This window comes from Bacillus sp. 22446 (genome assembly GCF_052044955.1).
In the GTDB taxonomy this organism is placed as follows: Bacteria; Bacillota; Bacilli; order Bacillales; family Bacillaceae; genus Bacillus; species Bacillus altitudinis.
The window spans coordinates 57672-114271 of sequence record NZ_JBQEOD010000005.1; the positions used below are offsets into that span (position 1 = coordinate 57672).

Annotated in this window: 64 protein-coding genes and 1 pseudogene (1 of these 65 only partly in view); 39 read left to right on the top strand and 26 right to left on the bottom strand. The window is 40.9% G+C overall.

Going from position 1 to position 56600, the window contains the following annotated elements; genetic code table 11:
* The 4 genes from esaA to ACTJJD_RS11770 all read left to right on the top strand — a co-directional run.
* Positions 1-864 carry the 3' portion of a type VII secretion protein EsaA gene (gene esaA, locus ACTJJD_RS11755; protein WP_440608427.1) on the top strand. 2034 nt of this gene lie to the left of the window's left edge, so only the last 864 of its 2898 coding nucleotides appear in the window; its start codon lies off the left edge, out of view; its stop codon occupies positions 862-864.
* The gene (gene essA / locus ACTJJD_RS11760) at positions 845-1342 is read left to right on the top strand and encodes a type VII secretion protein EssA (RefSeq protein ID WP_440608428.1); all 498 of its coding nucleotides are present in this window, start codon (positions 845-847) and stop codon (positions 1340-1342) included. The genes esaA and essA overlap by 20 nt, the downstream gene beginning before the upstream one ends.
* Before the next feature lie 99 nt (positions 1343-1441).
* Complete coding sequence (locus ACTJJD_RS11765) at positions 1442-2185, top strand: (S)-benzoin forming benzil reductase (protein WP_039963912.1); 744 nt, start codon at positions 1442-1444, stop codon at positions 2183-2185.
* A gap of 144 nt (positions 2186-2329) precedes the next feature.
* Positions 2330-2863, top strand: a complete 534-nt coding sequence (locus ACTJJD_RS11770; RefSeq protein WP_007500462.1) for an HD domain-containing protein — start codon at positions 2330-2332, stop codon at positions 2861-2863.
* Here ACTJJD_RS11770 and ACTJJD_RS11775 read toward each other — a convergent pair.
* Complete coding sequence (locus ACTJJD_RS11775; protein ID WP_039956281.1) at positions 2860-4344, bottom strand: esterase/lipase family protein; 1485 nt, start codon at positions 4342-4344, stop codon at positions 2860-2862. The genes ACTJJD_RS11770 and ACTJJD_RS11775 overlap by 4 nt on opposite strands.
* 180 nt (positions 4345-4524) lie before the next feature.
* Between ACTJJD_RS11775 and ACTJJD_RS11780 the strand changes: the two genes are divergently transcribed.
* From ACTJJD_RS11780 to ACTJJD_RS11820, 9 genes are all read left to right on the top strand, one after another.
* Positions 4525-4761 carry a YuzF family protein gene (locus ACTJJD_RS11780; RefSeq protein WP_003213721.1) on the top strand — a complete coding sequence of 79 codons (237 nt, stop codon included), beginning with the start codon at positions 4525-4527 and terminating at the stop codon, positions 4759-4761.
* Between the two features lie 184 nt (positions 4762-4945).
* A complete protein-coding gene (locus tag ACTJJD_RS11785) occupies positions 4946-6049 on the top strand; it encodes an AI-2E family transporter (RefSeq protein WP_008345881.1) in 1104 nt (367 codons plus the stop codon).
* A gap of 68 nt (positions 6050-6117) precedes the next feature.
* Positions 6118-6339 (top strand): spore germination protein, encoded by a 222-nt coding sequence (locus tag ACTJJD_RS11790; protein ID WP_008345880.1) that lies wholly within the window; start codon positions 6118-6120, stop codon positions 6337-6339.
* A gap of 101 nt (positions 6340-6440) precedes the next feature.
* Positions 6441-6662 carry a spore germination protein gene (locus ACTJJD_RS11795; protein WP_008345878.1) on the top strand — a complete coding sequence of 74 codons (222 nt, stop codon included), beginning with the start codon at positions 6441-6443 and terminating at the stop codon, positions 6660-6662.
* A gap of 94 nt (positions 6663-6756) precedes the next feature.
* Positions 6757-7005: a YueH family protein gene (locus tag ACTJJD_RS11800; protein ID WP_008345876.1), complete on the top strand. Its 249-nt coding sequence runs from the start codon at positions 6757-6759 to the stop codon at positions 7003-7005.
* A 27-nt stretch (positions 7006-7032) separates the two neighbouring features.
* On the top strand, positions 7033-7440 hold the full coding sequence (locus ACTJJD_RS11805; RefSeq protein WP_007500468.1) for a YueI family protein: 408 nt from the start codon (positions 7033-7035) through the stop codon (positions 7438-7440).
* Positions 7441-7500: 60 nt separating this feature from the next.
* Positions 7501-8052 (top strand): cysteine hydrolase family protein, encoded by a 552-nt coding sequence (locus tag ACTJJD_RS11810; protein ID WP_008345872.1) that lies wholly within the window; start codon positions 7501-7503, stop codon positions 8050-8052.
* Between the two features lie 17 nt (positions 8053-8069).
* Positions 8070-9539, top strand: a complete 1470-nt coding sequence (locus ACTJJD_RS11815; protein ID WP_007500472.1) for a nicotinate phosphoribosyltransferase — start codon at positions 8070-8072, stop codon at positions 9537-9539.
* A gap of 140 nt (positions 9540-9679) precedes the next feature.
* Complete coding sequence (locus ACTJJD_RS11820; RefSeq protein WP_058213657.1) at positions 9680-10906, top strand: EAL and HDOD domain-containing protein; 1227 nt, start codon at positions 9680-9682, stop codon at positions 10904-10906.
* A gap of 36 nt (positions 10907-10942) precedes the next feature.
* Here ACTJJD_RS11820 and ACTJJD_RS11825 read toward each other — a convergent pair whose 3' ends face one another.
* Complete coding sequence (locus ACTJJD_RS11825) at positions 10943-11296, bottom strand: hypothetical protein (protein ID WP_019744042.1); 354 nt, start codon at positions 11294-11296, stop codon at positions 10943-10945.
* Between the two features lie 505 nt (positions 11297-11801).
* Between ACTJJD_RS11825 and degQ the strand changes: the two genes are divergently transcribed.
* From degQ to ACTJJD_RS11855, 6 genes are all read left to right on the top strand, one after another.
* Positions 11802-11942: a degradation enzyme regulation protein DegQ gene (gene degQ / locus ACTJJD_RS11830; RefSeq protein ID WP_003213123.1), complete on the top strand. Its 141-nt coding sequence runs from the start codon at positions 11802-11804 to the stop codon at positions 11940-11942.
* Between the two features lie 151 nt (positions 11943-12093).
* Entirely contained in the window at positions 12094-13008 is a 915-nt protein-coding gene (locus ACTJJD_RS11835) for a polyprenyl synthetase family protein (protein ID WP_440608429.1), read from the top strand.
* The gene (gene comX / locus ACTJJD_RS11840) at positions 13005-13175 is read left to right on the top strand and encodes a competence pheromone ComX (protein ID WP_074041927.1); all 171 of its coding nucleotides are present in this window, start codon (positions 13005-13007) and stop codon (positions 13173-13175) included. Before ACTJJD_RS11835 ends, comX begins: the two co-directional genes overlap by 4 nt.
* A gap of 53 nt (positions 13176-13228) precedes the next feature.
* Positions 13229-15541: an ATP-binding protein gene (locus tag ACTJJD_RS11845; protein ID WP_144626085.1), complete on the top strand. Its 2313-nt coding sequence runs from the start codon at positions 13229-13231 to the stop codon at positions 15539-15541.
* Between the two features lie 80 nt (positions 15542-15621).
* Positions 15622-16263 (top strand): response regulator transcription factor, encoded by a 642-nt coding sequence (locus ACTJJD_RS11850; RefSeq protein WP_007500477.1) that lies wholly within the window; start codon positions 15622-15624, stop codon positions 16261-16263.
* 23 nt (positions 16264-16286) lie between these two features.
* On the top strand, positions 16287-16676 hold the full coding sequence (locus tag ACTJJD_RS11855) for a hotdog fold thioesterase (RefSeq protein WP_440608430.1): 390 nt from the start codon (positions 16287-16289) through the stop codon (positions 16674-16676).
* A 90-nt stretch (positions 16677-16766) separates the two neighbouring features.
* Here ACTJJD_RS11855 and mnhG read toward each other — a convergent pair whose 3' ends face one another.
* The 7 genes from mnhG to ACTJJD_RS11890 are packed head-to-tail and all read right to left on the bottom strand — an operon-like array spanning position 16767 to position 22543.
* The gene (gene mnhG, locus ACTJJD_RS11860) at positions 16767-17141 is read right to left on the bottom strand and encodes a monovalent cation/H(+) antiporter subunit G (protein ID WP_003213369.1); all 375 of its coding nucleotides are present in this window, start codon (positions 17139-17141) and stop codon (positions 16767-16769) included.
* Positions 17125-17406 (bottom strand): Na(+)/H(+) antiporter subunit F1, encoded by a 282-nt coding sequence (locus ACTJJD_RS11865; protein ID WP_008345849.1) that lies wholly within the window; start codon positions 17404-17406, stop codon positions 17125-17127. Before ACTJJD_RS11865 ends, mnhG begins: the two co-directional genes overlap by 17 nt.
* Positions 17406-17885 carry a Na+/H+ antiporter subunit E gene (locus ACTJJD_RS11870; protein WP_008345848.1) on the bottom strand — a complete coding sequence of 160 codons (480 nt, stop codon included), beginning with the start codon at positions 17883-17885 and terminating at the stop codon, positions 17406-17408. The genes ACTJJD_RS11865 and ACTJJD_RS11870 overlap by 1 nt, the downstream gene beginning before the upstream one ends.
* 6 nt (positions 17886-17891) lie before the next feature.
* Positions 17892-19370 (bottom strand): Na+/H+ antiporter subunit D, encoded by a 1479-nt coding sequence (locus ACTJJD_RS11875; RefSeq protein ID WP_019744043.1) that lies wholly within the window; start codon positions 19368-19370, stop codon positions 17892-17894.
* Positions 19363-19704 (bottom strand): Na(+)/H(+) antiporter subunit C, encoded by a 342-nt coding sequence (locus ACTJJD_RS11880; protein ID WP_003213576.1) that lies wholly within the window; start codon positions 19702-19704, stop codon positions 19363-19365. The genes ACTJJD_RS11875 and ACTJJD_RS11880 overlap by 8 nt, the downstream gene beginning before the upstream one ends.
* Positions 19704-20135, bottom strand: a complete 432-nt coding sequence (locus tag ACTJJD_RS11885) for a Na(+)/H(+) antiporter subunit B (RefSeq protein ID WP_008345843.1) — start codon at positions 20133-20135, stop codon at positions 19704-19706. The genes ACTJJD_RS11880 and ACTJJD_RS11885 overlap by 1 nt, the downstream gene beginning before the upstream one ends.
* Positions 20132-22543 (bottom strand): Na+/H+ antiporter subunit A, encoded by a 2412-nt coding sequence (locus tag ACTJJD_RS11890; RefSeq protein ID WP_440608431.1) that lies wholly within the window; start codon positions 22541-22543, stop codon positions 20132-20134. The genes ACTJJD_RS11885 and ACTJJD_RS11890 overlap by 4 nt, the downstream gene beginning before the upstream one ends.
* A gap of 219 nt (positions 22544-22762) precedes the next feature.
* On the opposite strand from ACTJJD_RS11890, the gene ACTJJD_RS11895 reads away from it, so the two are divergent.
* Positions 22763-22972 carry a hypothetical protein gene (locus ACTJJD_RS11895; protein WP_017358947.1) on the top strand — a complete coding sequence of 70 codons (210 nt, stop codon included), beginning with the start codon at positions 22763-22765 and terminating at the stop codon, positions 22970-22972.
* A 72-nt stretch (positions 22973-23044) separates the two neighbouring features.
* Here the strand turns inward: ACTJJD_RS11895 and ACTJJD_RS11900 are convergent, their stop codons facing one another.
* The 7 genes from ACTJJD_RS11900 to malK form a co-directional block, all read right to left on the bottom strand.
* Entirely contained in the window at positions 23045-24382 is a 1338-nt protein-coding gene (locus tag ACTJJD_RS11900; protein ID WP_017367956.1) for a 2-hydroxycarboxylate transporter family protein, read from the bottom strand.
* Between the two features lie 179 nt (positions 24383-24561).
* Entirely contained in the window at positions 24562-25521 is a 960-nt protein-coding gene (locus ACTJJD_RS11905) for an ABC transporter permease (protein ID WP_008345835.1), read from the bottom strand.
* Entirely contained in the window at positions 25522-26568 is a 1047-nt protein-coding gene (locus ACTJJD_RS11910) for an ABC transporter permease (protein WP_017367955.1), read from the bottom strand.
* Positions 26561-28096, bottom strand: a complete 1536-nt coding sequence (locus ACTJJD_RS11915; protein WP_008345830.1) for an ABC transporter ATP-binding protein — start codon at positions 28094-28096, stop codon at positions 26561-26563. Before ACTJJD_RS11915 ends, ACTJJD_RS11910 begins: the two co-directional genes overlap by 8 nt.
* A gap of 159 nt (positions 28097-28255) precedes the next feature.
* Positions 28256-29338 carry a BMP family lipoprotein gene (locus tag ACTJJD_RS11920; protein ID WP_008345828.1) on the bottom strand — a complete coding sequence of 361 codons (1083 nt, stop codon included), beginning with the start codon at positions 29336-29338 and terminating at the stop codon, positions 28256-28258.
* 395 nt (positions 29339-29733) lie between these two features.
* Positions 29734-30441 (bottom strand): response regulator, encoded by a 708-nt coding sequence (locus ACTJJD_RS11925; protein WP_050826562.1) that lies wholly within the window; start codon positions 30439-30441, stop codon positions 29734-29736.
* On the bottom strand, positions 30434-32035 hold the full coding sequence (gene malK / locus ACTJJD_RS11930; RefSeq protein WP_017367953.1) for a malate sensor histidine kinase MalK: 1602 nt from the start codon (positions 32033-32035) through the stop codon (positions 30434-30436). The genes ACTJJD_RS11925 and malK overlap by 8 nt, the downstream gene beginning before the upstream one ends.
* A 185-nt stretch (positions 32036-32220) precedes the next feature.
* Here malK and ACTJJD_RS11935 point away from each other — a divergent pair, with 185 nt between their 5' ends.
* Positions 32221-32778, top strand: coding sequence for a YufK family protein (locus ACTJJD_RS11935; RefSeq protein ID WP_017367952.1), 558 nt, complete (start codon positions 32221-32223; stop codon positions 32776-32778).
* A gap of 43 nt (positions 32779-32821) precedes the next feature.
* Here the strand turns inward: ACTJJD_RS11935 and ACTJJD_RS11940 are convergent, their stop codons facing one another.
* From ACTJJD_RS11940 to ACTJJD_RS11950, 3 genes are all read right to left on the bottom strand, one after another.
* The gene (locus tag ACTJJD_RS11940) at positions 32822-33232 is read right to left on the bottom strand and encodes a thiol-disulfide oxidoreductase DCC family protein (RefSeq protein WP_058336862.1); all 411 of its coding nucleotides are present in this window, start codon (positions 33230-33232) and stop codon (positions 32822-32824) included.
* Between the two features lie 18 nt (positions 33233-33250).
* A complete protein-coding gene (locus ACTJJD_RS11945; RefSeq protein ID WP_440600117.1) occupies positions 33251-35152 on the bottom strand; it encodes a transglycosylase domain-containing protein in 1902 nt (633 codons plus the stop codon).
* A gap of 109 nt (positions 35153-35261) precedes the next feature.
* Positions 35262-36440 carry an MFS transporter gene (locus tag ACTJJD_RS11950; RefSeq protein ID WP_241698631.1) on the bottom strand — a complete coding sequence of 393 codons (1179 nt, stop codon included), beginning with the start codon at positions 36438-36440 and terminating at the stop codon, positions 35262-35264.
* A 218-nt stretch (positions 36441-36658) separates the two neighbouring features.
* On the opposite strand from ACTJJD_RS11950, the gene kapD reads away from it, so the two are divergent.
* Positions 36659-37276 carry a 3'-5' exonuclease KapD gene (gene kapD, locus ACTJJD_RS11955; RefSeq protein WP_008345814.1) on the top strand — a complete coding sequence of 206 codons (618 nt, stop codon included), beginning with the start codon at positions 36659-36661 and terminating at the stop codon, positions 37274-37276.
* Here kapD and ACTJJD_RS11960 read toward each other — a convergent pair.
* Positions 37273-37665, bottom strand: coding sequence for a kinase-associated lipoprotein B (locus tag ACTJJD_RS11960; RefSeq protein ID WP_277687615.1), 393 nt, complete (start codon positions 37663-37665; stop codon positions 37273-37275). The genes kapD and ACTJJD_RS11960 overlap by 4 nt on opposite strands.
* A 93-nt stretch (positions 37666-37758) precedes the next feature.
* On the opposite strand from ACTJJD_RS11960, the gene ACTJJD_RS11965 reads away from it, so the two are divergent.
* Complete coding sequence (locus tag ACTJJD_RS11965; RefSeq protein ID WP_008345810.1) at positions 37759-37935, top strand: hypothetical protein; 177 nt, start codon at positions 37759-37761, stop codon at positions 37933-37935.
* Here the strand turns inward: ACTJJD_RS11965 and ACTJJD_RS11970 are convergent, their stop codons facing one another.
* The gene (locus tag ACTJJD_RS11970; RefSeq protein WP_008345807.1) at positions 37936-39228 is read right to left on the bottom strand and encodes a sensor histidine kinase; all 1293 of its coding nucleotides are present in this window, start codon (positions 39226-39228) and stop codon (positions 37936-37938) included.
* 133 nt (positions 39229-39361) lie between these two features.
* Positions 39362-40537, bottom strand: a complete 1176-nt coding sequence (locus ACTJJD_RS11975) for a MalY/PatB family protein (RefSeq protein WP_168948556.1) — start codon at positions 40535-40537, stop codon at positions 39362-39364.
* 83 nt (positions 40538-40620) lie between these two features.
* On the opposite strand from ACTJJD_RS11975, the gene ACTJJD_RS11980 reads away from it, so the two are divergent.
* Positions 40621-40881, top strand: a complete 261-nt coding sequence (locus ACTJJD_RS11980; protein ID WP_019744047.1) for a YugE family protein — start codon at positions 40621-40623, stop codon at positions 40879-40881.
* Here the strand turns inward: ACTJJD_RS11980 and ACTJJD_RS11985 are convergent.
* The gene (locus ACTJJD_RS11985; RefSeq protein ID WP_017367944.1) at positions 40878-41702 is read right to left on the bottom strand and encodes an alpha/beta fold hydrolase; all 825 of its coding nucleotides are present in this window, start codon (positions 41700-41702) and stop codon (positions 40878-40880) included. The genes ACTJJD_RS11980 and ACTJJD_RS11985 overlap by 4 nt on opposite strands.
* Before the next feature lie 178 nt (positions 41703-41880).
* Here ACTJJD_RS11985 and ACTJJD_RS11990 point away from each other — a divergent pair, with 178 nt between their 5' ends.
* From ACTJJD_RS11990 to yugI, 3 genes are all read left to right on the top strand, one after another.
* Positions 41881-42381: an Lrp/AsnC family transcriptional regulator gene (locus tag ACTJJD_RS11990; RefSeq protein WP_007500517.1), complete on the top strand. Its 501-nt coding sequence runs from the start codon at positions 41881-41883 to the stop codon at positions 42379-42381.
* On the top strand, positions 42382-43575 hold the full coding sequence (locus ACTJJD_RS11995) for an aminotransferase (protein WP_008345797.1): 1194 nt from the start codon (positions 42382-42384) through the stop codon (positions 43573-43575).
* Positions 43576-43773: 198 nt separating this feature from the next.
* On the top strand, positions 43774-44166 hold the full coding sequence (gene yugI, locus ACTJJD_RS12000; RefSeq protein WP_008345795.1) for a S1 domain-containing post-transcriptional regulator GSP13: 393 nt from the start codon (positions 43774-43776) through the stop codon (positions 44164-44166).
* A gap of 66 nt (positions 44167-44232) precedes the next feature.
* Here yugI and ACTJJD_RS12005 read toward each other — a convergent pair whose 3' ends face one another.
* Positions 44233-44469 (bottom strand): DUF378 domain-containing protein, encoded by a 237-nt coding sequence (locus ACTJJD_RS12005; RefSeq protein WP_008345792.1) that lies wholly within the window; start codon positions 44467-44469, stop codon positions 44233-44235.
* Between the two features lie 144 nt (positions 44470-44613).
* Between ACTJJD_RS12005 and ACTJJD_RS12010 the strand changes: the two genes are divergently transcribed.
* From ACTJJD_RS12010 to ACTJJD_RS12030, 5 genes are all read left to right on the top strand, one after another.
* A complete protein-coding gene (locus ACTJJD_RS12010; RefSeq protein WP_017358962.1) occupies positions 44614-45777 on the top strand; it encodes an iron-containing alcohol dehydrogenase in 1164 nt (387 codons plus the stop codon).
* A 119-nt stretch (positions 45778-45896) separates the two neighbouring features.
* Positions 45897-47069 carry an iron-containing alcohol dehydrogenase gene (locus ACTJJD_RS12015; RefSeq protein ID WP_008345787.1) on the top strand — a complete coding sequence of 391 codons (1173 nt, stop codon included), beginning with the start codon at positions 45897-45899 and terminating at the stop codon, positions 47067-47069.
* Positions 47070-47195: 126 nt separating this feature from the next.
* On the top strand, positions 47196-48551 hold the full coding sequence (locus ACTJJD_RS12020; protein ID WP_017358963.1) for a glucose-6-phosphate isomerase: 1356 nt from the start codon (positions 47196-47198) through the stop codon (positions 48549-48551).
* A gap of 115 nt (positions 48552-48666) precedes the next feature.
* Positions 48667-48885 carry a spore germination protein gene (locus ACTJJD_RS12025; protein WP_048002204.1) on the top strand — a complete coding sequence of 73 codons (219 nt, stop codon included), beginning with the start codon at positions 48667-48669 and terminating at the stop codon, positions 48883-48885.
* Between the two features lie 29 nt (positions 48886-48914).
* Positions 48915-49316 carry a YugN-like family protein gene (locus tag ACTJJD_RS12030; protein ID WP_052320645.1) on the top strand — a complete coding sequence of 134 codons (402 nt, stop codon included), beginning with the start codon at positions 48915-48917 and terminating at the stop codon, positions 49314-49316.
* Here the strand turns inward: ACTJJD_RS12030 and ACTJJD_RS12035 are convergent.
* Entirely contained in the window at positions 49313-50299 is a 987-nt protein-coding gene (locus ACTJJD_RS12035) for a potassium channel family protein (RefSeq protein ID WP_052320646.1), read from the bottom strand. The genes ACTJJD_RS12030 and ACTJJD_RS12035 overlap by 4 nt on opposite strands.
* A gap of 126 nt (positions 50300-50425) precedes the next feature.
* Here ACTJJD_RS12035 and ACTJJD_RS12040 point away from each other — a divergent pair, with 126 nt between their 5' ends.
* The 6 genes from ACTJJD_RS12040 to ACTJJD_RS12065 all read left to right on the top strand — a co-directional run bounded on the left by ACTJJD_RS12040 (position 50426) and on the right by ACTJJD_RS12065 (position 54603).
* Positions 50426-50650: a hypothetical protein gene (locus ACTJJD_RS12040; protein ID WP_008345775.1), complete on the top strand. Its 225-nt coding sequence runs from the start codon at positions 50426-50428 to the stop codon at positions 50648-50650.
* 81 nt (positions 50651-50731) lie between these two features.
* Positions 50732-51406 carry a zinc metallopeptidase gene (locus tag ACTJJD_RS12045; RefSeq protein ID WP_024719711.1) on the top strand — a complete coding sequence of 225 codons (675 nt, stop codon included), beginning with the start codon at positions 50732-50734 and terminating at the stop codon, positions 51404-51406.
* 48 nt (positions 51407-51454) lie between these two features.
* Positions 51455-52747 (top strand): hemolysin family protein, encoded by a 1293-nt coding sequence (locus tag ACTJJD_RS12050; RefSeq protein ID WP_007500537.1) that lies wholly within the window; start codon positions 51455-51457, stop codon positions 52745-52747.
* A 135-nt stretch (positions 52748-52882) separates the two neighbouring features.
* Entirely contained in the window at positions 52883-53284 is a 402-nt protein-coding gene (locus ACTJJD_RS12055; RefSeq protein WP_025207889.1) for a secondary thiamine-phosphate synthase enzyme YjbQ, read from the top strand.
* 14 nt (positions 53285-53298) lie between these two features.
* On the top strand, positions 53299-54330 hold the full coding sequence (locus tag ACTJJD_RS12060; RefSeq protein WP_048002207.1) for an NAD(P)H-dependent flavin oxidoreductase: 1032 nt from the start codon (positions 53299-53301) through the stop codon (positions 54328-54330).
* Positions 54331-54354: 24 nt separating this feature from the next.
* Complete coding sequence (locus ACTJJD_RS12065) at positions 54355-54603, top strand: hypothetical protein (protein WP_017358966.1); 249 nt, start codon at positions 54355-54357, stop codon at positions 54601-54603.
* Positions 54604-54624: 21 nt separating this feature from the next.
* On the opposite strand, the gene ACTJJD_RS12070 is transcribed toward ACTJJD_RS12065, so the two are convergent.
* The gene (locus tag ACTJJD_RS12070; protein WP_008345763.1) at positions 54625-55365 is read right to left on the bottom strand and encodes a protein-glutamine gamma-glutamyltransferase; all 741 of its coding nucleotides are present in this window, start codon (positions 55363-55365) and stop codon (positions 54625-54627) included.
* A 339-nt stretch (positions 55366-55704) separates the two neighbouring features.
* Here ACTJJD_RS12070 and ACTJJD_RS12075 point away from each other — a divergent pair.
* Positions 55705-56571: pseudogene (locus tag ACTJJD_RS12075) on the top strand (cache domain-containing protein); the annotation flags it as partial.
* Positions 56572-56600 lie beyond the last annotated feature (29 nt).

Sequence of the window (56600 nt, forward strand, 5' to 3'; positions counted from 1 at the left end):
ACGGCAGACCTTGCGGGCAGTTCGATTGTTGTGAGTGCACAGGATTCAATTGGTCAGGAAGTGCTTCGTCTTTCTGAAAATATGAGTTCGTTAACTGACCGCCAAAAAGGGGTGGCGGATTATACGAATAATATTGAAGAAAGTGTCACAACCGTTCAAGAAAAAGCAGATACGTTGAACGAAAACTGGAGTAAGAATGTCAATTCTACGAAGCTTGTTCAACAAGATTTAAAGGGTATTTTAGGCAACACTTTAGACGATCAAGGCAACAGCAACTATGTGTATAACCATTTAGCCAATCCGCTGAAAATTAGCGGCGATGTGCCAGAAGAAAAAACGCAGACTGTACCGCCAGTAGTCATTTTGGTTATTGTGATGATCAGCAGTTTGTTGATTGGCTTTTTTAGCTCGTACTATGCGTCAGCGCCAATGCTGGTCAAAGGTGCACTGTTTGGTATTTTAAATCTGCTAGTCGGGCTCATGATCAGTCTGTTTGGACTCAACATTTACAAACTAGCTGATGACCAAGCCATTCAATGGTCGATCTTTACGATTTTGCTGCTAGTGGCATGCTCTGCCTTTATTCGCACAGCTTTCCTTTTCGGTTCAATTGCCGGATGGATGGCAGCAACGGCGCTTATTTTCTTCTTTGTTGCACCGTTAATTGATTTGGTCATGCCAAACTTCCATTTTACAAATCCAGTGACAGACGTGTATCTGTCCATCCAATATGGAAATGGAGACAACTTCGGTATGGGCATCACAGGGCTACTGATTTTAACGATATTGTTCATGGTCATTCCACTAGTGAAGAAGCTATGGAAAGACAAAACAGAGGAACGTGATGTCACTCATGAGGCTTAATCTATTCGTCAAAGGGATGGCACTTGGTGTCATATCCCTTTTTCTCCTCAGTCCTGCTGCTTTTGCTGCTACAGGTGAAGATACGGATACGAATGTCAAGCCGAATGAATATCAAGAAAAGAACCTCAATATTAATTCGAGTATATTGAGGGATCAAACGAAATACGAACAAAGCAAAACAACATCTAAAGTCAAAACGGACATTCACTTTGCTGACCCGCCTAAGACCTCTGGTGGTCAACTTTCGCCGCAACTTTTTAGTGATCTGAAAGACAATCCGCCTAAAACGCCAGCTCGTATGATGAAAGAGATGAATATCTCTTTCAGCGATTCGGCTGTATCAACTCCTTCTGGCGATGATCATGAAAAGCAGAGATCGGCGCTTCTGCCAATCATTTTTGGCATCTTGATCGCCTTTGGCATCATTGTCATGATCATTCTGATTCCAAAGGTGAATGTGAAGACGGAAAAGAAATAGCCTGCCTCTTTAAAAAGGGGCAGGCTTTTCTTTATGCAGATTGCTTGATGTGATACCGATTCACTATTTAAAATAGTGTTATCAAGGGAGGAGATTGTCATTCGAATTTCAATCGTCACAGGCGGATCAAAAGGATTTGGTTTAGCACTTGTCAAACAGCTACTTTCACGCGGGGATAACGTGTATACCGCTGCAAGAAGTGAGTCGCCACTATCCCATCCACACCTCACGCATTCACAGGTCGATCTCACTGATGAGGAATCGGCTGCAAAGTGGCTTCAGGGCATCTTGTCCTCGCAAACTCTCGCAGACGCTGATGACGTCTTGCTTGTCAATAATGCAGGAATGGTGACTCCTATCAAGCGTGCAGGGCAAGGCGGAGAAGATACGCTTCATCAGCATTATACGCTGAACCTTGTCATCCCTGTTTTGCTCAGTCACGTGTTTGTGAGGGAGACACAATCTCTTGAAGGGAAGAAAACCATCGTGCATCTTTCTTCTGGGGCAGCTAAAAACCCGTACAAAGGATGGAGTGCCTATTGCAGTTCAAAAGCAGGGCTTGATATGTTTATGAGGACTTTACATGAGGAACAGCAGGACGAAGCATATCCTGTCACCACGTTTTCCTTTTCACCAGGTACGATTGATACGGATATGCAGGGAGAGATTCGGAAATCCTCCAAACAGGACTTTGAACAAATTGAACGGTTTCAGCAATTACATGAAACAGGTACGTTAAAGAGCCCAGATGAAGTGGCCGGTATTTTACTCGACCTTCTAGCAGATGACCCAGCTGGCGGTTGTGTATACGATGCCCGTGAGTATGGAAAAAAGCAGTCATAACGGCTGCTTTTTTCGTATTGTACAAGCAAAGACAGCTTATCGAGCATAAGCTAATTTTGAGACTCATCGGAAATATGACAGAACATTTGAGTTTCTTTTCAGAATATGTTAGGATGCTAAAAATATAGATAAGGAGGGGTTTCCATGAGAAAGGTTACATTAATGGATGTTTACACCCATCCAGTCGCTCAAAAATATTTAAATCGTTCAGGAAAAGCCCACGCCATTGCTTGTGCTTATCACGCATTCAAACTGGCGATGCAGGCGGGGATTAACCCGGATCTTGCTGTGAAAGCAGCACTCTTGCATGACATCGGCCACTATGAATGGTATACAGCAGGCGGAGAATGGGATTACGAGACATATAGACGAAATGATATTCATGCCATTAAAGGGGCAGAGCGGGCACATAAACTGCTCATACGGCTCGGCGAGGAACCAAAAGCAGCCAAAGAGATTGCCCTTGCGATTTTGCTTCACACAGATTCATATTTGCCAGAGGGCGACCTGCATAAGGACACACTCCAGCAAATTGTGAAGAAAGCAGATGAAATGGACGAAGAGCCTGGTGGACACCATCATTACAGACAAATAGATGAATCACTTGCGCTCAAAAAAATTGCTGATTTGGATGAGAAGGTGCAGCAGGCGCTTCAGCCCATGAAACGCTCTGTTTAATATGGAATATCTCCATGAATCGTTCCGTGCTGATCCACATACAATGTGCGGATCACAGTACGGTTAAATGCCGACGTCCCTGACGCAGTGAGACCTGTGTAATGAACCGTGACGGAATAAGCACCTTCTTTTTTCAATTGAACGGCAGATGAAGAGCTCGTTTTCAGTGGATGATCCTTCTCGGCATCTTTAAAATAAGTGGTCTCTACAGTTTTGCTTAATCGTTTAATCAGCTTGCTCGAATGTGTCGATGCATCTCCTGATTTCGCTGCAGCGATTTTGATTTCTTCATTCAATGGTGAATCAAAGGATACAAGTAGCAAATAAGGATCCTTTTTTCCTGAATTTGATCGAATCGTCCATTTTCCTGGAACGGGTTTATTGATTTGCACATGGTGTGAATAGGCGCCTTCATATGGGAATGATGCTTCGGATGTCGTCAAATTGGTTAAGACATCTCCATTTGGCGCAACGATTTCCGGATTGGCTTCCTGTCTTTCATTTAACCACTGAATCGATAGGCCATTCGTTCCTTCCTCTACATAGAACGCTTCTGTTTTATCCTTTTCACTTTCTCCACCTTTCACATAAACGTTTGTATTTAGCTCTGAAGAGACTGGTTCTTGCTCTTGTTCGTCTTCGCTTTCAGCGCTTGCGGTACTTGCACGCAGCTGTGCCTGAAATACGGGGAACATGCTTGTGCCGTTTTTGATCGAAAAGTGATCCCATTTTCCTGTTAAAATATTGTTTGCATATGCTAGCTTTGTGCTGCTGACCGTCACAGCGCCATCGTTTGCACCAAAGCTTTTTAAATACATGCCGCCTAAATAAAGCACTCCGCCAAAGGTTCCCCAATCTGAACCAGAATAGGTTACATATTTATGAGGGAACGTCTCCAGCTGGTCGGTTTCACTTCGAAAAGCTGCCATCATCCCGGTTTGCAGAGAATAGAGCGCGTCGCTCTTTTGTCCAAGGATTTGCGCAAGCCAGCTTCCGCCTTTGCTATAGGCTAAATCCGCAAGCGGCGTCCCATAATGTGGAGAGCCAAGTGTGATGACTTTCTCTACATATGGATGAGCGTTGTAATACACGAGTGCAGCCTGCGTATCCACTCCACCTTTACTATGACCGATTATGATCAGTTTTCTGCCGAAAAATTCATAGATTTCTTTTAACTTTTCTGCTAATAGTTTTCCATTCTTTTTCATGTCCTGATCTGGATATAAATCTATGAACGCGCTTTCGTATCCGTTCAGAACAGCTTGTTTTGCCATATCGTTTCGATCAGACCATGTGGAGGAAGAACTGTTTATGCCATGTACAAAAACAAGTGGGGGTTTTGACAGGTCTTTTTGTACCGGTTCTTCGCCTTTAAACCACTTTCCTGGTGTACCAGGTGCATCTCCAATTGTGCCTGCGTGCGCATAACTTGCAGAGGATAGTAAGAGCATGACAGCAACGATACAGATTAATTTTTTCAAGATCATTCACCTCTTCAAATAATTTAAGATGTTGGCAGCACCAATCTATTATACTTCTAAAAATTGTAAAAAAATATGAAATGTAAAAATACGGTAATAATGTTGTGGGTTTGCTGAGTGACACTCACATGGGTCATTGCATACGCTGTGGGTAAATACACAAGTAAAGGGGCAGGTAGCATGGCACAACAAGGAAGTCCACAGCTTGTTTCATTAGTTGATCCATATGTTTATCAAACATTGCAGAAAGTAGTCGGTATGAGATTGATTGTTCAAACAGTGAAAGATACAGTACGTGGAAAGTTGAAGGAAGTGATGCCGGATCATATTGTGATTGAGGCGGGGGCAAAATCAGTGTTTTATGTGCGGATCCAGCAAATCGTGTCGGTGATGCCTGATCACAGTGAAAGAGTGTAACAAGCAGACGCACAGGTGTCTGCTTTTTTCAATGCTTACAGAATGTATATCTGGAAAAAGTGCATGATATACCAATTGTTCTTTTTTTTTCAAAAAATATGGTTCTAAAACAAGAAGCAGTTGACAGAAGGTGGGTTGAATAGTAGTTTTTTAATAAGGTCAATACGTAACAGGAGGAGCATCTTTGTTAAAATCTAAAGTTCATTTTTGGACATTCCAAATATTACTGGTTTTACTGATTGTGTATGTATCAACAAAAGTTTCATTTTTATTTCAGCCGATTATTTTATTTGCTTCAACGTTGTTTGTTCCTATTTTACTGGCAGGTATTCTCTTTTTCATCTTTAATCCGATTGTTCGATTTTTGTCGAAGAAGATACCTAGGACGCTCGCCATTCTGATTATTTATCTCCTATTCATCGGGCTTATCACGTTTGTTGTCAATGCTGCTGGACCTGTCATTGTCACGCAGGTGGGTGGACTTGTCAAAAGCTTCCCGGGGTATGTCACGGACATGCAGAAATTTATCAACGACTTCTCGCATTCTAAAACATTTACATGGATGATGAACCAAGATTATGTGTCTGTTTCGAAGTTTGAACAGTCGATCGTTTCGACATTAAAAGATTTACCGGAAAATATTGCTTCCAGTATGTCGGCGGTGTTTGGCGTGATTGCGAATATTGCCCTCGCTGTCATTACCGTTCCATTCATTTTATTTTACATGCTAAAAGACGGGCATAAGTTTCCGGACAAGCTCGTTCAATTTTTGCCAATGCCTTACCGTAAGGAAGGATTGAAGATTTTTAAAGAATTAAACGATACGCTTGCTGCTTACATACAAGGGCAAATCGTTGTTTGTTTATTTGTCGGAGTTGCTTGTTTTATCGGATACTTATTAATTGGTGTGAAATATGCGCTCATTCTCGGCATCATTATTGCGGTGACAAATGTCATTCCATATCTTGGGCCATATCTTGGTGCGGCGCCAGCTGTGCTCATTGCTTTTCTTGATTCGCCTGGAAAAGCGGTTGTGACTGTTATTGTCATTCTTGTTGTTCAGCAGATCGATGGAAACGTCATTTCTCCATTGATCATTGGAAAACGTCTCAACACACATCCGTTAACAATTATCTTGCTATTAATTGGGGCAGGAAGTTTTGGCGGAATCCTTGGCATGATTTTTGCCGTTCCTGTCTATGCGTTGCTGAAAGCCATCACACTCAATATTGTCAGATTGGTTCAGCTGCGTCAGCGCTCTCGAAAAGAACAGCATTTAAACGTTTAGGGCAGATGCACAACTTTTCCCTTTTTGCATAACATAACTCACATAAGCGAATAGGGAGGAGAAGGAAGATGCCTGCGATTGTTGGACCCATCCATATTGAGTCTTTAGGCGGAAACGGCTCGGCTACTTTTGGTGACGTTCTCGCCATTGCCCCTTTGGCTGTAGATCACTCGACCGGTGGAGCGGGAGCTTTTAATTCAGGTGATTATATGTCCCTGACAAGCGATCCGAATGCCACTATGCTTTGGGACTTTACACTGTTTGGCCAGCCTCAATCATTTAATGCATAAAAGACAGCTGATCATATGACATATCAGCTGTCTTTTTTATGTTGGATAGACACGTATTGTTCCGCTAGGCATATGATGAGGGTAGTAAAGGTGGTGGAAAGATGCCAGCAATTGTTGGACCCATTCATATTGACCGTGTCATAGGAAACGGTTCTGCACATTTCGGCGATGTGTTTGCTATTTCGCCAAAAAGTGTGGATCATTCCGCTGGTGGTTCAGGCACCTATAATGCAGGAGACTTTGTTCAATTCTTCAACAATCCGAACGTCACATTTGTTTGGGATTCAAACCTGATCAGCCAGCAAAAGAGCTTTAACGCATAGCCAGCTTTGAAAGGGTCTCCTTTTCAGAAGCTGTCTTTTTTTATGGTACAATGGATAGAAGAAGGAAGAAGAAAAAGGGGGGAAAACACATCAAATGAAAATAAGAAAAGCGCATCTGACAAGCGGGCAACCAACAACCTACAATGTATATTTACATGAAAATAAAAAAGAATATAAAACGCTTGTCGCTGTACCTGATATGGAATGGAGTATTTCTATCGCGTATGAAGACGAAAAAACGCAGCTTGAGCAAGCACTAGAACAATCTTTAAACAAAAGAGTAGAAATAGACGAAGCCCGTGAACTTGCACAAAAAATTGTGCACTGGGTCACAGAAATGTAAATTCAGAAACCAGGAGTGAACACAGCAATGAAAGAAGAATCCGTAGACTTTTATTTGCAGCAAGGGATATTTGGACATGCTGAAACAAAACCAGATGAACGAAGAATGTTTCTCGGCTCATTAAGAGAACGTGCTCTTCTCGCTCTGACAAAAGGACAAGTATCGAGACATAAATCGTATCAAGAGGTAGAGCAAGTATTGAAGGCAAACCGAGAGGCCACTGTTCTTTTAAATGGTGAATTGTCATATGCTTCTTATTCTCCATATGTCAAAATGGCAAATGCCGCTGGTTGTTCTTTTAAAGTGGTCAACCATCACGAGTCACATTCACCTTTTGGGCTTGTGATAGAGGTGCCGCATGCGATCAATCAAGAGCACATCTATATAGAAGATGAGCTTTTTCAAAAAGCTTTTTCTCGTGAATCTGTTGAATAGGTTTCCCTAGTGAAATGAATAAGCTATAATGATTCAAAAGAGCATATGGGAGAGATGCGGATGGGCAAAGCATTGATTTGTATTGATTATACAGTTGATTTTGTTGCAGACGATGGAAAACTGACGTGCGGAAAGCCTGGACAGGCGATTGAGTCGAAGATCACAGAGATCACTTCCTCATTTATTGATGAAGGACACTTTGTTGTTTTTGCCGTCGATCATCATGAAGAGCAAGATCCATATCATCCAGAGACAAAGTTATTTCCGCCCCATAATATTCGCGGGACAGAAGGAATTGAACTTTACGGAAAACTAAGTTCACTATTTCACACGTCAACACATTTAAATCATGTCTATTATATGGAAAAAACAAGATACTCTGCTTTTGCAGGCACTCAATTAGAAATGAAACTGCGCGAGCGTGGCATCACTGAACTTCACCTAGCCGGAGTGTGTACCGATATTTGTGTACTTCATACAGCTGTTGATGCGTACAATAAAGGCTTTGAACTTGTGATTCATGAGAATGCCGTGGCGAGTTTTAATGAAGCGGGGCACGAGTGGGCACTTTCTCACTTTGAGCATACGCTTGGTGCGAAAGTGGTTAAGTAAGGGAAGGAGAATGGAAGTTGGAGCATCGGTTTATTGACGACAGTTTATCACTACATACAGATCTTTATCAAATTAACATGGCAGAAACGTATTGGAGAGACGGCATTCATGAGAAGAAGGCAGTCTTCGAACTCTTCTTTAGAAAGCTTCCATTTGACAACGGCTTCGCTGTATTTGCTGGTTTAGAGAAAGCGATTGAATATTTATCGGACTTCTCCTTCACCGAGAGCGACCTTGCATATTTAAAAGATGAACTCGGTTATAAAAGCGATTTCATTGAATACTTAAGCGGGTTGTCTTTTACAGGGACACTTCATTCAATGCGAGAAGGAGAAATTGTCTTTGCGAATGAACCTATTATGCGCATCGAGGCAACACTTGTTGAAGCGCAGCTAATTGAAACGGCACTGCTCAACATCGTGAACTTCCAGACGCTAATTGCAACAAAGGCGGCTCGTATTAAAGGAATCATTGAAGATGAGACAGCATTAGAATTCGGAACAAGACGTGCGCATGAAATGGATGCAGCCATGTGGGGAGCAAGAGCAGCACTGATCGGCGGATTTCAGGCAACAAGTAATGTCCGTGCAGGGAAACGCTTCAATATTCCCGTATCAGGCACCCATGCCCATGCCCTTGTACAAGCATATCGCGACGAATATACTGCATTTAGAAAATATGCCGAAACACATACAGACTGTGTCTTTTTAGTGGATACATATGATACGGTCAGATCAGGCATTCCAAATGCGATTAAGGTAGCGAAAGAATTCGGAGACAAAATCAACTTTATTGGGGTCAGACTTGATAGCGGAGACCTTGCCTACTTGTCTAAAAAGGCGAGAACGATGCTGGATGAAGCTGGATTCCATGACGCCAAGGTCATTGCATCAAGCGATCTTGATGAACACACCATTATGAACTTAAAAGCACAAGGTGCAAAAATTGATGTATGGGGTGTTGGAACGAAACTGATTACCGCATTCGATCAGCCAGCTCTTGGTGCTGTATATAAGCTTGTATCGATTGAAGAAAATGGTCAGATGAATGACACGATCAAAATTTCTTCTAACCCAGAGAAAGTGACAACACCAGGCCGTAAACGAGTGTATCGCATTATCAATCAATTGAATCATCACTCTGAGGGAGACTACATTGCCCTTGAAGAAGAAGATGTTCAAAGTGAAGATAAGCTGAAAATGTTCCATCCAGTTCATACATTTATCAGCAAATTTGTGACAAATTTTGTGGCGAAGGACCTTCATGTCCCAATTTTTGAACAAGGGAAGCTGGTGTATGATAATCCAGATATCCAAACGATTCAAGCATATGTGCAGGACAGTCTCGGACTCTTCTGGGAGGAATACAAACGAATCAGCAAACCAGAAGAATACCCAGTCGATTTGAGTCAAAAATGCTGGGATAATAAGATGCAGTTTATCCATGATGTGAAAAATAAAATCAAAAAAGAGCTTTATGAAAGCTGATTACCCCGGGAAAGGAGATCATCAAGCCAGATGGTCTCTTTTTTTTCATGTTGGACGATTCAAAATGAACCTTATGGGCAATCATTTGGTATACTGAAGGCACATCTTGTTTGTCATTGCATAAAGGAGGAATGGAGCAGTTGAGGGTGTTTGTTGCAAGGCAGCCTATTTTTAACAGAAAAGAACAAGTCGTATCATACGAGCTGCTTTATAGAGATAGTGAAACCAATACATATAGCGCTGAAGATGGTGATCAAGCGACAACGGACCTCATTATCAATAGTTTTTTAAACATTGGCATCGAAACACTGACAGAAGGAAAACGATGCTACATCAATTTCACCGAAAGCTTGCTTTCGTCTGATCTGCTCACTTATTTTGATCCACATCAGCTTGTGATCGAAATATTAGAAAATGTACCGATTACCCCGGCACTTATTATGAGATGTAAGCAATTAAAAAAGTGGGGATACACGATTGCGCTCGATGATTTCTTTCTAAGCGGAACACATTTTCATGACACGTTACTCGATGAACTCCTCTATTGCATTGATATTTTAAAAATTGATTTTCTGAAAACAACATGTGAAGAACGAAGAGACATTTTACATACATATAAAAAGTATCGACTTCGATTCCTTGCTGAAAAGGTAGAAACGCGAAAAGAATATGAAGAAGCGTTAGAAGCTGGCTTCCATTTGTTTCAAGGATATTTCTTTAGTGAGCCGCACGTCATTTCGGGACGAGCCTTATCGACTAGCTTCCACGCATACCATCAGCTATTGAATGAGCTGAGCAAGGAGCAGCCGAATATTCAGACCGTGACGCACTTTATAGAAAGTGATCTTTCCCTTTCATATCAATTATTAAAAATGCTGAATTCTGGCGGCATGAGACGTCTTTATCAAATCAAGAGTATTCGTCAGGCGATTATCCTGCTTGGGTTTAATGAAATACGGCGATGGATCTTTATCCTTTCATTTAAAGAACTAAATGTCCAAGCCAACTCAAGCCAAAAGGAAATCATCAAAATGTCGTTCATTCGTGCCAAAACGTGTGAACTCATTGCTAGTCGGACTGAACGAGAGCATCCCGCTTCTTATATGCTAACAGGTATGTTTTCACTCATTGATACGCTTGTCAGGGCGGACATTACTGAACTTGTGAAAGAACTGCCTCTTTCGGATGAAGTAGGTGAGGCACTGCTTGGCTATGAAAATGACTATTTCCTTGTGTTAGACGTTGCCAAACGTATTGAACGAAATGAATGGGATGATGAGATGTTAGGTGGAAGTCTCCCTAAGCAGGAAGCCTACGGCTGTTATATAGAAGCCATTGAATGGTGTCATAAAATGTTTGAATCTTAAGAAAAGCCGCTCCCACTAGAGCGGCTTCTTTCTTTGTTATCCCCACTGTAAAAGTAGAAAAAGCCTGCTGGAAGAGAGGGATAAGTAGATGCGGATGCCTTCTGGACTAAAGCGGATATCGATATTGCTTTTCACCCCAATCTGCTTCAGCATTCGAATCACACTTGCGGTGTCAGCACGTTCAGCAGCTTCCATGATTCGCTGTCCAAACGAAAGCGAACCGGAAATCTGCTGTGTAATGAGGGATGCATCAGCCACGAGACGGGTTGATTCCTTTGCAGCCTTTTGAAACGCATGAGCATCTACTGGAGGAAAAGTCATGGGTGTTCGCGGGTATGCGTTTCCCATTGCGGGAACCTGCAAAGGCGGATAAGGAACATAGTAAAACACATGGTCACCTCTTCTCTCATTGAAGTGAATTTGGACGGATATCTGTTCTAAATGTATGAAGAAAATCCGAATAAAGAATCAAAATGATCTTTCTACCTTTGCATATTCATCATAAAAATAGGTACTTTTGCGGTCAATTTCGGTGAATGTCGCCAAAAAATTGCGGTGTCTACAGTAGAGCCTGTCGTCTGACCTATAACATGAAAAACCGAGGAAATAGAGGGGATTGTATGTTCTGTATCGTGAGAATTGTGACGAATGATGCCAGTTCATGTCGCAAAAATGACGTATTTCCTTTGAAATTGAGATAAAAGTATCATTTGAAAAGTCTGAAAATGATGAAAAAAGACCTATTGAATTTTGCGGTATCACGCACACATTTTGTTCATACTTTTCGGTGAAAAAATACTCAATAGCATTTACACTGTTAGTAACAGATCAAATACTTATGACCCAATCAACATACACAAATACATTGATCTTCCAAAAAAGGAGAGTGGAATCGATGGAAAAGTATGAAATCGAAGAACTTAAACAACTATTATGGAAACTTGAAAACGAAATTAGAGAAACAACGGCTTCTCTTCATAACATTAACAAAAGCATTGATCAATACGACAAATATGAATATGTGAAAATTTCTTAAAGACTTGATAACCATCAAGTCTTTTTTTTATCCAAATACATACAAAAAAAGGATATATTATTATATAATTGTTAAATAGTGATGTCAGTGGACATTTGCTTCTTTCTTTTTAGTAAAATAAGAGGCGAGAGGGTGAGGATCAAGATCGAGTATGCTAAACTATCTAGAGAATACAAAAATCAAGCAGAAAATGTCTGATTTTATTCAACATGCAGTCAGGCAAAATGATTTACAAAAGCTGCTTCTCGAATTTACAGATATAAAGAATGAATTTCCTTTTGGGCAATTGGCTTACCAACATTATGAGGCATTTGGCGGACAAGACGAGCAAGCGATTACAAAACTGGCAGCAGGGATTGAACTTCTCATCTTATCTGCCGATATATTAGATGATATTGAAGATCAGGATAATGATTCGTATCCTTGGATGAACGTAAACCAAGGAGTGGCCATCAATGCTTCTACGTATTTGTATACGGTGAGTATCCAATTCATCACATCAATTTGTGAAAATAATTCTCAACTAATAGAGAAACTGTTCCACTTCATCAAAATGTCTATGGAAGGGCAGCATGAGGATTTGAGTCATTTGTATGGAACAGAAGAAGAGTGTGTAGAGGTTTTAAGGAAAAAATCTGGATCTTTAACAGCTCTTTCTAGCGTACTGGGTGTTTATTTAGCGACAAGAAAAATGAATGCCACTGTAGAATCTTATTCGATATATTATGGTGTTGCTGGACAAATCAGTAACGATTTTTTTGCGTTATTTTCAAAAACAAACGGAGATTTTCAAAAAAAACAAACGCTGGCATTTAGTTATTTACAAAGACATTTTAACGATGTCAGTCTAGAGCTTCTTTCCTTCTTTTCTAACCGGCTGGATGAGTCAGAGCAAAAGCCGTTTCAACTGAAGCAAAAGTTACTTGAAGCTGGTTTGACTCAGTACATGGTATCGATGAGAGAGATTATGCTGTTAAAAATGAAGCAAGGAATTGCACAACTTGATTTGCCTAAAACGAAAAAGGAACAATTATATGCATATATGACAAAGGAGGGCAATGATTGAACATTCAAAATGTTATTGCATATTTAGTGAAAAATCCTAGTGTTGTGAATGAATTGGACTTAGGGAATGCAAGTTTAATTCACACAGATGAGGAAACGATGAAAGCAATCATTCAAGGCATAAAAAAAGGGCAAATGTCTGCAGATTATATATGGTACTATAAATGATACTATTCATTTAAAAATGATTTAAAAGTTCTCCAGTTAAGGATGTTTTATACATGAAGATAACTTATACGAAACTATCTGCTTTTTTGGTTTTTCTGTCTTTTTTATTTGTGATCTATGTTTCATATATTTATGTATTTGATATTTTTAATGGAGCACGTGTTGCGGAGAACAAGAATGGTCAAGCAGAAGTTGTCAAAGTCGAATATCTTTCTTTAGCCTACACATCAGGATTAGAAGAAGGAGATATTATACTTAAAATCAATGGAGAATCTGCTAACAATAAAGATCATTTGATCAATGGTGAGCTTAGGAATGTGCAAAGAATTGATATTCAAAGAGGCAACCAAATGATCACCCTAAAAAATAAGACATTGATTGGTCAAGAAAGTTTATTTGTCTATATAATTCCTCTCATCCTGTATTCAATATGTTTATTTTGTATCTTCTTTATCATTCGTATTAACAAAGAGATCCAACGAAAATCAGCATTTCTTTTAGTTTTATTTTTATTAACGATTTGTATCGGATATCTTAGTGCAGGTACTTCGGGTATTGGTGATAGATTTAGCCATTATGTCATCACATTTTGTTTATCAAGTGTATTTATCTTTTATATTCATTTCATTTATCAATATTTCAAAGAGTTTGACCTGCATATAACGACTCGAAAAACAATTTATATTTTATATAGTCTTCCTATAACTAATCTAGTAATAGAGCTGTTTGTTCCAATTGATTCGGCGATAGCCAGATACATGCCGAGTTTAAATCTTTTATTCTTTTTTGCTTCTATTATCATGTCATTCAAAGTCATTATTAATGGAATGCAGAAATATAAAGAGACAGAGCAGGGGTCTGTTTTAAAGTTTTTTGTCATGATTAATATCATAGCATTTTGTCCGTTTATTTTTTTATTTGCAATTCCATATGTTTTGTTTCGTATTTATGTTGTAGATCCCTTTTTCTTAACTTCTTTTGTATTGCTCATTCCTTTTTCACTCGTGTATCAATTCATGACGAACAAACTTTACAATATGGATTTCTTGATTAGTAGACTTAAATACTATGGATTTATTGCCATTACACCGACCATTTTAGTTGTTGTCACGTTTTATATTCTGCAAAAACCAGAAGATTTAAAGTACACACTGAAGCTCGCATTCATCACATATACACTCATGTTGGCTGTTTTCTATTTTAAAGAAATTTTAGATTTCCGTTTTCGTTTGAAACGTTTTTCAGAGAAGTATAATTACCAAGACAGCGTGTTTAAATTTACGCAGCTTATTCGTGAGGCGTCATCACTTCATCAAGTACTGTATCATTTGAAATACACTATTTTAGAAGTGCTCGTTGTGAATAAAGCCTTTGTGCTAGAGGTGAAGGCTAATGGAGAAATGATTGAAATTGATGAATCAACAAATGATAGTAAGTTATGGAAAGAATACGTGGATCAATTTCAAGATATTTTAGGTGAAGTTGGGAAAATCATCGAGCTTGATAAAGGGTTTATGATGAAAATTGGAGAGCGGGGCGGTCACTCGTTTATGATTTGCTGCTTATCCAATATACAGACGCCGAAATTGACCCGCGATGAAATCTCATGGCTGAAAACATTGGCATTTTACACAAGTGTCAGTTTAGAAAATGTCGTCAAGATCGAAGAACTGATGGAACATCTTGAGGATTTGAAACAGCGGGAAGCCAATCCCGCCTGGCTGAAGAAAGTCATGTTCGCCATGGAAGAGAAGCAGCGCTCAGATTTAGCGAGGGATCTTCATGATTCTGTGCTGCAGGATTTGATTTCACTGAAGAGACAGTCCGAGATGTTCTTAACCAATTTCCAAAACAACCAATGCCCAACATCTATTGAAAATTCATTGATCTCATGGAATGAACAAATGTCTAAGGTGATTCAAACCACGAGAGAAACATGTCATGAACTTCGGCCGCAGCTCCTCTATGATTTGGGGTTAGTGAAGGCAATTTCGAAGCTGACTTCGCAAATTCAAGAGGAAGCGCCATTTCATATTAGGCTGAATACAACCCGATTTGATAAAGAATTGGACATTGATATTGACTCACAGCTGAATATTTACCGGATAGTGCAGGAACTGTTATCCAATGCGTTGAAGCATTCTAAGGCCAGCCAAGTCTTAGTGATGCTCATTTGTATTAAAGATCAAGTTGTTCTCCATTATGAGGACGATGGAGTCGGATTTGATGCAAGCCAGCTTGATCAGCACACGATGAGCATGGGTCTTTCTGGCATAAGGGAACGAGTCAAAGCTCTAAATGGAAAGCTTCAAATTCACACAGCACCTGAAAAAGGGCTCAAGGTGAAAATTGAAATGGAATTGTAACGATTTCTTAAGGAATAAGACTTGGCATCTGCCAAGTCTTTTATATAAAATGGAAGTGAGTGATTTAAAGGGAGGAAGACATGAAGAAGATATTGGTCATTGATGATCATCCGGCTGTCATGGAAGGGACAAAAAGCATATTAGAATCAGATCAGCAGCTATCAGTCGATTGTTTAAGTCCTGATGCAGAAGGCGCCTTTTTAAAGACGCATGACTTTTCCATCTATGATGTGATCTTGATGGATTTAAATCTCGGGGATATCAATGGAATGGACATTGCCAAACAAATTCTAGAAACGAATCAACAAGTGAAAATTATCATTTATACAGGATATGAAGTAGATGATTATTTCGAAGAGGCCATTCGAGCTGGATTGCATGGTGCAATAAGTAAAACAGAGACAAAAGACAAAATCATTGAATACATACACCGCACATTGCAAGGAGAAGTTGTCATTCAGCTATCCTATTTAAAGAAATTAATTTCACAGCAGCAAGAGAAGCCAGAACAGGCGCAGCAGACGGATCATGAGCTGTTAACAGAGCGTGAATGTTTAATCTTAAGAGAAGTGGAAAAAGGGTACACAAACCAAGAGATCGCCGATGTGCTTCATTTGAGCAAACGCTCGATTGAATACAGTTTGACCTCCATCTTTAATAAGCTGAATGTTGGATCTCGAACGGAAGCGGTGTTAATTGCAAAATCGGAAAGTGTGCTGTAAACGTGTGAAGGGAGAGGGCCTTGATGGATGTGAGTTGTTCAAATACACTGCTTGAGGCACTGGGGATTGAGATTGTGGAATGCAATACGTCACGATGCGTGGCGACAATGCCAGTCGATCACCGAACAAAACAGCCATTTGGATTACTGCATGGAGGAGCATCAGCTGCTCTAGCAGAAACAGTGGCAAGCATGGGTGCTGCTGCTCATTTGGATTTAACGAAGCAGGTTTGTTCAGGTATTGAAATCAATGCCAATCATTTAAAATCTGTACGTGATGGAGTGGTGACAGCTACAGCTGTTCCTGTACATGTAGGGCGGCGTACAATGGTATTCCAAATCGATATAAAAGATGATCGAGACCGTCATATCTGTACGTCAAGATGTACACTCGCTGTCATTGATCGCATATAAAAAAGCTCCCGGTGCAGCGGAAGCTTTTTTTAATACCCTTTTATGAACATGCAGGTAAAGTGAACAAGACCTGAATGTCATATTCTTCATTTATAAATAAGAGTCTTCTTTTCGTTTAATGACAAAGTTACGGAAACCGCCATAATCATCTTGGACACTTCGTTTGTCCATTTTCACACCAGTGTTGTAAGCGGCTCTTCCGATCAAATGAGCGCCGACTGGTGCGGTCAGAAAGATAAAGACAATCCCAAGCAGGATTTTCGCAGAGATGATCCCTGCAAGAAACCATTCATGAAAGAACACACCAACTAAAATGAGAACAACACCAAGTGTCGATGCTTTTGATGCAGCATGCATACGTGTGTAAACATCCGGCAGGCGAAGGACACCAATGGCTGAAATCAAACAGAGGATGGCGCCAAGCAGAATAAAGAAAATCACGATCGCTTTAGCGATGACGATCATTTTCAATCACTTCCCCTTTCTCAAGGAATTTGGAAAAAGCGACAGTGCCTATAAAGGCAAGAATACCGAGCAGTAAAATAATTTCAAAGAACGTAGTGGTTTTCAGTAAGATAGACACGATGGCTGTCATCCCAATTAAATTGATTCCTATCGCATCAAGCGCACTAACGCGATCTGGGATAGAAGGTCCTTTGATGACCCGTATGACAAAAAGCAAAGTAGACAGCGCAAGAATTCCAAGTGACATTTGCAAGATCAGTTCCATTACTTACCGCTCACCTCCTGAATCGCTTTTTCAAATGATACCCGAATATCGTGGATGGCTTTTTCAGCATCTTCAATATCCATCGCATGAATGTATAAAATCGAACGATCATCGGAAATATCGATGACCAGTGTACCAGGTGTTAATGTAATCATATTGGCCAGTATGGTGATTTCCCAATCTGTTTTTAAATCTGTACGAAAGGCGAAAATACCAGGCTTGATCTTAAGCTTTGGAGATAACACCGTCTTGAGTACACTCAAATTAGCAAGAAGCAGCTCTCTGATAAAAATGATGACGAGCTTGAAAATCGCATAAAGGGCATAGCCGTAAAAACGTTGAGGGAAGAATCGCCGTAGCATAAAAATGGCGATCATCCCTAGTGCAAAGCCTGATACAAAGTCTGCAGCTCTGTATGTATCATTCATAAACATCCATGTAAAGGCGAGGAGAGCGTTTAATAATATTTGAAAGGCCATGTTCATCTACTCCTTCAGCACAGCTTGAATATATTTTTCTGGTGTTGAAAGCATTTCCGCAGCTTGATTGATATAAGGTGCAATGAATTCTGTGCCTAATCCAATCGCAAGCGATAAGATAACAAGCAGTACCCCAGGATACACCATTCCTCTAATGGATGGCTTTCTTCTTCGCATATCCTGTTCCTCTCCCCAAAACGCGAGCATGAAAATCCTCATAACAGAATAAAGGACAAGAAGACTGGACAGTAAAACAAGGATAGAGAACGTCATGTACCCAGCAGAAAACCCACCTTCAACAATTTTCAGCTTGCCAACAAATCCACTTAGCGGAGGAATACCCGCAAGTGATAAAGCCGATATGAAGAACATCCAGCCGAGTAGAGGCTGGGATTGAATCAGCCCACCCATTTTTTTCAGATGATTGGTTCCAGCATACACAAACAGTGCCCCTGCGAGCATAAATAGAGCTCCTTTGATCACCATATCGTGAATGAGATAATAAATGGCGCCTTGAAGTGATGCCGGTGTATTGGCCGCAATCCCAAACAAAATGACACCAACAGCTGTGACAATGTTATAAATCACAATTTTTTGCACATCAGAATAGGCGATAGAGCCAATGACACCGAATATAACCGTTAGAGCGGCTAGCCAGGCCATAATTGTATGTGTAAAACCTGTATCATGTATAAAGATGAGCGTAAAGACTCTGGCAATCGCATATAGCCCGACCTTTGTCAGCAGTGCACCAAACAAAGCTGAAATCGCTGCCGGCGGTGCATGATAAGACCCTGGCAGCCAGAAATAAAGCGGGAACACCCCAGCTTTTAAGCCAAATACAATCAGGAACAGAATGGCAATCACGGTGATTAACCCTGTTTGCCCAGATTCAGCTATTTTCACACTTAAATCAGCCATGTTCAGTGTGCCTGTGACTGCATATAAACACGCTACGCCAACAATAAATAATGCCGATGAGATAATATTAAACACAATGTATTTCAGTGATTCACGAAGTTGAGGCTTTGAACCACCCAGAACAATGAGCATATAAGATGCCATCAGCAACAATTCAAAGAAGACAAACAGGTTGAAAATATCTCCTGTTAAAAAGGCACCACTGACGCCAGCCAACAAGAATTGGACACCAGAATAATAGAACAGCCGCTCTCTTTCTTTCCCAATCGTTTGAAAGGAAAAAAGAACTGTGACAAGTCCAACAATGGAAGCGGTCAGCACAAGAAGTGCAGCAAACTGATCGGCCACAAGGGCAATGCCAAACGGTGCTTTCCAGCCACCCAAATAAAGGGTTTGTATGCCGTTTGTGAAAATCGTTTGGACCAAATAGACATTACAGATAATGGCTAAAAGAGATGCAAATACACTAAAGCCTCTCGACAGCATGGTGTTTTTATTCATAAAAATCAATAATGTAGCAGCTAGTAATGGTATTAATATAGGCAGGATCACGAGATTATTCATGCTGATCATTTCCTCTCATTTGATCCATGTCATCTGTTCTCAGCTCTTGGAAGGCACGGAAGGCCATCACGAGCAAAAAGGATGTTACACCAAAAGCAATGACAATGGCTGTTAAAATTAATGCTTGTGGCAATGGATCTACATAGGATGTGAGCCCCTCTTTCAAAATAGGAGGTGCTCCCTTTTTTAAACCGCCCATTGTTAATAGAAGCAAATGGACGCCGTGACTTAAAACGGCAGTACCGACGATGACCCGCAGAAGGCTTTTTGAAAGCATTAAATAGGTCGCTGCCATAAAAATGATTCCGACGATAATAGACATTAGAAATTCCATTATTCCTTCTCTCCAATCGTTTGAATAATGGTCATGGTGACACCAACAACAACTAAATACACACCGATATCAAACAGGACTGCTGTCGCCAGTTCTGTTTTCCCTAGAAACGGCAGTTGGAAATAATCAAATGCATGGGATAGGAAAGGTGCTCCGAACAGAAAAGATCCCATGCCTGTTAGGATGGCAACGAGCAAACCGACACCAGCCACATAAATAAAGTCAAATGGTAAAATGCGTCTCACTGTTTTAAGGTCATAGGCTAAAAGCAGAAGGACGACAGCACCAGCACTCATCAAGCCGCCAATGAATCCTCCGCCAGGATTATTATGTCCTGCAAGAAATAGGTGAAGTGAGAAAAGCAAGATGATGAATGCTGTAATTTTAGTAGTGACTTGTAAGAGCATATCATTCGTATCAATCTTTCTCATCGCCGTACGCCTCTCTTCCGTTTTCCTTGTGCTTTTACCTTCAATAATCCATAAATACCGAGTGCCGCAATGGCCAGCACTGTAATCTCAAAGAGTGTATCAAAGCCCCTGAAATCGACAAGAATGACATTGACAATATTGTCTCCGCCAGCCAGTTTGTAGCTGTTTTCAATGAAGTACGTTGAAATCGTGTCAAGAGACTGCTGGCTTGTTGAAGCGAAAGCAAGACAGGTGACAACGACTCCAACACCTAATGAGATGATCAAATTTGTTAATTTAAATCTTCGTGTTTTTTGCTTCAGACTCAGCTTTGGCAAATGATAGAAGCAAAGTAAAAACAGCGCGACAGAAATGGTTTCAATAATAAGCTGTGTCAGCGCAAGGTCAGGTGCTCTGAAAATCACGAAGAATAGTGACAGCGTGTAGCCCATAACACCTAGCGCAATAATAGCTGTTAAGCGTGAACGAGCAAATACAGTCGTGACTGTCGCTGCGACCATCACAAGTGAAAGGATGACTTCGTACGTGCCGATTGATGCAGCGTGCTCAGTTTGAAATGAGAAGGCTTGCTTGTAGAACATCACGCTGCCAAGCACGATAATCATAAACCCAAATACATAGACAAGATAGTCACGAAGGAATCCTGTCATATAGCTGTTTGTTAGGCGGTATGACCCTTTTTCTACACCTATAAGTGAACGATCATACAAAGCGTTAAATGACCATTTTTCCTTAAATATGTTGTACATTGGGCGCCATTTTGACAGCGTTAAATAGCCAATGGTACCGAGCGCAACTACACCAATTGTCATGTAAAGCTCTGGCTGGAATCCATGCCACGCTTCAATTTTTACGGCAAAGCGGCTTCCTGTTTGAATGGCTTCTGGAATGATCGCTTGAATGGCAGGTTCAATGACAGAATAGGCAAGAATATTAGGGAAAAAGAAAAACGTGACCACAAGTGTAGCTAAAATAATTGGCGGGATCAGCATACCAATCGGTGCTTCATGCGGTTTTTTCTCCAATTGATCGACATTCAGACGGCCTCTAAATGTTTTGAAGACGATCATCATACTGTAGATGAACGTAAACACACTAGCGAGCCAAGCGATAGCAGGGAAGATAGCCCCCCATGTTGACACATCCGTAAAGCTGATCTCAGAAATCCGGATCATACTTGTGAAAAATAGCTCTTTACTTAAAAACCCATTAAAAGGCGGGAGTCCAGCCATCGAGAATGTACCAATTAACGTAATCGTAAAGGTAATTGGCATGATGGTCATTAATCCACCTAATTTGCGAATATCACGTGTACCTGTTTCGTGATCGATAATCCCTGCTGCCATAAAGAGACTACCTTTAAAGGTTGCGTGGTTAATGAGATGAAAAATAGCAGCAAGAACGGCTGCGCCAAAAAAGGCAGGGTTGTTTTCATGAATGGCAGCTGCGCCTACTCCTAGCATGAGCATAATCATCCCGAGTTGACTCACTGTCGAGAAGGCCAGAATGGCTTTCAAATCATTTTGCCGAACGGCGTGGAAAGATCCCCAGAATAGTGTGATAAGTCCGACAATCGAAATGGTCCAAAACCACACCTCTGATATAGCAAAAATCGGACTAAAGCGGGCAACCAGATAAATACCGGCTTTGACCATAGTAGCAGAATGTAGATAACTGCTTACAGGGGTTGGTGCTTCCATAGCATCAGGCAGCCAAATATAAAATGGGAACTGCGCTGATTTCGTGAAGGCCCCTAGTAAAATGAGAACCATCGCAGGGATGAAATAAGGTGATGCCATAATGAGCTGAAGCTGATTGACTGCTTCGCGAATACTGAATGAATCAGTGATCAGGTAAATGAGGATGAAGCCGCCAAGCATAGCTAATCCACCAAACACAGTAATAAGCAGTGATTTGGTTGCTCCGTAACGAGAACGCTCACGCTTATACCAATACCCAATTAAGAGGAAGGAAGAGATACTAGTTAGCTCCCAGAACAAATAAAGTATGACCATGTTGTCAGAGAGAACAACACCGAGCATAGCGGTCATAAACATTAATAAATACGTATAGAAAGAGCCAAGCTGTTCTTTTTCCTTTGATAAGTAGAAAATACTGTACAGTACCACAAGTGCACCAATACCTGTGATGAGTAAAGCAAATAACAGGCTGAGACCATCTACATACACAGTGAAATTCATCCCTAGAGAGGGAATCCATTCAGCTTGTGAGAACAACGTTCGTCCATTCGAGGTGATCTGGAGCATTTGGATGAAATAGGTAAATAAAAGAATAGGCAAGATGAGAACAAACCATCCTGTATGTATACGCCTTACGTATTTAAAGAGAAAAGGGACGACAAAGGCAAGTAAAAAAGGTGATAGGATGGCGAAGTGAATAAGCTGCAAGAAAATGAACCTCCTTTGATCAATATAAATTCACGTTCTAAAGAACTGGTAACTAAAATTATAGCGTAAATACAGACATAGTGCATTGGTTTGAACTGATTTACGACAAATCGGAATTGTTTTGAGTTCTTTTGACCACAAAAAATATTTTATCAAAAATGAAACTCGTTGTATATTGTTTTGTATTTCGTACATGCTTTTCTTAAAGGAGCTGATCAAATGAAAAGAAAGATCGCCATCAGCTTAAGCATATTCTGCACGATTTTAGGAGGAGCATTCTTGATTGAACGAAATGATCAAAAAAGGTGGCAGGCCGGGAGTGAATGGCCGCTATTTTCTGAACATCTCCTCCATATGACCTATCCGCAGGCGAAACAGTATCCTTTTCAGCCTCGGGAGTATATACGAATTGTATTAGCTGATGAATGAGGATGTATGGGAGAAAAGAAATATAAAAAAAGCATGTCCCTTATGAAAAGGACATGCTTTTTGTTTCTTTTTTTAAGTAAACATTCTAAGTAAGATTGTTGCGCAAATAACGGTTGCTGCTCCGCCAAGACGTGTAGAGACTTGAGCGAAAGGCATAAGGCCCATTCTTCCAGAAGCTGAAAGAATCGCAACATCACCAGTACCGCCTAATCCACTGTGACAGCCAGTCACAATGGCAGATTCAACTGGATACATGTTCATGAATTTACCAACAAAGTAACCAGAACCAACCATGCCTAGAACAACAGCAATACATACACATACGAAAGGAATCGAAATAACAGTGGCCACATCATCAAGTGGAATGTATAGAATTCCTAAACCAACCATTAGAGGCCATGTAAAGCTTTTCGATACAAACTTGTAGAACTGTTGTGAGCCGTTTTGCAAATGCTGAGGCATCACGTTTAAGTATTTGATTAATGCAGCAAGAACAATCATTAAGATTGGACCTGGAATATGAACAAAACTTTCTAATAAGCCGCCAAAGATAAAAGTTGTACATGCAACAAGTACACCTGCACCCATTAAGCTGAAGTCAACTTTAGTATCCATGTCAGGCTGTTCAAAGATTTCATTTGCTTCTTTTGATTTAACAAGTCGTCCATTCCCGTTTAGTTCAGGACGTTTTTCACCAAGCTTTTTCATTGCGCCAGCACAAATGATGGCAATGACGTTCCCAATAACAGCAGCCGGAATCAATTGAGAAATTAATGACTCTGCTGATACACCAAGAATTTGCGAATAAGCAATCGATAATGGCAATATCCCTTCACCGACACCACCGGCAATAATCGGTACAATGATAAAGAAGAACGAATGATGCGGTGTGTAACCAACTAGAAGACCCACTAGAATTCCAGCAGCTACAGCTGTAATTGTACCTGCAACAAGAGGAACAAACATACGAATAAGGCCTTGTACTAAAACAGTTCGTTGCATCCCAAGAATACTACCTACTACAAGAGCAGATATATAGAAGTATAGGAAGTTCGACGTTTTCATCAGAGACGTAACCGCTTCCAACGAGTTTGGATTCAGAACATGAAAAAAGACCAGGAACGATGGTACGAATAAAGAAAGAATCGCCGGTCCACCAATATCTTTTAAGATTGGAATACGTTGTCCTACATCTCCTAGGAAAATCCCCAAAATCATAATAACAGCGAAACCACCAAGCATATTTGCTGGAATTTTATTAAAATAAGCGGCAGTTAAAATAATCGCTGCAAGTACTATATACACAGGTAGATCAATAACACCAATTTTCCAAGAAAGAATTTTTCGGAAAACGCTTTTATTATTGTCAGAATCGTTTGTAATCGATTTCAATTGTTGTGTATTAGCCACATAAACACCCCCAAATGCTATTTGTCTCAATTGTAGAAGATTCTGTGACACTCATCTATTTATTAAACTAAATTAAGTGTAATAAAAGTAAAATAAACGGGGGTTTTGTCGTTTTTATCATACAAAAATCCCCTGAAGATAGTTTGTCCTTCAGGGGAGTGATCATACATGGTATTTATTTATCGTTTTCCTTTTAAATAAGGAGTACCAAGTGCTTTTGGAGCGTCTGCTCGTCCAATGAAGCCAGTAAGAGCTAGGATCGTCAGCACATATGGTGCAATGAGCATGTACACGTTCGGGATATCTTGAAACAGCGGAAGCAGAGAGCCAATGATGCTTAAGCTTTGTGCAAATCCAAAGAATAAAGCAGCGCCCATAGCGCCAAATGGGTGCCATTTCCCGAAAACAAGGGCGGCTAACGCAATGAAGCCTTGTCCTGTAATGGTGGCGTGTGAGAAGTCAAGAGCGATGGTCGATGCATACACGGCTCCACCAAGACCGCCAAATAGACCACTAATGAAGACGCCGATATAGCGCATCCGATATACCTTGATTCCCATTGTATCAGCTGCCATTGGATGCTCTCCGACTGCACGAAGTCGTAAGCCAAACGGCATTTTAAATAAAACAAACCAAGCGACAACCGCAAGAACTAATGCGAGAATGGACGTATAATACACATCTTTAAAGAAAATATCACCAATGATTGGAATGTCACTTAAAAGGGGAATATCTCCTTTATAGAAAGGTTCTGTAATTTTATCCGTTTGTGCTTTTCCATAAATCAGTTTGACAACAAACAGCGTAGCACCAAGGGCAAGCATGTTAATCGCAACACCACTGACCGTTTGATCTGCTCTGAACGTAATAGTGGCAACAGCGTGAATGAGTGAGAACACGCCGCCAATGGCCATACCAACAAGTAGACCGAGCCACGGGGTCAAGGCACCAAACGTATCAGCAAACATTAAGTTAAAGATAATACTAGAAAATGCTCCGACGACCATCAAACCTTCAAGACCGATATTGACGACACCTGATCTTTCTGAAAAGACACCTCCAAGAGCGGTTAAAATAAGTGGTGCAGCATAAACGAGTGTAGCCGGGACGATGATTTCAAGAATTTGCAGAAATCCCACTTATTTTCCCCCCTTTTTCTTCAATTGTTGAATGACAAGACGGATGATATAGCTTGAGGCAACGAAAAGAATAATGATCGCAATCACAATATCAACGACCTCAGTCGGTACGCCAGATTCAAGCGGCATGTTTAAAGCACCGACTTTTAATCCACCAAGCAATAATGCAGCTAAGACGACACCAATAGCTGTATTTCCGCCTAATAAGGCAACAGCGATTCCGTCAAAACCAACGCCAGTGAATGATCCTTTAATCGAAGCATATTCAAATGTTCCGAGTCCTTCCATCGCACCTGCAAGACCTGCAAAGGCACCAGAAATGAGCATCGCATAAATGATGTTGCGTCGAACGTTCATCCCAGCATAATGAGAGGCCTGCTGGTTCATCCCAACTGCGCGTAATTCAAACCCTTTAGAGGTTTTCTGGATAATAACCCACATGACAACAGCCGCAATAATGGCAACAAAAATCCCATTATGCATTCTAGAGAAATCAGTGATCTGCTCAAAAAAACCAGATCGAAGGGAAGCTGTTGCATCAATTTTTTCTGTTTTATCTTTATTGTTTGTTAAGACATTTGAGATTAAATAATTTGTGACATGAAGGGCAATGTAGTTCATCATGATGGTGACAATGACTTCATGTACGTAAAAACGAGCTTTTAAAAATCCGGGAATAAAGCCCCATAATGCACCAGCAGCAGCAGCTGTGATCAGTGCAAGAGGCAAATGGATATACATAGGGGCATGGACAGTTGTGCCGATCCATACAGCAGCAACCCAGCCAATCAGCATTTGACCTTCTACCCCGATATTAAAGAGGCCTGTCCGAAATGCAAAGGCAACAGCAAGTCCTGATAAAATATAAGGAGTGACTTGTCGGATGGTTTCTCCCATATAATAGGTTTCACCGAAGACGCCATTCCAAAGGGCGCTATAACCTTCGATGACACTATAACCGCTTGCCAGCATAATGATGGCCCCAACGAAAAGACCAAGTACAATGGCGATAAGCGGAATCAGCAGATTTGTTAAGCGATTAGACATTTGCTTCTTTCCCCACTTCCTGTTGCGTACTTCCAGCCATTAACAGACCAAGTTCTTGCTCTGTTGTTTCTTTTGGATCCACAATGGCAATAATGCTGCCTTCGAAAATCACAGCAATCTTATCACTGACATTGATAATTTCATCAAGCTCAAAGGAGATGAGCAGAACAGCTTTGCCTGAATCCCTTTGTTCAATCAGACGTTTATGAACAAACTCAATGGCTCCGACATCAAGTCCACGTGTCGGCTGTGCAGCAATTAATAAATCAGGATTTCGGTCCACTTCACGGCCAATAATGGCTTTTTGCTGGTTACCGCCTGATAGCGCACGTGCTTCTGTATATTCACTAGGCGTCCGTACGTCGTATTCAGCAATGATTCGTTTTGCTTTTTGATAAATATTTTTCATATTCATCAAGCCAAACTTCGAATATGGACGCTGATAATACGTTTGTAAGGAAATATTTTCTCCAATTGAAAAGTCAAGGACAAGTCCGTGCTTATGACGGTCTTGAGGAATATGTCCGATACCAGATTCTGTGACCTTACGAGGCGGGAGATTTTGAATGGCTTTCCCGTTTAGCATGATCGTGCCAGATTCGGATTTTTTCAGACCTGTAATGGCTTCAATTAATTCAGATTGACCATTTCCGTCTACACCCGCAATTCCGACAATCTCACCAGCTTTCACTGATAAATTGAGTTGTTTCACGGCTTCAATTCCTCGCGCATCTTTGACAGTGAGATCTTGAATTTGCAAGACTTCTTCAGCAGGGGAGGCTGCTTTTTTGTCTGTTTTAAATGAGACTTCGCGGCCGACCATTAAACTGGCAAGCTCGTCTTTGTTTGTGTGTTCCACATCAAGTGTACGAATACCTTGCCCTTTTCGGATAATGGTCACGCGATGACAGGCATCCATAATTTCTTTTAGCTTGTGGGTAATTAATATAATGGATTTGCCTTCATTAATTAAGTTTTTCATAATTTGTATGAGTTCTTTTATTTCTTGAGGTGTTAAGACGGCTGTTGGTTCGTCGAAGATCAAGATGTCAGCGCCGCGGTATAGTGTTTTTAAGATTTCTGCTCGCTGCTGCATACCGACTGAGATGTCAGATACTTTAGCGGCAGGGTCTATTTTCAGTCCATAACGGTCAGAAAGTTCCTGCACTTGCTGAATGGCTTGTTCTTTGTCAATCTTTCCAAATTTCTTTGGCTCTTTTCCTAAAATGATGTTTTCAGCCACAGTAAATGTATCAACTAGCATAAAATGCTGATGGACCATTCCAATGCCTAAATCACTTGCATCATTTGGACTTGAGATTGTAACCGGTTTTCCGTGTACCTTGATTTCACCTTTTTCAGGCTGATACAGTCCGAAAAGCACGTTCATAAGCGTTGATTTTCCAGCGCCGTTTTCACCAAGCAGCGCATGAATTTCGCCCTTTTTTAGCTGCAGCGTAATGTTATCATTTGCTACAATGCCAGGGAATTCTTTGCGTATATTCAACATTTCAATGACATAATCCACAGGTTTAACCGCTCCTTTTTTAGGGTGCTGATGAAGATAAAAACTAGCAAAAGAAAAGCTGCAAAACAAGGCTGCAGCTTTTCTTTTACCACCTTTTACGAATAAAGAGGAGGTAAAGGAGAGGCAAGGGGATAAGGCGCGCTTATCCCGATGCACAAATTAAGCTTTAAAATCTTTTAGTTCATCACGTGTTGCAGGGATTTTCACTTCACCCTTGATGATTTTTTGTTTCCATTCTTCGACTTTCTTTAATACATCTTTATCAAGATTCTCTTGAGATGGAGAGATGTCAACGCCGCCTTCTTTCAGACCGTACGTGATGACTTCGCCACCAGGGAATTTACCTTCTTTTGCTTTTGTTGTTAAGTCTTGTACCGCTGTGTCTACTTTCTTAATCATAGAAGTAAGAGTGACACTTTGTTTTGTTCCAGGTACTTTACCTTCGTCATACTGGTCTTTATCAACACCGATAACCCACACTTTGCGGTCAGGATCAGCTTTTTTCAGGTTTTTCGCTTCTGTGAAGACACCAGTTCCAGTTCCGCCTGCTGCGTGGTAAATGACGTCAACGCCAGATTTGTACATACTTTCAGCTGTTGCTTTACCGATGTCTGCTTTATCGAATGCACCAGCATATTTCACTTCAACTTTTGCTTTTGGATTAGCTGCTTCAACGCCTGCACGGAAACCAACTTCGAATTTTCTGATTAATTCAGAATCAACGCCGCCAACAAAACCAATTTTGTTTGATTTTGTAGAAAGAGCCGCTGCCACACCTACAAGGAATGAACCTTCGTTTTCGTTAAATGTAATGCTTGCTACGTTGTCTTTTTTTACAACTGCATCAACGATGGCAAAGTGGTTTTTCTTACGTTGATTCGCAATTTCAGTAATAGAATCTTGCATTAAGAAACCAATTCCGTAAATCAAATCAAATTTCTCACGAGCAAGTGTGTTTAAGTTTGTTGTATAGTCAGCGTCTGATTTAGATTGTAAGTAATCAAAGCCGTTTTTACCTTTTGTTAAATTGTTGTCTTTCCCAAATGCTTGTAAACCTTCCCAAGCAGATTGGTTAAACGATTTGTCATCGACACCACCGACATCAGTTACCATTGCAACAGTGAATTGATCTTTATCTTTTTTGTTTTCACCGCTGTTTGAGCCAGAGTTGCCGCATGCTCCAAGGATGGTTCCTGCTGCTACGACTAAGGACAATGCAAGTCCAATTTTGCGCTTCTTCAAAACATAACCCCCTATAAAATTTAAAAGTTTCAGAAAAGTCTCGCGAAAAAAGACCGACTCTTGCCTTCTCCTATCCTTGTGAAAAGGGTATTTTATCCTGCATTCTTTTAAAATTGATGGAAACAGGAGAGAAGATGTAAGACATCAGACTTATATCTCGTTGAACTAATCAATCATAATTTATCATTTCCCATCGAATAAATAAATAGAAATTTGTTTTATTTTTAAAAAAATGTTAAAAGGCTAAATTCGATGTCTTTTTATGTGCTGAAATATGATATAATGCCGCTTTTATGATGTGCTCTACTACAGTGGAACCACTGATATCAAGGGGTTTGTGACATCGTATGCCATAAAAAAACATCTGGCCTTTGTGAAAGGTCAGATGTGTCAAATTAAAGATATTGCTGAATCAAATTCATGTTGCTTGTATTCAGTTTATATTGGAAAACAGGGCGGCCGATTGTCCCGTATGCCATCTCCACATCAACCACTTCGATATCCTCAAGAAATTTCAAATATTTTCTAATCGAAACTTGGGAGATTTCAGTATGATTGGCTAGGTCTTCGGTCGTGAAAGCCTGCTGACCGAATGATTGGATGCTTGTCCAGATGAGTTTGAGTGTGCTCTTCGTCAGGCCTTTTGGCAGCAGGACTTTTTCCGCCTCTGCTTTTTTATGAAAAAGCTTCGCGTCTAAATCATTTTGAGAGATGCTGTTCATCGTTTGGTATAGGGCATGTTTTCTTTTATATTCTGCCAGTGCTGATTGGAAGCGTTCAAACTCAAAAGGTTTGATTAAATAGTCGACAGCTCCGTTTCGCATCGTTTGCTGTACGACATCCACTTCATTTGCAGCTGAAATGACGATGACGTCAACGGAATGATTTTGCTGACGAATTTCTGATAATAGGGCGAGCCCATTTTGTCCAGGCATATAAATATCAAGCAATACAAGGTGAATGATTTCTGATTTTAAGATGTCTAGTGCCTTCTGAAATGAGGTGGCAATCCCTTTTAATTCAAATCCTTCTATTTGGGTCAAGTAGCGTTTATTCAGCTCCCCGACCATTGGGTCATCTTCTACGATCAACACATTAATCATGTGAATCCTCCTTTTGTTTATATGGAATACGGAGACTAAAGGTCGTTCCTTCTCCTTTTTCGCTAGTGACGATCATATGTCCGTTCAGTTTTTTGATGCTTTGGTCAACAAAATAAAGGCCAAATCCTCTGTCTTCTCCTTTTGTTGAAAAGCCTTGATCAAACATAATGTCCTGTTCTTCTTTTGTCAGACCGACCCCTGTGTCTGTAATTTCAATATGAAGCTGCTCTTGGACATATCTGAATGAGATGGAGATATTTTTGTTCTCTGTATGGGAAACGGCATCGAGTGCGTTATTTAACAGATTACCGATGACCGTAATAAGGTCATGCGTGACTGCTGGGTCCTCCGAGTTTGGTACCTGTGTACTGCAATTGACTTCTAAAGCTGCGCCTTGTTCTCTGATGTAGCTTTGTTTTCCTAGTAAAAACCCGGCTAAGACTGAGTTTTTCACATGGTTGATGATTTCATTTGTTTCTGTCTGCTGATAAATCGCAATATCTTTAATATAGGTGCCAAGGTCATCATAGTTCTTTAGCTGTACCAATCCTAAAATGACATGAAGCTTGTTCATAAATTCGTGTGACTGGGCACGAAGTGCATTGGCATACATCTTCACCCCGCTCAGCTGCTCAGCCAGGTGTTTGACTTCTGTTTTGTCACGGAAGGTTGCGATCGCTCCGACAATTTCCCCTTTTACCGTAATCGGCACCTCATTAAAGACAAGCTCCAGTCCGTTCATTCTGACATCGCGATCAAGCAGCGGTTTCCGTGTTTCGATTACTTGCTTTAAGCCGCTTGAAGGAAGAAGGGCCTGTACATCTTGTTCTCTAGGGTCAACCATAATGCCCATATTATGAAATAGACGTTTAGCTTCTGCATTTGCCAGCTTGATTTTACCGTGCTGATCGACGGCAAGAATGCCTTCTTTTGTTGATTCTAGCATAGCGCTTCGTTCTTTTAATAATGTGGCAATTTCATCAGGCTCTAGTCCAAACATAATCTTCTTTACTTTACGTGCCACAATGAGTGCACCGATAATGCCAGATAAAAGGCTTAGCGATGTGACAAAGTAGAGCGGGAGCAGGCTTTGATGAATAATTAAATCAATTTCCTTTAATGTAATCCCAACTGCCACAGCCCCGAGCTGCTTGCCATCTTGGTTATAAACAGGAACAAAGGCACGCATGGACTTGCCAAGTGTTCCAGATGCGGTACTAATATGTTCTTTACCCTGTAATGCCGGTTTTTCATCACCGCCAGCAAACCGCTTCCCAATCTTTTGCGGATTCGGATGTGTTTTGCGGATACCGTTCATATCCATGACGACAACGAATTCGGTTTTGGTAATACGCTGAACACTTGTTGTATATTTTCGCAGTGCTGTATATGATTGATCTTTTTCCAATGATTTTGCTGTGATCGGAGCCTCTGCGACCATTTTAGCAGTGGAGAGGGCGATATCACGTTCCTGCTGATGAATATTCTTGGCTGTTTCTGACCAGATCGTAAAGAATGTGATACAGAGGGAGATCAGGACAACAATACAGACAAAGATCGTCAGCCGTGTTTGCAGTCTTAAAGTTTTTTTCACGAGTATACCCCTAACGTGCAATTTTTTCGTAATAGTAATACTTTAACGGGAAAATGTAAGTTTGTGAAGGAATGTACGTGCGAAATCACAAATTTGATTTAGATTCCAGTTTACTTGGAAAGCATCTTGTCAATCCGTTTTAAGTGAGCCATAATAAAAATGAGCTTATGAGAAAGGATCTATTTATGAAAAATACATATTTGACTGGATATTTTCCGCTGATTTCAATTTTGCTATTCAGCTCTGCCTTTTCTATTTTTACAGTAGGTATCACGACTGACTTCTTGACCCAAGCAGGAATTTTAAAAGGAATGCTGGAATTTTTCTCTGAACAGGGCATTCGTCTTGCTTTATTTGCCGCATTTGCACTTGTTTATTTTATGATTTTATCTGCTTTAAAACTCATTGCAGATACGGTGTTAGAGTTGGCGCTGCTCTTTTTTGCAAAGGACCCTGAAGGGGAGAACTTAAAGAAAATTCGGATTGCATCGGTTGTCTATTTGTTTGCCAGCTTACTTGCATTTCTATTGACGCAGCAGCTCATTTTGCTTGTTGGACTTTTTGTTTTAGCAAGTCTCGTCTATTTTATCTGGGTTGTGGTACGCATTTATCAATCACTTTCTATGCTGAATTTAATTGGGTTTATGATGTTTAATCTGCTGTTTTGGGCCACATTTTTGATCGGCATTTTGTACTTATTTATTAAGCTTTATAACAGTGTGATGGCGAGTCTGCCAGCTTAATCAGACGAAAGAAAGCATCCTCCGATGATGGAGGATGCTTTTTTTATGGAAGAAACCGCTTCTGAATATCAGGTGTAGGCATCATGCAGGATGTTTTTTGACCAAACCATTTGTAGCGATTCTTTGCAATGAGTTGATAAAACCAGTCACGGATTGGACGAGGGATCGCGAGGAGTAAATAGCTCCATCTGTATATCCCTTTTAAATGCCGCGCTGCTTTTAAGATGCCTGTTGACTTCATATAAAGGGTCCCATTTTCAATATAAATGAATGAATTGAACTCATCTAAAGGCAAGCCGTTTTCTTTTAAAACACGCTGCCCTGTATCTGATTGTAAAGAAGCAAACATCATCCGCTCATTCGGATCGCGCTTGATGATAAACTGAACAGCACCACTGCACACGTTGCAGACACCGTCAAATAAAATGAAGTGAGAGGGTTGTGTTGAATGCATCGCAATCAAACCTCCTGTTTATCTAGCGTATTGCATAGTTTGTTTCCAAATACGTAAGTGCGGGCTTGAACTATAAATAGATTCAACGGTTCCTCTATCTCTTCCTACCCATACACCCATTGTGTATTGATCTGTCAGGCCAACAAACCAAATGTCTTTGTAGTCATTGGATGTGCCTGTTTTTCCCCCAATGTAAGGAGAATTGAAATTCGCCTTTTTCCCTGTTCCACTTTTCACAACAGAGGCAAGCAGCTTGCGCATTGTTTCATTTGTACGCTGAGAATAGATTTGCTTCGGCGACTCTTTCCACTTGTAAAGGGTTTTGCCGTTTAAGTCTGTGACCTTTGTAATGGAGTGATTTCGCGTATAGGCACCTTGATTGCCAAACACGGTATATGCATCGGTTATTTCTAGCGGCGAGAAGCCTTTTGTAAATCCTCCAAGTGCAGAAGGGAGACGGTAATCATCTGCGACAATATGTTCGAATGAAAACTTTTCTAAATAGCTGAAGCCTTTTTTGACACCGACTGTATCAAGCATACGAATCGCTGGTGTATTGTAAGAGTTCTTAAAGGCTGTTTCAAGTGTTACAGTTCCATACGTTTTATGATTATAGTTTTGCGGGCAATATCCGCTACTGCAAAACTTGCCGGCACTGATTTTGCTTGATGCCGTGGCACCGGTTTGATCAATATAAGGGCCATAATCTAACAGCGGCTTAATGGCGGAACCTGGTTGTCTTTGCGCTTGATAGGCGTAGTTGAAATCAAATTTTTTATAATTCTTCCCGCCAGCAAGTGCGACGATTTGATGGGTTTGGTGGTTAATGACTGCTGAACCGCCTTCCACACCTTGATAAGGCAATTGTGCATTGAGCTGATAAACCGCTCTTTGTTGTAAGGAAGGGTCTAGTGCTGTATAAATCTTCACACCATCTTGAAGCAATGCACTAACCTTTTCTGATAATTCTTTTTGAATTGCCTTTTTTGCGCCAGGTGTTTTGGCTTTTTTCAATCGTTTTGTAAAGCCTTCCTGATCAGACACCAGATCGGTAAATTCTTCATTGGCGTATGTCACATAGTCAGGGTAAAGATTTTTCTTTTCACTTAAGGACAAGCTGATTTTTTCTTTCACTGCTTTTTTGTATTGCTTCTTAGTAATGACACCATCTTTTTCTAAAATACCAAGCAGCCGTTCCTGGCGTTTCTTTGTATGTTTGAATTGTTTCAATGGGTCATACAGCGTAGGGTTGTTAGGAATCGCAGAAATAAATGCCATCTGTGCAAGCGTCAAAGAACTAAGCGGCTTATCAAAATAGTAATTAGCCGCAGAACCGACACCGTAAACCCCGTTACTGAAATAAATCGTATTTAAATAGCTTTCGAGAATTTCCTCTTTTGTAAATTTTCGCTCGAGCTCATAGGAATAGAGCAGTTCTGTAAACTTTCGGCTGAATGAACGTTCATGACTTAAATATAAATTACGGGATAACTGTTGTGTGATGGTGCTAGCGCCTTGGCTAATGCCATGGTTTTTCACATTTGCGGCAAGGGCACGAATCACGCCCATAAAGTCAATGCCTTTATGGTCATAAAAGTTGCGGTCCTCTGATCGGAGGAACAGCTCCTTGACGGAATCAGGAATTTTATCGTACTTCACGAAAACACGGTTCTCATCGTTTGATACGATCTCAGAGATAAGAGAACCATCTCGATCATACATATAACTGTTTTGGGAAAAGTCTACCTTTTCCAGCTTGATTTTTTGATCAAGCACTTCGTTAACAGGTTTTACACTTGCGGCTTCTTCCTTTGATAGATAAAAAGTCAGAACAAATAATGGAATGAGGGCAACAAGTAATAACCATCCAATGATTGCACGAAACATGAGGTCACTCACTTTCTTCGGATTTCTAGCCATATCGTACCATTCTTTTGCGATTACGAGAAGGTTATTTTTAGAAAAGAATAGACGTGAAGTCTAGTAAACAAGGCATTTAGACAGAAAGAAAAGAGTATCTGATGATGGATCAGACACTCCTCTCTTTTGACTTTGATTGTGAGCGGACCGCCCATAAAAATAATGCCCCGAAAAGGAAAATGCCGGCGGTGACATAAAAGACAGCTGGAATTCCGTAATGACTCGCCACAATGCCACCTATGACGGGTCCGACGACATTTCCAAGAAAGCGGAAGCTGACATTGTAACCAAGCACTTCCCCTTGCATAGAGGCAGGCGCTTTGATGCGAATGTAGGCCGTCGTACAAGGAATGATGCCACCTAGTGCCATCCCGTATAAGAAACGGAAGATGACTAACATCCCGTAGGAATCTGCCATCGCTTGCGGGATAAATAAAATGGAGGAGAGGATGAGAAGGGCAAGCAGCACCTTATCGTGACCAATACGATCTCCAAGATCTCCCCATTTCCGTGTAAACAGCAAATTGCCAAGCCCGGTTGCAGAAAACGCCAGCCCTGCATAAAAGGCAAGATTGACTGGGCCGTGTAAATCATGAATGTACAAGGCTAAAAGCGGCTGAATACTAAAGTTCCCGACTTGCGTAATGAATGTGAGAAGCATGGTGACGACAAGTAAAGGCTGTTTGAAAATATGGACAAGGACGTCCTTCCGTGAGTAAGAAACCCGTTTTGCTTCTTTTGAACGGATCGGCTGTTCTTTCACACCGAAGATAATGACAATCGCTGACACATATATGACAGCAGCTGTTAAGAAAAATGTATAAATGAATCCGACACTGTCTGCCATAAATCCCCCCATTAATGGACCAAATAACCCTCCGGCGACATTACTCATCTGCATTGTACCAAGGGTCTTACCGGCTGTTGCCTTTTCGGTCTGTGCAGAAATCAGTGCCATCGAAGTCGAAATAAAGCCTGTCACAAGCCCCATGAAAAGCCGTAACGCAAATAGTTGATAAACGGTTTGAACAAGCCCCATTAATAAAATGCTTGTTGCAATCCCAATGCCGTTAATGAGCAAAATCTTTTTATAGCCATGCCGGTCACCAATCCGTCCCCAAATTGGAGAAATGAGAAAGGCTGTTAAAAACGTAACCCCAAAGACATAGCCGCTCCATCTTTGAACAAATTCATTCGAATAACTGCTATCAAGAGACTCTATGTAAAGTGATAAAAAAGGGACGATCATTGTAATGCTGGCAGATACAAAAAAGTTCACAAACCACATGATGTACAAGTTTTTCTTCCTGTTTGTGATAAAGACCACCTTCTTTATTTATTTCGTGTTCCTTAATAATTATAAAGGAAAATAAACGATCTTTCATCTGATGAATAGGTTGGGCATAGTGAATCTGCATTATTTTCACGAAAATGAAGTGATTTCAAAGTCCGTCTTAATATAATAGTAGCAGGATGGAAAACAGACGAGAAAGTGGGGTGAGACTGATGGAACAGAAGACGCTGCTTGTGGTCGATTTTGAATTTACGATGCCTGATGGGAAATATCATCCGCAAAATTTTTTCCCGGAAATCATTGAAGCCGGTGTCGTCAAAGCATCAAATGAAACGATCATAGACACATTCTCAAGCTATGTCAAACCGAAAAAGTTCCCGAAGCTGACAAAGCGCTGTAAATCGTTCCTTGGCATTACGCAGCAGGATGTAGAAAGCGGGATTTCTTTTGAGGCGTTTATCGAGAAGCTCGTGTCACTCGATGGGGGAGAAGACTGTGAGATTATCACATGGGGAAATATGGACATGAAGGTACTGAAGCAAAACTGTATGCTCAATCATATTGGTTTTCCTTTTAAGGGGAATCAAAGGGATCTGGCTTTTGAATATAAAACCTTTTTTGGGGATAGAACACTCACAGGACTTCGGAAAGCAGCTAAGGAGTACGGCAGTGAAGGAGCTGGTAAGCATCATAAAGCACTCGATGATGCCATGACCACTTATCAGCTGTTCACCCTTTTTGAAAAAGATCGATCCTATGTGGAAAATCCGCAAACAACCAAAATTGGTGAACTCATTGACTTCTCTCACTTTTTTGATTCGGCAGATTAGCGGGCGTCTTCTGGAAAATAATCTTTTTCAAGAGAAGAGAGGCACGCTCTTGATTTTTCAGCCCACTTGGAATCATCCGCACTGAGCCCTTTTTTCAATTTGTCTACGGCGTCTTTCAGTGATACTTGATAATCAGGGATGTCGCCATCATAAGGCTTGACCATATGATGAGGGATGTTCGTCTGTTCCCTAAAGGCCAAAGCCCGTCTTTCCTGAAAAAAAGGTACGTCCGCTTCTTTTGGATGATGCAGGTCACCTTGAGTGGGGTGTGTTAAAACCGATTTTACTTGAACGAGATAAGTAGATGGTTTAACGGCTGTCACTTCCCCAATGTAAACACCTGTTTTGTAAAAACCTTTCACGATTTGTCCAATCTGAATGTCTGTCATATGAAATTCCTCCATTTCCTTCGCATAAGAAGGTATTTCCTTTCTTTTAGCCAATATAGTGAAGTAAACGAGCAAAAGGGGGAAGAGCGGAACATGTCGTTCATCATATTCTTTCTACTGTATTTTCCTGAAGATAAAAGGGAGTATATCCCTGCGGCAATCACGACGGTGCTTTTCTTTGCTGCTGCATTTATTTGCTTTCGTCTGATCGTTCGTGCTTCTAAAAAGCAGGAGCAGATCGATGAAAAAAGGACAAAAAAAATGGATTGATCATTTTCTTCTTGTATCTTCAGGAAACTTCACGGTGACTGTTGTACCAGACTGCAATGAGCTTTTGAAACGAATCGTTCCATGATGATTTTCAATGATGGAAAATGTCACTGTCAACCCAAGCCCTGTTCCTTTATTTTTCAATGTGTAATAGGGTTCACCAAGCTTTTTCATTTGACTTTCTGACATGCCTACACCGTTATCAACGAAATAAAGGCAGATTCGATGATTTTCTTTTGAAGCAAACAGTTCGATTTTACCTTCGTGTTCGGGCGCTGCTTCAATTGCATTTTTGATTAAATTAATCATGACTTGTTTGATTTTCGTTTCATCACCTTGGATGTATAAGTCTGGTTCAATCGATTGATGAATCGTGACCGACTTAAAATTCGCATAGGATGTCATCAGCGATGCACACTCTTCAAGTAATTTAGATAAATTGAGAGACTCAATTTGATAATAATTTTGTTTCGCAATATCAAGATAGCTCGTAATAATATCCTGCGCACGGTCAAGTTCAGATAAAACGAGATTTTTATAATCTTTATTGGTTGACGGCTCTTTCGTATTGTCACTTGAAAAGAGCAGTTGGATAAATCCTCTCACCACCGTCAGTGGATTGCGAACTTCATGGGCGACACTTGCTGCAAGTTCACTCACAATCGTCAGTTTCTCTGATTGGACAAGCTGTGTTCTCATTTGCGCATTCTCTTTCACAAACTCAATGGAATAAATACTCAGCACAAGAAAGAATATGTAGTAAAGAGTTGAGAAAAATAATTCGAGCAGCTTTTGCTGCATAATGAATGCAGGGCTGTACTCTATTAAGCTGACCACAAGCAGTCCAATGTAAATAAACATCCCTTTTGATAACGCAATCAGGACTCCGTATAACAGCTTTCTCTGCTTAGAATATTGGCGCCATTTCCGGTAAAGCAGGAAAGGAATGAAAAAGTAAATCGGTACAACAATCAATCCAACCCATAAAAAAGAGCCATACATCACGAACTTTACGGTTGAACTAACCAAGATAGCGACGATTCCGGCGGTATATCCCCCGTATAAAATAGCCAGTACAAGGGGAATCGATTGAAGCCCAGTCTGCAAATCTAAAATCGAACCAACTGGATACATAATACATAGTGCTGATGAAATGGATGCAAATATGGTGATGAGCAGTTTATTCGTTTTAGGGAAATGAGCAGGGGTCCGGCTTAGCCATAGTGCATGATATAAAAAGATTGGAAATAGAATAAAAGATACATGGAGCAGAAAATCCTTGAACATTTCCATTTAAATGCTCTCCTCGTAAATAATTGTAATTCCTCTCATTATATCATTTCATGTACAAAGTAGATATGATAATAGGAGGGTTTTTTTCTTTAAAAAGAACACCCGTTAGGATGTTCTTTTGATAGAAATGGTTTTATTCGGATGATAGAGTGAATGCTTGATGAAGGCGCTTCAGACCTTCTTTCACTGTTCCGGCAGGACAGCCTAGATTCATTCGAATAAAGCCGTCTCCTTCGTGCCCATATACGTTTCCGAGCTCTAGTATGACCTTGCCCTTTTTCAGCAGATTACGTTTCAATTCTGCTTGAGTGAGCTCATAATCACGAATATCCAGCCATAATAGATAAGAAGCATCTGGTTTCATATAACGCATGCTCGGCAGATATTCATCAATATAATCCATTGCGATCTTCATGTTATTTTCGAGATAAAGAACAAGTGAATCAAGCCACTCATCGCCATGGCGATAGGCCGCCTCCATGGCAGGAATCGCAAAGGCATTCAGTTTAGACAATCCATTTCTTTGCAATTCATTGGTGAAAAGGGTTCTTTTTTCTTCATCAGAAATGATAATGGCAGATGCCTGAAGACCAGCTAAATTAAATGTTTTACTCGGTGCAATACATGTTACCGTGATGTTAGCTATCTCATCAGAAAGGCTTGCAAAAGGCACATGCGGCTGTCCGTAAAGCATCAGATCGGAATGAATTTCATCTGACACGACGGTGACACCGTACTGTACACATAGATCTCCTACACGCTTTAATTCCTCTTTTGACCAAGCTCTCCCTGAAGGATTATGCGGATGACAAAGAAACATCAGCTTTGCTTCTGGTCTGCTTAATTTTTTCTCTAAATCATCAAAATCCATCATGTAACGGTTGTTTTCTATTTTTAAAGGATTGGTTGAGACGATACGTCCATTTCTTTCAATCATTTGATAGAAGGGCGTATACACCGGTGACTGAATGACCACTTCATCATTCGGAGCTGTAAAGGCTTGTACCGCAAAACTAAGTGCTGTCACGATACCTGGTGTGAAGGTGACGGCATCTGTTTGTATCGTCCAACTGTGTCTTCTTTTGAGCCAGTCAGCTACTGCTTGCTGCGTTTCCTGATCCTGAAATGCATAGCCGAATACACCGTGATCTAATCGTTCTTTTAAAGCATCAAGCACGACTTGGGGCGCTTTAAAATCCATATCTGCGACCCACATTGGCAGCGCATCTGTTGTCAGGAACAAAGACTCTGCTTGATCCCATTTGACTGATTTTGAACCTTTACGTATGATCTGTTCGTCGAAATTCATGAAACCCACCTCTAGCCGTTTTTCAACCATTCTTGGTTGTGCTAAAATAAACATCACAAAATTTATTATAAGCGGTGATCCCCATGAAAGATAGTCAAGCTGTAGAAGAGATGATTCAAGTCATTAAGGCATGGGACCCTTTTCAGTATGGAGAGGACTTTTACGAAACGGAGCCTGCTGACGTCATCAGTGCCTTATACGACGCAGAAGACCCGTTATCTTTCGCGAAAGACATTCAAGCCATTTACCATCACTCATTTGATCAGCTTCTTCCGATGGAAAGCTGCCAGCATATCGCAAATCAGCTTTTTGTCATAAGAGAAGGTAACTCCTGCTCGCTTTAAGACAGGCTGAAATGACCAATTTGATCAGACACAAAGACCGGATTTTCCTCAGGGATGAGGTGCCCGGTTTTTTTTAATGCGTGCAAGGTTGAATGCGGTAGATCCTTGTGCAGTCTTTCGCCAATTTGAATAGGAACGATCCGGTCTTCCTCCCCCCAAATCAGCAGGACAGGTGTCTCCATTTTCTTTAAGACATCTGACGCTAAATCGCCTTCCCTGTGCCGAATCAAACGAAAAATACCTCTGAAAATTTGGTCATCTGAAAAAGGCTTTAAATATCCGTCCACCATCTCTTGATCAATAATCGAATGATCATGCACAACAGCGGTTAAATTCTTCATAATACCTTGCTTGAACAACTTTCTTTTTAAATAAAGATAAAAATAAGGAATATATGTGCTGTAAACAAGCGACTTTTTGGACTTATTCATATACCCTGAGCTGCACAAAAGAACAGCTTTTTCAAATAGGTCGGGACGCTCAGATGCAGCATATAAAGCAATTTGTCCCCCCATGGAATGCCCCACGAGGATCGCATGCTGAATCTGCAAATAACCAGCTAGTTCAATAATGATTTTTGCCATGTTGCGATAGCTGTAAATGAACGTATTCGATTTTTCGGACTGCCCGAATGGAGGCAGATCAATCGCAATTAAATTGAAGTCTTGTTTCAGAAGCGGGATGAGCTTTCGATAGCTGAAGGTAGATGAGAAGAGGCCGTGAATCAAAATCAATGTCTTCTTACCTTCATTTGGATAGTGTTCGTAATAGATATCTAAACCGAATTTACTTTTCATATAGGATGGCTGTACAATGTCCACACTCATCAACTCCGATATTTGATACTCACTCTCTGTTAGGTGACTGTATTGTACCCTAAAAAGTGGATTTTAAGCTACGATTAGAATCTTTTCCCTGCTTAGCATAATGGGAAAAACGTGCTATAATGTTCAGAAGATTTTTTAAAACTAGCTTTTTACAATCAGAGGTGTGAAATCAATGAAACTAACCGAAAAAGAAACTGAAATATTAGAGATTTTAGATGAAAACAGCCGCGCCGATTTAAATACAATTGCAAAAATGGCAGGTGTGACATCAGAAGAAGCAGAAGCCATTATTCAAAAGCTCGAAGATCAAAAAGTCATTATTGATTATTCGACCATGATTGACTGGCGAAAAGTAGACGGACACGAAGGCGTTACAGCGATGATTGATGTGAAAGTGACCCCAAAAAGAGGCGTCGGTTTTGATGAAATTGCTGAACGCATTTACAGGTTCCAAGAAGTGGAGTCCGTGTATTTAATGTCAGGCGTGTATGATTTATCTGTTGTGATCAGAGGAAGATCCATGTCTGATATCGCCCGCTTCGTATCTGAAAAATTATCGACACTTGATTCTGTTGTTTCAACCACTACCCACTTTATTTTGAAAAGATATAAGCATGATGGGAAAGTCTTTGAAACAGGGGACGATGACAAAAGAATCGTGGTGTCTCCTTAAATGAAAAAGTCTTATTTATCTGAAACGGTACAAAGTATTCAGCCGTCAGGTATTCGGAAATTCTTTGATTTGGCAGCCACAATGGAAGGGGTTATCTCCCTCGGGGTCGGCGAACCGGATTTCGTGACAGCTTGGAATGTGAGAGAAGCCAGTATTATGTCTTTAGAACAAGGACTGACCTCTTATACAGCAAATGCTGGGCTGCTCTCTTTGCGAAAAGAATTGAGCCATTATCTATATAAGCGGTTTCACATTGAGTACAGTCCTGAAGAAGAACTCATTATTACGGTTGGTGGTAGCCAGGCGCTTGATTTGGCCTTTCGCGCCATTTTAAACAGCGGGGACGAAGTGATCATCCCAGAGCCTTGTTTCGTCGCATATGGGGCTCTTACGACACTTGCGGGCGGTGTACCGGTTTATTTAAGTACATCGGCTGAAAAAGATTTTAAAGCCGATTCTGCTGATCTTCGTACGAAGCTGACGCCGAAAACAAAAGCCATCTTGCTATGCTCTCCATCAAACCCAACAGGGTCTGTTTACTCGAAAGAAGAGCTTGAAGATATTGCTCAGTTTGCAAAGGAGCATGATCTTTTAATCATTACAGATGAGATTTATGCAGAGCTGACGTACGATGAAGCTTTTACGAGCGTAGCGGCGATTCAAGATATGAAGGAAAGAACGATTTTGATTTCAGGCTTTTCCAAAGGGTTTGCTATGACGGGGTGGCGCTTAGGCTATGTGGCAGCACCGCCAGTCCTCCGTGATGCCATGCTGAAAATACATCAATATTCTATGATGTGTGCACCAGCTATGGCACAATATGCCGCAGAAGAAGCATTAAAAAATGGACTTGAAGATGTGGAGAAAATGAAGAAAAGCTACAGAAGGCGCCGTAATTTGTTTGTCGGCTCTCTCAATGAACTTGGACTCACTTGCCACCAGCCAAACGGAGCGTTTTACGCTTTCCCGTCCATTAAAAGCACAGGCATGACTTCAGAACAATTTGCCGAGGAGCTGCTGCTTAGCGAGAAAGTAGCGGTTGTCCCTGGAAATGTATTCGGTCCAAGTGGTGAAGGACATATTCGCTGTTCATATGCATCATCACTCGATCACTTGCAGGAATCACTTTCAAGAATCCAGCGTTTTTTGCAGAATAGACAAGTGCAAGAAGAGGCACCTGCTATCTTAAAATAAAAAAAGGCATCAATCCATCTGGACTCATGCCTCTCAAATTAGGGGGGAATACTAGAAAGCATTCTTGTTTTCAGGTATTCCCCCTTTTGAACGGATCTAAACCCAATTAAAAAATATTTTGCGTAAAAGAGCGTTCTGTGATATAGTTTTTAATTGCGTATAAACGAATATTAAAACATTTATTTAGGAGTTGTTATCATGGCGACAAAGTTTGAAGTAGGCAGTGTTTACACTGGTAAAGTAACAGGATTACAAGCGTATGGTGCGTTTGTTGCATTAGATGAAGAAACTCAAGGACTTGTGCACATTTCTGAAGTAACTCACGGTTTTGTAAAAGACATCAACGAGCACCTTTCAATTGGTGACGAAGTACAAGTGAAAGTTCTTTCTGTTGATGAAAATGCTGGTAAAATCAGCCTTTCTATCCGTGCAACGCAAGAAGCACCTGAAAGAAAAGAAAGCAAACCAAAGAAACAAAGACCACAGCAAGTGAAAGAAGAAGCTGCTGCACCACAAGGTTTCAATACACTGAAAGATAAACTTGAAGAGTGGATTGAGCAATCAAACCGTAAAGACCTTATCAAGAAATAAAAAAAGCACCGCTTCAAACGGTGCCTTAGGCTGCCTCATAGGCAGTCTTTTTTTATGTCTTTTTCATTAGCGGACCTCTGGATTTGGCTCGTCACGGCGGACAGCTTCTTCACTAGGTTTGAACAACAGACCAAGATTGACAAGACCTGCAATTCCAACAAGACCATAAATAATACGTGATAATGCAGCACCTTGACCGCCAAAGATCGCTGCTACTAAGTCAAATTGAAAAAAGCCGATTAGTCCCCAGTTAATAGCACCGATAATCGTGAGCACGAGGGCAATACGCTGAATAGCACTCATCGTGATTCCTCCTTTCGCTACAGTATCAATACATTTATATTTTGCAGATTTTTAGCCAAACTATGCGTAAGAAAATGGATGAAAGCAAATTACTTTACTTTTGGAATGAAAGAGGCGCATAATGTAGCGCGAGGAGGAGATCACATGGATCGATTTACTTATTGGAACCCAACGAAATTAATTTTTGGAAAGGGAGAAGTATCAGCCCTTTCAGATGAACTAAAACACTACGGAAAAAACGTATTGCTTGTATATGGTGGAGGCAGCATTAAACGAAATGGCCTTTATGACCAAGTTGTCAGCATTTTAAAAGAATCAGGAGCTGCAATCACTGAGCTTGCTGGTGTTGAGCCAAACCCGCGCTTAACAACAGTTAGAAAAGGGGTTGAGCTTTGCAAAGAGAACCAAATTGATTTTATTTTGGCAGTCGGCGGCGGTAGTGTCATTGACGCAACCAAAGCGATCGCAGCTGGTGCGAAATACGATGGAGATGCTTGGGATATCGTCACTCGTAAGCATGTCCCAATGGAAGCCATCCCATTTGGTACAGTATTAACACTTGCCGCGACAGGTTCTGAAATGAACTCTGGCTCCGTCATCACAAACTGGGAAACAAATGAGAAATACGGATGGGGCAGTCCAGCTGTCTTCCCTAAATTCTCTATTCTTGACCCAGTCAATACATTTACTGTGCCAAAAAACCATACGATTTATGGCATGGTCGACATGATGTCTCACGTGTTTGAACAATATTTCCATCACACGGAGAATACACCTTACCAAGATCGTATGTGTGAAGGACTTCTTCGTACGGTCATTGAAACAGCACCAAAGCTGATCAATGATTTGGAAAACTATGAGCTTCGTGAAACGATTTTATTCACAGGCACCATTGCACTGAATGGAATGCTTTCAATGGGCGCACGCGGAGACTGGGCATCTCACAATATTGAGCATGCGGTATCCGCGGTGTATGACATCCCTCATGCAGGCGGACTTGCGATCTTGTTCCCGAACTGGATGAAACATGTCATTCAAGAAAACCCAGGTCGCTTCAAGCAATTAGCAGTGCGTGTATTCGATGTAGACCCTGCGGGCAAAACAGACGAAGAAGTTGGCTTAGAAGGAATCGAAAAACTTTCTGCTTTCTGGACAAGTTTAGGAGCACCAAACCGTTTAGCTGACTATGACATCAACGATGAGAAAATTGATCTGATTGCAGACCGTGCAATGGCACGTGGTGAATTTGGCCAATTTAAAAAGCTGAACAAAGAAGATGTTCTAGCTATTCTAAACGCTTCTTTATAATCGAACATGAAAAAGATAGCTGCTTTTAAGCAGTTATCTTTTTTGAGTTCTGCATGTACATATGTTACAGTAGTCTTTCATGTTTTTGGATATATATGTTTTAAGGAGATGTAGAACAGATGGAGAACTTTATTTACTATAATCCAACGAAATTAATGTTTGGAAAAGGACAACTAGACGGACTAAAAAGCGAACTCGCTCGTTATGGAAAGCGAGTGCTTCTTGTATATGGTGGAGGCAGTATTAAGAAAAATGGTCTTTATGATAAGGTCATCAGCGCTTTAAATGAAGCAGAGGCTGACGTATTTGAACTGTCAGGAGTTGAACCGAACCCTCGTCTCACTACAGTGCAAAAAGGGATCGACATTTGCCAAAATGAGAACATTGATTTCTTATTAGCAGTTGGTGGGGGAAGTGTCATCGACTGTACAAAAGCCATTGCAGCTGGAGCTGAATATGACGGGAATGTTTGGGATATTATTTCAAAGAAAACGACCGCTCAAAAAGCACTGCCATTTGGCACAGTATTGACACTTGCAGCGACAGGCTCAGAAATGAACCCGGATTCTGTGATCACGAACTGGGAAACAAATGAAAAATACGTGTGGGGCAGTTCAGTCACGCACCCTGCTTTTTCAATTTTAGATCCTGAGCACACATATTCTGTGCCAGAGAATCAGACGGTGTATGGCATGGTTGATATGATGAGCCATGTATTTGAACAATACTTCCATAATGTCAAAAATACGCCTCTACAAGATCGGATGTGTTTTGCTGTTCTTCAAACAGTCATCGAGACAGCACCAAAGCTACTTGAAGACTTACAAAACTATGAGCACCGTGAAACCATCCTTTATGCAGGAACGATTGCTTTAAATGGCACGCTGCAAATGGGCTATTTTGGAGACTGGGCATCTCATACGATTGAGCATGCAGTATCAGCAGTCTATGACATACCGCATGCAGGTGGACTTGCGATCCTCTTCCCAAACTGGATGCGTCATACACTCGATCATAATGTCGAACGTTTTAAAAACCTCATGTTGAACATGTTTGACATTGAGACAGAAGGAAAATCGGATCGTGACATCGCATTAGAAGGAATCGACAAGCTGTCAGCCTTCTGGACAAGCCTCGGTGCACCGAGTCGTTTAGCGGATTATGATATTGGTGAAGATCAACTGGACAAAATTGCTGACATCGCAGCAAAAGAAATGGAATATGGTGGTTTTGGTAACTTTATGAAACTTGGCCGTGATGACATTTTAGCGATTTTGAAAGCTTCTCTATAATTTGGATGGCCGCTTCTCTTCATGAGGAGCGGCTTTTTGCTGCATCAATGACGATCACTTGATTTCAATAGCTAGTTCCGCTAAAGTGAAAGGGACAGAACTAACGTAATGGAGGGCTTACAAGCGATGACACATATTCAATTTGACTACTCGAAAGCGTTACCTTTCTTTCAAGAACATGAGCTTACATATTTAAAAGATTTTGTGAAGGTGGCCCATCATAATATTCATGAACAAACGGGTACTGGCAGTGATTATTTAGGCTGGGTTGACTTACCGAAGCAATATGATCGCGAAGAATTTGCCCGCATTAAAAAAAGTGCAGAAAAGATTAAGTCTGATTCTGATGTATTACTCGTTGTTGGAATTGGTGGTTCTTATCTTGGCGCACGTGCGGCCATTGAGTTTTTAAACCATTCTTTCTATAATACTTTGCCAAAAGGCAAACGCAAAACACCGCAAATCATCTTTATTGGAAACAACATCAGTTCTTCTTATTTAACAGATGTAATGGATCTGCTAGAAGATGCCGATTTCTCCATTAACGTGATTTCAAAATCTGGTACAACAACAGAGCCAGCCATTGCGTTCCGTATCTTTAAAAAGCTCCTTATCGAAAAATATGGTGCTGAAGAAGCGAAAAAACGCATCTATGCGACAACTGACAAGGCACGCGGGGCACTCAAAACGTTAGCAACTGAAGAAGGCTATGAATCATTTATCATCCCTGATGACGTCGGCGGACGCTATTCCGTCTTAACAGCAGTTGGTCTATTGCCAATCGCTGTAAGCGGTGCAGACATTGATCAAATGATGGAAGGTGCTGCGAAAGCAAGTGAAGACTTCGCTTCATCTGAGCTCTCAGAAAATGCGGCTTATCAATATGCGGTTGTCCGTAATGTTCTTTATAATAAAGGACGGACAATTGAAATGCTGATTAACTATGAGCCAGGCTTACAGTACTTTGCGGAGTGGTGGAAGCAGTTATTCGGCGAAAGTGAAGGGAAAGATGAAAAAGGAATCTATCCTTCATCTGCCAACTTCTCAACGGATCTTCATTCACTTGGTCAATATGTACAAGAAGGAAGAAGAGACTTGTTTGAAACCATCGTGAATGTAGACAAGCCACGACATGAACTTGTCATCGAAGCAGAAGAACAAGACCTTGATGGGTTAAACTATCTTGCAGGAAAAACGGTTGATTTCGTCAATAAAAAAGCATTTGAAGGCACAATGCTTGCTCATACGGATGGAAAAGTACCGAACCTGATTGTGACAATTCCTGAAATGGATGCTTATACATTCGGATATCTCGTGTACTTCTTCGAAAAAGCATGTGCGATGTCTGGGTATTTACTAGGCGTCAATCCATTCGACCAGCCTGGAGTAGAAGCGTATAAAGTGAACATGTTTGCTTTATTAGGAAAACCGGGCTTCGAAGAGAAAAAGGCAGAACTTGAGAGCCGTCTCAAACAATCATAAGAATAAAAGGCACATCTTTTCATAAGGTGTGCCTTTTTTTATGTTCTCATGGTGTCAGTGCAAGCCTCCCTAAGCTCTATACATAGAATAATCAATGGAGGAGGTTGATGAAGCGATGAGAACAAATCATATTTATATCCATGACATTTCCGGGCAGGCCATCGTTAACTTTGGGAATGTTGGGCGGATTTGTCCAATGAGTGCTACGAAAGAAACATCTGGAGCGGGCAGTGCGAACCAGACAAATGCATCATCCAGCCAAAGCTTATTTGATGCTGCTTTTACAAACAATGTGCAAATCACGAAAGGCAAATGTATGAATTCCTCTCTTTAACGAACCCTATACAAAAAGGAGGGTTCTGTATGATTCATGTACCATCTAGGCTGACTGGTGAAAGCTTTTCACTGTACCATTTAGAAGAAAACATGAAGCCGCTCGGATATGTCATTAATGGGAATTGGGATTATGATCATGGATATTTTGATTATAAAATTGACAACCGTGATGGCTATACCTTTCTCAGAGTTCCGTTTACAGCCGAGAAAGGACAGCTGGATCAGCCAGGCGTTGTGGTGAAAATGGGACATCCATTTCTCTTAAAGCATGTCTATCAAGATAAATTAGATGACCATGCGATGGTTGGAAATGTCGGGGCATCTTTTAACCAATTCCAAGAACCGAAAGAGAAAGACGGGGATGTGTCAAATGCTTATGCCGAAATTGGCTTTTCACTCGTCAAAGAACTAGAAGATGTACTGCTTTAAAAGCTGATCAGCTCATCCTCTGGATGAAGCTCATACGCAAAAGGAGGATTCATCATGGGTCCTTCTTTTTTTTGTACGCCTACAATGATGACATGGTGCTCTAGAAAGTGGTGAAGTGCCGTTAAGAATGTCTCTCCAGCTAATGAAGCTGGTACTGGAATGATGGTGATCTGTTTATGGAGGGTCATGTTTCTTTTTATTTTTAACGCCACGAGCTGTTCTTTTAAAAGAAAATGCTCCACCATTAAATGATTCACGGCATCAGAAGTATGGATGACTTGATTGGCTCCAGCCCGCTCAGCATTTTTCACATAGCGATCGGTTAAAATTTCAATTAAACAATACAACGAAGGATTTAATCCTTTTGCTGCAAGCAAGGTTAACACACTCTGCATATCAGCTGTCACTTCATTTTCATGCTGGTCGGCGGTAATCATCAATGTATCAGCACTCATAATATTTGCTCTGCGAAGTGTGGCATCCTCTGTACCATGGCCTTTAATAAAATGGACATTCTCTAAAAGAGGTCCTTCCTTTAAGGAATCATCAATAAGTACAATCGGCATGGCGGGATCAATGGTTTGAAACGATTGAAGCAGTTTGTTCGTTTTCTCATTCCAGCCGACAATAATAAGATGCCCTTTCCCCTTGAAAGCCACCTTCCCCTCTACATAATGGTGCTGTTTGCTAAATACAGCGGCAGCAAGCGTGGCGAAATATGCAGTGACAAAGCTGGCGCCGATCAAAATGAGCGCCATCCCTGCTACTTGCCCAGGCATGGTTTGCGGCACAAAATCACCGTATCCCACAGTAGAAACTGTAATGAGCGCCCACCAGATCCCATCAAAGATCGTATGATACTGCTTTGGTTCAAGTATGACGATTAATTGTCCAAAAAAGAGAAGCAAGAAACAGATGATGATCGCAATGCGAACATAAAGAGGCCATCTTAGCCAGGCAATGAAGATACGGTTTGATTTCATCGAACTCGTCCTTTCAGGGAGACTGCTAATGTCAGTATGCCCGATTAGGAAACAATTTTTCATCATCGTCATGTATTGAAATAGAACCCATATCTTAAAATAAGAGAGAAGAAGGAGGGAATGCGAATGTCGTTTGTTCAAAAGACCGTACTTCTTTTTATCGGCGCCCACTTTTTATCATCTGCGGTGATTTTACTCGTGTTTGATTTAAATGCGGTGAACCATTTTATGAATGATTTCTCGTGGCTTCGTTTTTTTCAAGACCTATATGGAACGGTGACATTTTATACAGCATGCATCGGAATGTTCTTCTTTTTCATTGGTGTAGTGATTCCCCTTAAAAAGACCTAGTGCTTTTTGCTGTACACGTTACATAAAAGTCATTAAAATTGTAAATAAATATATAAAATAAAAAGGAAGCTGATGAGCATGCTGTTTTTTTATTTTTTAACATTTGCCGCATTGGGATTGTCTTTTTGGGCACAATTTAAAGTAAAGAATAATTTTGAAAAGTATTCAAAGGTTGAAGCTGCCAGTATGAAAACAGGTGCTGAAACCGCTCGATATATTTTAGATCGCAACGGGTTATACGATGTACCCGTTGAACCGGTAAGAGGAACTTTGACTGATCATTACGACCCGACGCAGCGTGTGGTTCGTTTATCTGAACCAGTGTATTATGGCCATTCCATTTCGGCCATTTCAGTCGCATCACACGAGGTTGGACATGCCTTGCAGCATCAGGAATCCTATGGTGCGCTTGTCTTGAGACATAAGATCTTCCCTGTCGTGAACTTTGCATCTGGTGTTGCCCCGCTTCTTTTCCTAGGTGGATTATTGCTCGGCAGCCTTAACTTAATCGGGCTTGGGATCGTTCTGTTCTCAGCTGCTGTGTTCTTTCAGCTAGTGACATTGCCTGTTGAGTTTAACGCAAGTTCTCGTGCAAAGAATATCATTGTTTCAGAAGGAATCATTAGAAGCAGTGAAGAAAGAGGCGTGAACAAGGTGTTAAATGCTGCAGCTCTTACGTACGTAGCAGCGGCCCTTGTCTCCCTGTTTGAATTGCTCCGTTTTGTAATGATCTTCCTAAATGGCCGTAATGATTAATTGACGCCAGAGGAGGTGAGCCCTTACCCGTGTTAGGTAAGGGTTTTTTTGTATATTTTAAACGTATTTTTAGTCCTATTACTCATTGCTGCGACAGCATTTTTTGTTGTCACTGAATTTGCGATTGTGAAAATTAGAGGCTCAAAAATCAATCAGCTGATTGAAAGCGGTGATAAGAGAGCCATTCATGTTCAAAAACTGACAACCAACCTTGATGAATATTTATCTGCCTGTCAGCTTGGTATTACCATCACGGCATTAGGCTTAGGGTGGTTAGGGGAGCCGACAGTGGAACATTTCCTGCATCCGCTTTTTGAAAAGGCAGGGCTTCATTCCGCTTTGACAGACATCATATCGTTTATCATTGCCTTTGTGATCATTACGTTTTTGCATGTTGTCGTTGGGGAACTTGCTCCCAAAACGATTGCCATTCAAAAGGCAGAAGCCGTCAGTCTTGTGACGGCAAAACCTCTTATTTTTTTCTATAAAGTCATGTACCCGTTTATTAAAGCATTAAATGGGGCTGCACGAGGCATTGTGAAATTATTTGGTTTTCATTCTGTCAAAGAACATGAAGTGGCGATCAGTGAGGAAGAATTGCGTCTCATCCTTTCTGAAAGCTACGAAAAGGGCGAGATCAACCAATCTGAATACAAATATGTCAATAAAATATTTGAATTTGATAACCGAGTGGCGAGAGAGATCATGATCCCGCGCACAGAAATCTCTGCCATTGAAATTGAACAGAGCCTGGAAGACGTGACGCATTATATGCTGAACGAAAGGTATACACGTTATCCTGTCATTAAAGAAGACAAAGATCATGTCATTGGTGTGATCAATAGCAAAGACGTATTTAAAGCAAGTTTTCTCAATCAAGAGGTGTCCATTGAAGACTTAATGCGCCCTGTCATTCGTGTCATTGAAAGTACACCGGTTCAAGAACTGCTGATTTTGATGCAAAAGGAACGGATTCATATGTCGGTGCTTGTAGATGAATACGGCGGAACAGCAGGTCTCGTCACAGTTGAAGACATATTAGAAGAAATTGTGGGCGAGATTCGAGATGAATATGATCAAGATGAGACCCCGCATATTGTGAAAAAAGGTGACTTCCACTATGTCATGGATGGAAAAGCCTTGATCGATGAAGTAAATGATTTATTGGATTTAGCGATTGAAAATGATGATGTTGATACAATTGCCGGCTGGATGATGACGCATAAAATTGATTTTGACATTGGAGATATCATTGAAGCAGAAGGCTGTGAATTTAAAATTGTCGATGCAGAAGATCATCATATTCGAACCATAGAAGTAAAAAAGGTTCACTTTTCCTAAAAACCTCGGAGCTATTGACGAGGTTTTTTTGCTTGGTAAACTTTAGGTAAGAAGATTTGTTTCTGCCAACCGGCAGTGATTGGTTTCACATAAAAAGGGTATGGTTTTATAGACATGATCAAAAGGAGCAGAGAAATGAAAAAAATCAACGTACAAACAGACAAACACGATGACATGATAGACATTACCCATGAAGTTCAGCAATATGTCCGGGAAACTGGAATTCAAAACGGAACGGTTATGGTCTATTGTCCACATACGACGGCTGGAATCACCATTAATGAAAATGCCGACCCAGACGTCAAACGAGATATGCTGCGCCGGCTTGACGAAGTCTTTCCGTGGGAACATTCAAAAGATCGTCATATGGAAGGCAATACAGCAGCGCATATGAAAGCTAGTTATATGGGAGCATCTCAGCACGTTCTTGTCCATCATGGTGATCTTGTGCTTGGAACGTGGCAGGGAATCTATTTTTGTGAGTTTGACGGACCGAGACATCGTCACTTTTATGTACAGGTGTCATCTAACGAGTAAGGGCGGGGGAGAAGATGGGAGAATTCACAGCGTTACTTCAAATTGAACATGGCATCATTCAAGCACCAATGGCAGGAGGAGCGGTGACGCCGCAGCTTGTCGCCGCTGTTTCACAATATGGCGGTCTCGGTAGCTTAGCAAGTGGTTATGTACAGCCAGAAAAGATGAGGCAGCAAATCAGACAGGTCAAACAGCTGACATCTCGTCCATTTCAAGTGAATGTGTTTGTCCCTGAACCCATTTCAGAAACGAAAACAGAAGATGTATCATTTTGGACAGACCGGCTGCCTGTCATACAAGAAGCACAGATGATCCCTAGAGAAGAAGAATTATGGAAGGACTATGAACAAAAAATCAACATTCTTCAAGAAGAAGAAGTCCCAGCTGTGTCGTTTACATTTGCCTGTCCAAATGAACAAACAATTCATCATCTGAAACAAAAGGGGATCTTTCTCATTGGAACAGCTACAACAAAAAAAGAAGCACTGCTTTTAGAAGAAAAAGGAATGGATGCCATTGTTCTTCAAGGAAGCGAAGCAGGAGGGCACCGAGGCACCTTCTTACCTTCAAAGGGAGATGCTCTGCAGGGACTTTTCTGCCTGATCAGTGATGTCAAGTCTGTCTGTCATATCCCATTGATCGCCGCTGGAGGGATCACAGACCGGACCACTATGAAAGCAGCACTAGCACTTGGAGCAGATGCGGTTCAAATAGGGACACGATTTTTAGCGAGTCAAGAAAGTGCTGCGGCAGATGTGTACAAAAAGGCGCTGTTACAGGCAGAAGGCAGTGAAACAGCGATGACACGGCTTTTCTCTGGAAAAAAAGCAAGAGGTATTGTCAATCAGTGGATGGAGGAAGAAAGACGAAATGAAGACCGGGTTCTTCCCTATCCCATACAGCACGTATGGACAACACCGATGCGAAAAGCGGCAGCTGCTGCAGGAAACCGAGAACAAATGGCTCTTTGGGCAGGTCAGGGGGTTGGCCGTATTCATTCCATTTTAACCGTTGAAGAAATCATGCATGAACTCACGCAGATATAATTTGATAATGGGTGGTGTGACAGGATGGAAATCTTAAAACATTCATATCGGAAAAAAGGACAAATTGAATTTCTATTTGATGATTTTCCGCACTCCCCTGCCGTCCTTACCCCCATTCGTCATTACTATTTCGTTCGTTATGTCAAATGGAATCAGCACGACCCTCCAGTCACAAGAAACGATCTAGAAGAAATGGAAATCCTAGCAAACACAATGCTTGGCACGCTCCATGATTACCGCAAACGCAAGGCATACAAAGGCCCCTTGTCATAACCTATAGACAAGAGGCCCTTTTTAGCTACCAAACATTTGCCTGAGATAAATAACATCCATCCTAGTAGTCTGCGGCAGTAAATAAGCGGACTGAACAGCCCCTGGCCGTCTTCTGGCATTTAATTTATCGATAATCTCTGCAGCTGTTAAGATCCCAAGCCCATGCCCATAATATTGATCTTCCCCTAAGTAAATCACATTTTCTCCGCGCCATTGAGACTGTTGATAGCTAAACTCTGGATTCTCGAAATATAGGCAATCCCCATAAATAAAATCATTTCCGCGCTCTGTATAAATGGATAATGTATCATAGTGCCAGTCATACAGCGTTAAACTTCTAAGTCTTCGATTGAACTTCTCGTCTCCTACCGTTTGCAGGACTCCCATATAAAACACAATGACAATCGCTGTGGCACATTCAAAGGCATATTTTGAGCCATTTTCAAAGATGTCTTTAATCCCCGTTGATGGCTCGACTTGATAGCGCAGTTCTAACGCTCCGGCCTCTGATACACGCCAATAGGCGTCATTCGCACGGGACCTTTGAAAGATAGCAAATGAGGCACCGCTCTTGTTCAAATCTCTTGCCGCATTCATGATATTCGATCGTAAAGTCACCTCAAATAACAAATCAGATGCCTGCCTATAACGGAACGTATCATTTGAGGCTTGTAACTGCATCAAAATGATCCGCTTTTGTCCTTCTAGCTGAAACGATGCCAGCTGCTCATTTGTCACTGGCTGTCCTGAAAGGATAATCATATGAAAAGCGCCCCCTTTTGTATTAGCGTATGCGGGATGCTTGGGCAAGGAATCAATTTGTGAAAATAAACAAAAAGGCATCCTTTTTATTTGAAAAACATGAAAATAATATGAAGCTGTCCGATATAAAACATAACGTTTAAAAGGAGGAAAAACATGAAAAGTATCATAAAATGGTTGAAAAAACCATCGATTTCTAAAAGGCTGATTATTTCATTCACACTTGTTCTCGTCTTGCCTATCATTACACTCAGTACGATTTCATATCAGATTGCCAAAGAAGAATTAGATCATGAAATCATGTACGGAGCCAACGCAAGAGTCAATGAGCTGAATGACATGATCGAGCAAAAGCTTTTGAATAAGGAGAACGCAGTCAAACTGTTTACCGAAACATCCAGTGCTGCAGACTTTAAAAAGAAAAACCAGGACGAACTGTATGAGCATTTTGAGATATACAGTAAAATCAATGAAGATGATGTAGTTGGATTTTATGCAGCAAGTAAAAATCGTGATTTTATTCAGTTCCCTAAAGTGGACATGCCAAAAGGCTATGATCCAACAACTCGTGATTGGTATAAAGCGGCGATGCAGGACGAAAAAGGCGAACCTGTGGTCACCAATCCATACATCTCTGCCACAACAAACGGCATGGTTGTCACAATCGCTCAGCGTCTGAAGGACGGGTCGGGAGCCATTGGGATTGATATTGATGTTCAGGATATCGTCGATAAAATCAAAGATATTAAAATTGGACGAGAAGGATATCCAATTATTGCAAATAAAAACAAACAGATTGTAGCTCACCCAGAAGAAAAATCAGGCTCTGCAGTTACAGAAAATATTTCATCAATCCTTTACAGCGGCAAAGAAGGAACATCAACTTATGAGAATAAAGGAGAGCAAAAACGCCTCGTTTTTGTGACAAATGATTTAACAGGTTGGAAAATTGCTGGAACGATGTTTGTATCAGAAACAGAAGAAGCAGCACAGCCAGTTTGGAATTCTGCCATTATTCTTTTAATTTCTTCTTTTATCCTTGGCGGTATCGCTATCTTCTTTATCGTTCGCTCCATCACAATTGGACTTAGAAGGCTTGTTGATTTCTCAGAAAAGGTGAGTGAAGGGGATTTAACGGAAACCCTCGAAACCAAATCGAAGGATGAAATAGGAGACCTCACAAGAAGCTTTAGTAAGATGAGTGAATCTTTGCGTGAAGTTATTCGAGCGGTCCA

Bases quoted from the DNA above. Each gene is read 5' to 3' on its own strand.
- mnhG (WP_003213369.1), bottom strand. From the start codon at position 17,141: ATGATCGTCATCGCTAAAGCGATCGTGATTTTCTTTATTCTGCTTGGC.
- ACTJJD_RS11870 (WP_008345848.1), bottom strand. From the start codon at position 17,885: ATGGCCTTTCAAATATTATTAAACGCTCTCCTCGCCTTTACATGGATG.
- ACTJJD_RS11895 (WP_017358947.1), top strand. From the start codon at position 22,763: ATGAAAAGAAAGATCGCCATCAGCTTAAGCATATTCTGCACGATTTTA.
- ACTJJD_RS11960 (WP_277687615.1), bottom strand. From the start codon at position 37,665: ATGACAGACATTCAGATTGGACAAATCGTGAAAGGTTTTTACAAAACA.
- ACTJJD_RS12010 (WP_017358962.1), top strand. From the start codon at position 44,614: ATGGATCGATTTACTTATTGGAACCCAACGAAATTAATTTTTGGAAAG.
- ACTJJD_RS11810 (WP_008345872.1), top strand. From the start codon at position 7,501: ATGGGCAAAGCATTGATTTGTATTGATTATACAGTTGATTTTGTTGCA.
- ACTJJD_RS12065 (WP_017358966.1), top strand. From the start codon at position 54,355: ATGGAAATCTTAAAACATTCATATCGGAAAAAAGGACAAATTGAATTT.
- ACTJJD_RS11925 (WP_050826562.1), bottom strand. From the start codon at position 30,441: ATGATTAATGTGTTGATCGTAGAAGATGACCCAATGGTCGGGGAGCTG.
- ACTJJD_RS12070 (WP_008345763.1), bottom strand. From the start codon at position 55,365: ATGATTATCCTTTCAGGACAGCCAGTGACAAATGAGCAGCTGGCATCG.
- ACTJJD_RS11945 (WP_440600117.1), bottom strand. From the start codon at position 35,152: ATGGCTAGAAATCCGAAGAAAGTGAGTGACCTCATGTTTCGTGCAATC.
- ACTJJD_RS12030 (WP_052320645.1), top strand. From the start codon at position 48,915: ATGATTCATGTACCATCTAGGCTGACTGGTGAAAGCTTTTCACTGTAC.
- ACTJJD_RS11800 (WP_008345876.1), top strand. From the start codon at position 6,757: ATGAAAATAAGAAAAGCGCATCTGACAAGCGGGCAACCAACAACCTAC.
- ACTJJD_RS11795 (WP_008345878.1), top strand. From the start codon at position 6,441: ATGCCAGCAATTGTTGGACCCATTCATATTGACCGTGTCATAGGAAAC.
- ACTJJD_RS11855 (WP_440608430.1), top strand. From the start codon at position 16,287: ATGGATGTGAGTTGTTCAAATACACTGCTTGAGGCACTGGGGATTGAG.
- ACTJJD_RS12020 (WP_017358963.1), top strand. From the start codon at position 47,196: ATGACACATATTCAATTTGACTACTCGAAAGCGTTACCTTTCTTTCAA.
- ACTJJD_RS11805 (WP_007500468.1), top strand. From the start codon at position 7,033: ATGAAAGAAGAATCCGTAGACTTTTATTTGCAGCAAGGGATATTTGGA.
- ACTJJD_RS12060 (WP_048002207.1), top strand. From the start codon at position 53,299: ATGGGAGAATTCACAGCGTTACTTCAAATTGAACATGGCATCATTCAA.
- ACTJJD_RS11850 (WP_007500477.1), top strand. From the start codon at position 15,622: ATGAAGAAGATATTGGTCATTGATGATCATCCGGCTGTCATGGAAGGG.
- ACTJJD_RS11845 (WP_144626085.1), top strand. From the start codon at position 13,229: ATGAAGATAACTTATACGAAACTATCTGCTTTTTTGGTTTTTCTGTCT.
- ACTJJD_RS11990 (WP_007500517.1), top strand. From the start codon at position 41,881: ATGAAACTAACCGAAAAAGAAACTGAAATATTAGAGATTTTAGATGAA.
- ACTJJD_RS12035 (WP_052320646.1), bottom strand. From the start codon at position 50,299: ATGAAATCAAACCGTATCTTCATTGCCTGGCTAAGATGGCCTCTTTAT.
- ACTJJD_RS11975 (WP_168948556.1), bottom strand. From the start codon at position 40,537: ATGAATTTCGACGAACAGATCATACGTAAAGGTTCAAAATCAGTCAAA.
- ACTJJD_RS11885 (WP_008345843.1), bottom strand. From the start codon at position 20,135: ATGAGAAAGATTGATACGAATGATATGCTCTTACAAGTCACTACTAAA.
- ACTJJD_RS12055 (WP_025207889.1), top strand. From the start codon at position 52,883: ATGAAAAAAATCAACGTACAAACAGACAAACACGATGACATGATAGAC.
- ACTJJD_RS11980 (WP_019744047.1), top strand. From the start codon at position 40,621: ATGAAAGATAGTCAAGCTGTAGAAGAGATGATTCAAGTCATTAAGGCA.
- ACTJJD_RS11965 (WP_008345810.1), top strand. From the start codon at position 37,759: ATGTCGTTCATCATATTCTTTCTACTGTATTTTCCTGAAGATAAAAGG.
- ACTJJD_RS11835 (WP_440608429.1), top strand. From the start codon at position 12,094: ATGCTAAACTATCTAGAGAATACAAAAATCAAGCAGAAAATGTCTGAT.
- essA (WP_440608428.1), top strand. From the start codon at position 845: ATGTCACTCATGAGGCTTAATCTATTCGTCAAAGGGATGGCACTTGGT.
- ACTJJD_RS11880 (WP_003213576.1), bottom strand. From the start codon at position 19,704: ATGGAATTTCTAATGTCTATTATCGTCGGAATCATTTTTATGGCAGCG.
- degQ (WP_003213123.1), top strand. From the start codon at position 11,802: ATGGAAAAGTATGAAATCGAAGAACTTAAACAACTATTATGGAAACTT.
- ACTJJD_RS11780 (WP_003213721.1), top strand. From the start codon at position 4,525: ATGGCACAACAAGGAAGTCCACAGCTTGTTTCATTAGTTGATCCATAT.
- ACTJJD_RS12040 (WP_008345775.1), top strand. From the start codon at position 50,426: ATGTCGTTTGTTCAAAAGACCGTACTTCTTTTTATCGGCGCCCACTTT.
- ACTJJD_RS11910 (WP_017367955.1), bottom strand. From the start codon at position 26,568: ATGTCTAATCGCTTAACAAATCTGCTGATTCCGCTTATCGCCATTGTA.
- ACTJJD_RS12025 (WP_048002204.1), top strand. From the start codon at position 48,667: ATGAGAACAAATCATATTTATATCCATGACATTTCCGGGCAGGCCATC.
- ACTJJD_RS11995 (WP_008345797.1), top strand. From the start codon at position 42,382: ATGAAAAAGTCTTATTTATCTGAAACGGTACAAAGTATTCAGCCGTCA.
- ACTJJD_RS11970 (WP_008345807.1), bottom strand. From the start codon at position 39,228: ATGGAAATGTTCAAGGATTTTCTGCTCCATGTATCTTTTATTCTATTT.
- ACTJJD_RS11865 (WP_008345849.1), bottom strand. From the start codon at position 17,406: ATGGAACTGATCTTGCAAATGTCACTTGGAATTCTTGCGCTGTCTACT.
- yugI (WP_008345795.1), top strand. From the start codon at position 43,774: ATGGCGACAAAGTTTGAAGTAGGCAGTGTTTACACTGGTAAAGTAACA.
- ACTJJD_RS12005 (WP_008345792.1), bottom strand. From the start codon at position 44,469: ATGAGTGCTATTCAGCGTATTGCCCTCGTGCTCACGATTATCGGTGCT.
- ACTJJD_RS11875 (WP_019744043.1), bottom strand. From the start codon at position 19,370: ATGAATAATCTCGTGATCCTGCCTATATTAATACCATTACTAGCTGCT.
- ACTJJD_RS11935 (WP_017367952.1), top strand. From the start codon at position 32,221: ATGAAAAATACATATTTGACTGGATATTTTCCGCTGATTTCAATTTTG.
- ACTJJD_RS11950 (WP_241698631.1), bottom strand. From the start codon at position 36,440: ATGTGGTTTGTGAACTTTTTTGTATCTGCCAGCATTACAATGATCGTC.
- ACTJJD_RS11790 (WP_008345880.1), top strand. From the start codon at position 6,118: ATGCCTGCGATTGTTGGACCCATCCATATTGAGTCTTTAGGCGGAAAC.
- ACTJJD_RS11770 (WP_007500462.1), top strand. From the start codon at position 2,330: ATGAGAAAGGTTACATTAATGGATGTTTACACCCATCCAGTCGCTCAA.
- kapD (WP_008345814.1), top strand. From the start codon at position 36,659: ATGGAACAGAAGACGCTGCTTGTGGTCGATTTTGAATTTACGATGCCT.
- ACTJJD_RS12015 (WP_008345787.1), top strand. From the start codon at position 45,897: ATGGAGAACTTTATTTACTATAATCCAACGAAATTAATGTTTGGAAAA.
- ACTJJD_RS11940 (WP_058336862.1), bottom strand. From the start codon at position 33,232: ATGCATTCAACACAACCCTCTCACTTCATTTTATTTGACGGTGTCTGC.